The following is a 57,671-nucleotide window of genomic DNA, read 5'->3' as shown; positions in this document are numbered from 1 at the left end:
ACGCGGTGGCGGACGAGGAGGAAGCATGCACGTCCGTGCAGTGACCGAGGCCGGACAGGGATCCGGCACCACACCGTCTCCGCCGATCCCGGACCACGGGCACGCCCCCGGCCCCTGGCGCCTCCTGGCGGATCTGCTGCGTCCCCGGCGGCGTCCGCTCGCGCTGGCCATGACGTGGTCCCTCGTCGAGGCGGCGCCGGCACTGCTGTCGGGCCTGCTCGTCGCCGCGGCGGTCGATCAGGGTTTCCTGGCCGGCCGGCCGGGCGCCGGGATGGCCTGGCTGGGCCTCATGGGCGCCACGATGTTCGTCAAAGCCGTCGCGACCCGGCTGATGTTCCCCCATCTCGCCGCGGTGGTCGAGCCCGTGCGCGACGACCTGGTCCGCGCCGTGGTGAAGGCGACCGTGGTCCGCGCCGCCGACGGCGGCGAGACACCGGACGCCGCCGCGGTCAACCGGCTCACCAGGCAGATCGAGACGCTCCGCAGTCTGCTGTCCGCGATGCTGCGCAACAGCCGTGAACTCGGGATCTCGGTGATCGCCGCGCTGGTGGGACTCCTGGTTCTGTCGCCGGTGGCCGCCGCCCTCGTCGCGGGGCCTCTCGTCGCGGCGCTGGCCGTCTTCGCCAGGCTGCTGCGGGTGCTCGTAGCCCGCCAGCGTGAGCTCGTCCTCTCGGAGGAGACGCTGACGGCGCAGACCGCGCACATCGTGGCGGGACTACGTGACATCGCCGCCTGCGGGGCACAGGGCCCGGCGAAAGCCGCACTGCGGACCCTCGTCGACGCCCAGGCGAGAGCGAGCCGCGCGCTCGCGTGGGCGGGCACGAGCAGGCGGCTGGTCGTCATGCTCGGGGCCCACGTCCCGCTGATCGGTCTGCTCCTCGCCGCCCCGCTCCTCATCCGGCACGGTCACCTGACCGCCGGCGAGGTGGTGGGAGCGGCGACGTACCTGTTCACCGGCCTCGAACCGGCCCTGCGCGCGATTCTCGACAGCGTCGGATCCTGGGGAGTCACCCTCACGGTCACCGCGCGGAGGATCGCCGGGACCATCACACTCCCCGCCCTGCCCGCTCCATCGCAGGACTCGGCGCGCGACGGCGTTCCTACCAGCCACGAACTGCGGGCGGAGCACCTGACCTTTTCCTACTCGCCGCAGGCGACCCCCGTCGTACGGGATCTGGACCTGACGATCGGCGAAGGTGAGCATCTCGCGGTGGTCGGTCCCAGCGGCGTCGGCAAGTCCACGCTGGCCATGCTGATGACCGGGTTGCGGCGGCCCACCGGCGGCCGGATGCGGCTCGGCGGAGCGCCGCTCGTCTCGGTCCCGGAAGCGCGGCTGCGGAGCTCTGTCGCGCTGGTGCCGCAGGAGGCGTACGTCTTCGCCGGGACGGTGCGCGAGAACCTGGCGTACCTGTGCCCGGAGCCGACCGGCGACGAGTGGTTGCGCACGGCCGTGGATGCCGTCGGCGCCGGAGCGCTCGTCGAACGGCTGGGCGGGATCGACGGGACGATCGAGGAGCCGTCGGCGCTCTCCGCGGGAGAGCGGCAGCTCATCGCCCTGGCCCGCGTCCACGCCTCCCCCGCCGGCGTCGTGATCCTGGACGAGGCCACGTGCCACCTCGATCCCGCCGCCGAACTGCGTGCGGAGACGGCCCTGGCGGCCCGGCCGGGCACCCTGATCGTGATCGCCCACCGCATCAGCTCGGCCATCAGAGCCCGCCGGGTCCTCCTGATGGACGGAACCGCGGCGCTGACCGGTACCCATGTGGAGCTGATCGACCGGTCGCCCCTGTACGCCGACCTGGTCGGCCACTGGCACAACGACGGGATTCGCGACGGCGAGGCCGCCGGCCGGGGGCTTCCGGCTCGGGAACGGTGAGTCCGGTCTCCGGATCGGCGGCGATGTCAGCGCCGTTTCGAGCCGAGATCGTCGGGAGTGGAGGCGAGCAGGGACAGGAAGTGGTCGACAGGTCCCATGAGGGAGATCCGCCCGGCGTAGGGCAACAGCCTCTCGTGGGTCGCCCGGCAGGCGGGCAGGTCGCCGACGGCTGCCTGGGCCGCGCCCTGCAGACACGTGGTGGTCAGCCACGCCCAGTCCAGCGGCGGGGCCGGCCACCCTTCCGCGGCGAGCCGCAGAGCCTCGTCCAGGCGGCCCTGAGCGCACCGTTCCAGCACCCGGGCGTCGTGGTCCGCGCTGGGGTGGATGCCGCCGACCAGATCGATCAGCGGTCCGGCGTCGGCCATCGTGCCGCGTTGATAACACAGCATGAGACGACCGCTGTTCACGACCGCGCTCACATACCACATGCCGATTCGCTGGGCCTGTCGTTCGGCGTCGTCGTAGAGGGCGTCGGCGTCGTCGAACCGGCCGTCGAGGGCGAGCCGGGCAGCCCGCCACAGGGTGTGCTGGAAACGCGGCCACGGTAACTGCAGATGGTCGAGCAGGACGTCGCAGCGGGCGGCGGCCCGGTCCGCGCCGGCCAGGTCGGCCGTTTCCAGCTTGTAGTGGGTGTCCATCATGTGGGCCAGCAACTCGAACTCCGGAGTCCCGGCTCGCGCCGCGAGGACGTGCATCTCCTCGGCGATCTCACCCACCTCGGACAGGTGCGTCACCTGCGGCAGGGACAGCCAGCGCGCGTTGAGCGCCCGCATGAGCAGGTGCGGATCGCCGATCCGGCGCGCCATGGCGACGGCTTCGGCGGACAGGGACGGGCAGCGGGGGTCGCCGGTCCCGTCGTGCAGTTCCTGGGCCAGGCCGCCCAGCAGCAGCGCCCGCTCCGGCGTGTCGTCTTCGGGCAGCGCGCGCAGCGTGGCTTCGAACTGCTCCACCAGGCGGACCTCCACCGGCTCGTACGGGTTGCGCAGCATCCACACGGCCGGGGCGTCCAGCGCGGTGAGGGCTCGGGCGGCCAGCCCGGGGCCCGCTCCGGCGCGGTCGGCGACGCGTACGGCCTGCACGCGGACCTGACGCGCGCCTATGGCGTCTCCGGCGTCCAGCAGGGCGCGTACCTGGTGCAGCAGGAGCTTCACATGCTCGGCGGGGTCGCCGTCGCAGGCGCCGTGAGCGGTGACGGCCCGGCCCCACCAGGCGGCGGCCTCCTCATAGGCGCGGTACAGACTCGCCTGCTCGGCCGCCGCGCGGGCCCAGCGCACCGTCTCCCGGTGCGCCACCGGACCGGCCTCGACCGCGTGGTGGGCGATGACCGCCACGTCGGTGCCCGGCTTGGTGGACAGGACGGTCATCACCTCCCGGTGGATTAGCGCCTTGCGGAGGGGAGGGGTGTCACTGATCAAGGTCTCCCGGACCAGATCGTGCATGAATGTCATGAACCCGTCGCCACTGACGACAAGCTCGGCCTGGGCGGCCCGGTCCAGCAGGGCATAGGTCTGCGCCTGGCCCAGATCCACCGCCCGGCATACCTGCGTGACCAGACCCGGATCGAAGGTCCTGCCCATGAGCGCGGCTATCTTGAGCACCCTGGTCGCCTCCAGCCCGAGCAGGGCCAGCCGCCGGCGGATCAGGTCCACCACCGCGGAGGGTATGAGATCCAGGCTCTGGCCCTGGGCCAGCAGCCGGGCGTATTCACAGACGAAGAACGGGTTCCCGCCGGTACGTTCGGCCAGCCGCTCGGCCGTGGCATCGTCGACCGTGACGCCCATAGCCGCGACGAGGGCCCTGATCTCTGTGGCGTCGAGGCCGGTCAACCGGACGCGAACCAGATCGTAACGGCCGAGCCGGTGCAACACCTCGCCCAGGCACAGTCTCATGGCGTCGTCCGGGGAGACGGCGCCGACGTGCGCCGAGTCGCGGAACGCGGCGACCAGGATCAGTGAGGAATTCCTCGGCAGGGCCTCCGACAGCACCGCGACATCTCTGAGCAGCTCGAGCGTGGCGGAGTCGGCCCAGTGCAGGTCGTCCAGGACGATCACCAGGGGCCGCAGCCGCGCGGTCTCGACGAGCCAGTGCGCGATGACCTGGTTCCGGCGGCGCAACGCCGGCTCAGGGAGGCCGCTGGGCCACTCGTCGTCCAGCAGCCCGCCCAGCGCCTGGCGCTCCGGTGGTGGCACGGTCTCGGCCAGCGCGCGCAGGACCTGCAGCCACGGCCACAGCGGCGGCACTCCCTCCCCCTCATGGCAGCGGCCCCACAGCACCAGATGGCCGAGATCTTCGCAGCCGTCCCGGAACGCTTGTAACAGCCGGGTCTTGCCGATACCGGGCTCGCCGCTGACCGCGGCGACCACCATGCCGTTCCGGTCCGCCAGGGCGGTGAGCCCCTTCAACTCCGCGAGCTGCTGCTCCCGGCCGATAAGAGGTTCCCGGAACGCGCCCCGGGAAGGGACGGCCTCCGCCTGCCGGGCCTCTCCGCCACGGGCCCCTTCGCGTACGGCATCGGTCGTCGCTCCGCCGCCAGGCGGCGCCGGCGTCTCCCCGTGGCGCCGGTCCCGGCCGTGCACCGGAGGGACCTCGGAGGGGGCGGAGGGCAGAGGACGGTGCAGCACGGAGACGGGCTCGGGCGGTGGCGCGAGCGACTGAGCCTGCTGGAGGATGTCCCTCTCCAGCGCCTGCAGCTCCGGACCGGGATCGAGGCCGAGCTGATCGGCGACGAGCTTCCGCGCCCTGCGCAGCGCGGCCAGCGCGTCGGCCTGCCGCCCGGCCCGGTAGAGAGCCAGGGCCAGGAACCACCACAGGCGCTCTCGCAGGGGGTGTTCCTCTGTCTCGGACTCCAGCTCGTGGATCGCCGCCTGGGGACGGCCGAGATCCAGCAGCGCCTGGGCGCGGCGCTCGATCGCGGTCAGGCGCAGCTCGCGCAGGCGGGTCGACTCGGGGATCGCCCACAGCTCGCCGGCGAACTCCCCGTACGGAGAGCCGCGCCAGAGTCTCAGCGCCTCCTCCAGGCGGGGCAGAGCCTCCGCGGGCGGACGTTGTTCCGTGTCCTTCACCAGATCGCTGAACCGCAGCGCGTCGACGTCCGTCGCGGTGAGCAGGTAGCCGGGCCGCCGTGCGATCAAGAGCTGCGGGGGAGTGCGAGGCGCGCGTTTCGGCTCGATCGCCCGGCGCAGGTTCGACACGTAGACGTGGATCGAGCCCAGCGCGGTCACCGGCGGCCTGCCGTGGTACAGATCCTCGATCAGCGTATCCGTGGACACGACCGTGCCCGCCGCGGCCACCAGCCGGGCGAGCAGAGCCCGCTGCCGCGGACCCCCGATGCCGATGATTCCCTCTGCGCCGTGCACCTCGAACGACCCCAGAACCCGGAATTCGACGTTGCTCACGTGACCGATCGCTCCTTGGGTGCCTCCTCGGCGTTCCTTACCGAGCCTCCTGCACCGCTCCACACCGGCTGCCTCCTCCGAAGAGAGGGTCACGAGATCGCTCCATCTTGACCCGCGCTTCGCGCCGGCTCGTCCCTCGCAAGAGTGATCCCCTATCCGCCGGAAGCGGGACGCCCTGCCGCCGGGCGGGCTCTCTCGTGAGAGAACGCGCACGACGGGGGAGACGGCGGCCTGCCCATTCGCCGGTAATGCCATGCTCCGAACACGCCGCTCTTAAATCTCTCTTGTCCGCCCCTTACGCCCGGTGCCCGGCCGCGGGCGGGGGACATTTAAGCCCGCGATAAGCCGCTGCAGGGATTCTGCTGCCGAATCGCTCGGTTCGTGACGCGAGCAGAACCGTTCGTACGAGGAGATCTCGGGGGGCACGTGAACGAGCGACGGCACTACTCACAGGAATCTCGCGAGCTGTAACGGGATGCCGCCGGGGACGGCCTCTCATGGGGGACGGTTCAGGACCGCGGCGCAGAACACCGGCGAAAGGTGCGCGCAGGAACGAGCGCGCGCACGGCAAACACGAGGAGGCTCTCGTTGAGCGCGAAGATGGACGAGTACGAAGCAGAGCTGAAGGACAGCCGTCAGCGATTCATGGATGATCCGGCCATTTCCCCGCTGTTCTCCCCCGAGTGCGAGGACCGGCTCTTCGCCCGGTGGATGCTGCGGTACAACGCGCACGGCATCCACATGACCCACGACGTCGAACGCTGGATCTCGAGCGCGGGCGAACGGTGTGGCGAGCTGGGGATGGACCAACTCGAAAAGGCCCTCAAGGCGCATTCCCGGGCGGAGGCGGGCCACGACCGGATGATGGTCGACGACACGTACGCCATCGCGAACTGGTGGCTTGAGCGCTACGGAGAGCCTGTCGACGCCGACGGCCTCCTCGCCCGGCCGCCGCTGGCGACCGCCGCCTTCTACGCCAAGTTCCACGAGCAGGTCATCGCCGGTCCCACGCCGTTCGCCCAGCTCGCCATCGAATACGAGATCGAACGACTCTCGGTCACCATCGGCCCCGTCCTGATGGCCACCTGCGAGCGCGTCTTCCACCCGGATGCCTCGTGCTACACCTTCCTGGCGGAACACGTCGAACTCGACGCCGGCCACACCGCCTTCAACCAGCGGCAGCTCGGCGGCGTTCTCGCCGCTTCTCCCGGCGCGCTGAGCACGATGATCGAAACGGGTAAGGCGGCGCTGGCGTCCTACGCCGCTTTCATGGCCGAATGCCTTGACCTGGCCAGGGGTGATCTGGAAAGCGAGCGGGTAAGCCCGTGAACTCGCCTCGGCATCCCGGCACCGAGCTGCGTTATCCGATTCCCAACGATCGCGGTCCCGGGACGGCGGACGAGCAGATCGAGGCTCGCGGCTTCGAGGTGTGGATTCGCAGGCACCCGGCCGGGGGCCGCCCCGCCGAATGGCTCCAGAACATCCGCCGGTTCCGCGCCGAGGTCTTCTACGACCAGGGCCGCCGGCCGGGCTTCCGCGCCGCACAGGGCGAGTACGCGGATCCGCAGGACCTCGACCTGGGCGCCTTCCATCTCACCGCGCATCTGGACACCACTGACGAGATCGTCGCCTGTGTCCGCCTGGCACCACCCGGCCTGGCCGCCGGATTCCAGGCGCGACGCCATCTCGGCGGACAGGCGTACGCGGAGTTGCTCGCCGAGCTGGGCGCCGCGAACGCGCCGGTCTTCGAGGCCGGCCGGCTCGTCGTCGCCTCCGGGATGCAGGGCCGGGGACTGGGGGGACGGATGGTCGCCGCCATGGTGGCCACCGCCCGCGCCCTCGGCGCCTCGCTCGTCGTCTGCACCTCCGGCACCGGTCATCGGCAGGATGTGCTGTTCGGCCGCCTGGGCTTCCACCCCTGCCCGGGCACCGACAGATACTCCACGCATTACCAGGACACCGTGCGTGTGCTCGCGCATCGCGTATCCGAGGGGGCGTACGAATTCGAAGCCGTCACGTCGAAGCTGCGGCGAGGTCTCGACGACCTGCCACGCGCCGAGGTGGCCAGAATTCCGCTGTGAGGTCAGTGGACGCCATAAGTCGCACACGCACGAGAAGTCACAAGATGACCGCGATACCCGTCTTCACTTCCGAATTCTTCCAGGACCCCTATCCGACCTACCGGTTTCTGCGGGAGAACCATCCCGTGTGCCGGACGACCATTCCCTTCACCGACGTCGACGTGTGGCTGGTGAGCCGATACGACGACGTCAAGGAGGGGCTGGCGGACGCGCGGCTCAGCAGTGACTACGCGAACGCGTCGTCTGCTTTCCACGCGGCCTCGCTGGCTTTCGGATCGGGCACGGTCGGCTCACGCACCATGCTCAATCTGGATCCGCCCGACCACACGAGATTACGCAGGCTGGCCGCCTCGACCTTCACCGATCGGCGGATCGCCCAATGGCAGACGGCGATGCGGGCGGCGGCGGAAACCCTCCTCGGCTCCCTGCCCCGGAAGGAGCCGGTGGACGTCTTGGAAAGGATCGCCGCGCCGCTCTCAGTGGAGGTGATCTGCACCGTCCTGGGCGCTCCACCCGGTGACAGCGCGCAGTTACGGGAATGGGGGGACCTGATATTCACCGCCGACCCGAACCTGCGTCACCTGGCGTTCGAAGCGGTGGAGTCGTTGGTCGCGTACACGAGCGATCTCATCGCCGAGAAGAAGAGGCATCTGGGCACGGACCTGATGTCGGACCTGATACGGGCGAGCCGCACTCCCGGCATGCTCAGCGAAGACGAGCTTCTCGCCACGATGGTCGGACTCATCGTGGCGGGGTACGAGTCGACCATCGCTCTGGTCGGAGACCTCTTCCTGGCTCTGCTCGACCACCCGGAACAGCATGCACTGCTTCGCAAGGACATATCGCTCGCCGGCGCGGCGATCGAAGAGGTGCTTCGCTATGACGGCCCTCAGGCGTCGTCCTTCTGGCGCTTCCCCACCGCGGACATGGAGATGGCGGGAGTCCGGATCGCGGCGCACGAGACGGTCCTGCTTCTCGTCGGATCCGCACATCGTGATCCCGCCCGCTATCCCGACCCCGACGACTTCGACATCCTCCGGAAAGACAAGCGCCATCTGGCCTTCGGGCATGGGATCCATCGCTGCCTGGGCGCACAGCTGGCCCGCCGGAACGCCAGGACGCTCCTCACGATGACGCTGGAACGATTCCCTCACATGTCACTGGCCGTACCTCGTGCCGACATCGTGTACAAACCAAACCTGATCGTGCGTGGTCCGGCGTTCCTTCCGCTGACTTTCGATCAGTGACCGGGCCGTACCGCCCGTTCCCCTCCATCCGGGCGGCGGCGGAGACGGCATGCCGAGGGAGAACCGGACCGACACAGGAGAGCGCGTCATGCCGAAACTGCGGCCTGCCGGATTTCGCAACCCCTACCCCGCTTACAGCCTCCATCTGCCCGAGGGGCTTGCCGGCGTCACCATGCGGCAAGTCGCCGTTCAGCATCGCGACGACGACGAGGCGGCCGGCGTGCTGGCGGGCGTCGTCGGAAGTCTTCACGGAGCCCACGCGCCCGTGACGTACGAGCATGCCGCCCACGTCGACCGGCTCGGCTACACCAACGACGTCATCCTGGCGTACTGGCTGGACGGCGATGCCGAGAAGTCCTGGTCCGAAGAGCATCCGCTCGGTTCGTGGGCCGCGCCGGAACTGACCGCGAAGGGTGGGCCGATCGGCCTGTGGACGGAGGTCCTTCGGGCACCTGCCGACCACTTCGAGACGTCGTACTCGTACGATTCCCCGACGTGGGGCCTGGCGTCGCGGTTTCCCACGGTGCTGAACGGATGCCATTCCTACCCGGGCTCCATGCGCGACCGCATCCCGGCCGCCGAAGACGCGGGACTCGCCGGCGAGGTGGACTCCGTCGTGCAGGCGGCGCCCGCGGACTCGGCCGGTCGTCACCTGGTCGTTACCACCCCGGGCAATCTCTGTTTCATCCGGAGTCCGCAGGGCTGGAAACACTGCCCGGACGACGAACGCGCCTGGTTCGAGGAGCGGGTTCTGCCCGTCTACCAGGACGGTGTCGGATATCTGGCCGCCAACCCGCAGGAGACCGGGTGCCTGTCCGCCCGGCTCGCCGACCTGATCGTCTCCAACGACGACCGGGTGCAGACGGCCACGCTCGCATGGTTCCTGAGCCTGTCGCACCTTGAGCGCTGGGCACACAGCCATGCCACGCACCTCGCGATCTTCAAGAGCGCCGGCGAACTGATCGCCCGCTTCGCCCCCGACATCCACGTGACGCTCGGCCACGAGGTCTACGTGGCGCCGGAGGGCGGCCGCATGGAGTACCTCAACTGCCACGATCGGACCGGCTTCCTGCCCTACTTCCCCGCGCAATACCGATAGGCCGCCGCAAGTCCCCGCCAAGGGTTGCGGCAACCGTCACGGCATCACCTTAAGGAGAGGACAGAGGTGAACTATGACGTCTGCATGCGGAAATGAGGTTCCCGTCAAAGGATGGACGCCTCAGAAGATCATGTGCACGGCGGTCTCGCTCGTTCTCGCAGCGGGCCTGGCCGCCACACCCGCCTCCGCCCAGGCGGCCGCGCCGGCCCTGGGAAATTTCGACTTCAACGGTGACGGCTACAGCGACGTCGTCGTCGCCCAACCGGCCAACGGCAGCACCGGGGCGGTGACCGTCCTGTACGGCGGGCCCGGCGGGCTGAAGGGGCAGGTGCTCCTCCGTCCCCCTGGGGACTGCTCGACCTCGGCCTACTCCTGCAACTCGTTCGGTGCCCAGCTGTCGGCCGCCGACGTCGACAACGACGGCAGGACCGACCTCATCGCCGGCGGCCGGTTCTACACGATCGTCAGTTCGTGGACGTCCACGGGGATCGCCCAGAGCAAGCACTATCTCGGTTACACGCCGTACAACGGCTGGGACGCGGTCCAGGTGATGCGGGCCGGGGAGTTCGACGACCGGCCCGGAGCCGACATCGTCAAGCCGATGCGCACGTACTACTTCTCCAGCGACGTGCTGGCCGGGTGGTACAACGGGGCCGATCAGGGCACCTACCAGTATCTTCCTCGCGCCCAGGACGGGACCGCCACGGCTGTCTCCTCGACCGCCTCCGGCGACGTCAACGGCGACGGGAAGACGGAACTGGCGTACGTCAGCAGCGAAAACGTGGTCGAACTGAGCATCATGTACCCCCCTCACACCTCTCCGCCGCAACGCGTCCTCCTGGGCTCGTCGGCGACGTGCGGAGTCGTCTGCCCCAAGTACGACTCCCTGGTCCACATGGGCGACGTCAACGGCGACGGCCACGACGACCTGGTCATGGTCACCGCCAGCCGCAACTCACTGCAGGTCTGGTACGGCTCGTCCTCGGGCCTGTCCGCCACCCCGGGCTTCTCCACCGACCAGCTGACCTGGCTGGCGAACCAGGCGGCGAGCACCAGTCTGGCCGTCGGCGACGTCAACGGCGACGGCTCCGCGGAGATCGCCGTCGGTGCCGCGAACACCACCGTCTCCGGCAAGGCGGGTGCCGGCATGGTGGTGGTGATACCCGGTTCCACCGGCGGCCCCGTACCGGCCCGCGCGCAGTTCGTCACCCAGGACAGCCTCGGCTCCGTCCCGAATCCGGCCTCCCCGGTCACCGATCCGATCAGTGAGCGGTCTCAGCCCAAGGACAACTTCGGCGACGCTGTCTCGATCACGGACGTCACCGGCGACGGCATGGGTGAGGTCGTCGTCGGCGCCCCCGGCAAGAACACCAACACCGGCATGCTGGCCGTCCTGCGCGGCTCGCCTACCGGCATCTCCGCCACCAATGCCCAGGTCGTCCACCCCGGCACGGTCGGCGTCGGCAATCCCTCCTACTTCGGCGCCCTCCTCCTGCACTGACGATCGGCCGAAGCGGGACTTTCTACCTGGAGGTGCCGGCCGAGGTCGGCCGGTTCCTCCTTGAACGGAGGTATATGTGAAGCGCGCTGTCGTCATCGCGTTCACCTTCCTGGTAACGGCGTCGTCGGCGGCCGCCGCGAAGGCCGGGCAGCCGGTCGCGGAAGCCGGCCGGGAAACCGAATACGTGGTCCTCTACAAGGAGGGGGTGAACGCCGCCGACGCCAGGGGTGCCATCCAGGCCGCGGGCGGCAGGATCCTGAAGGAGAACGGCACCGTCGGGCTGGCCACCGTCAGCACGACCGACCCCGGCTTCACGAGCCTGTTGGGGGGCAGTGCCCTGATCGAGGGTGTCGCCCGCAACCGGTCCGTCGGCGGCGTGCCCGAAAACGCGCCCATGAGCGACGCGGCGGTGCCCAAGGCCCTCGGGGCCGAGGCGTTCGAGGGGCCGGGGACGGCGGAGCGCGGCGCGCCCTCCGCCGCCAAGCGGCGCAAGCCGGCTCCTCAAGCCGAGCCGCTGTCGGAACTGCAGTGGGACATGAAGCAGATCGGTGCCACCATCGACGGCTCGTACAAGTACGAGCAGGGAGACCCCGAGGTGCTGGTCGCCATCCTCGACACCGGCGTGGACGGCTCCCATCCCGACATCGCGCCGAACTTCAACCGGGAGCTGAGCCGTAATTTCACCGTGGACATCCCGGTCGACGCCGACGGCGAGGAGGTCGACGGCCCCTGTGAGGAGGAGCCGGACCGTTCGTGCGAGGACCCGGCGGACGTGGACGAGGACGGCCACGGGACGCACGTGGCGTCCGCGCTGGCCGCACCGATCAACGGGCTCGGCATCGCGGGCGTGGCGCCCAAGGTCTCGATCGTGAACCTGAGGGTCGGCTCGGACGCCGGCTACTTCTTCCTCCAGCCGAGCGTCGACGCGCTGACCTATGCGGCTGACATCGGGGTCGATGTCGCCAACATGAGCTTCTACACCGACCCCTGGCTGTCCAACTGCACCGGCAACCCGTCCGACTCCCCGGAGGAGCGTCTGGAGCAGACCACGATCCGCAGTGCCATGCAGCGGGCGCTCGACTACGCCCACGCCAGGGGCGTGACTCTGATCACGGCCATCGGCAACCAGGCCGTCGACCTCACCAAGGACTACGTCGACAGTTCGAGCCCCAACTTCGTCAGAGTGCCGGGCGAGAAGCCTCACTCACGTACGATCACGCCGGACTGCGACATCATGCCGGTCGAGGGCAACCACGTGATCAGGGTGTCCGCGACCGGCGTCAGCGAGCGCAAGTCGTTCGGCTCCAACTACGGCGACGGCTCCACCGACCTGGCCGCCCCCGGCGGGGACACCTACGACACGCCGGACAACACGCGTGACACGACGCGGGCGACGCTGGCGGCCTACCCGAAGGCGCTCGCGGTGGCACGCGGCGAGCTGAACCCGGACGGCACACCCAACGTCGCCCGCGTCGTCCGTGACTGCGACGGCGCCGTCTGCGCCTACTACCAGTACGACCAGGGCACCTCGATGGCGTCGCCGCGCGCGGCCGGCGTGGCGGCGCTGATCGTCAGCGAGTACGGTCACCAGGACCGGAAGCACGGCGGCAAGACGCTCAACCCCGACGTCGTGGAGGCGATGCTGAAGACGACCGCCACCAGGAAGGGCTGCCCCACCCCCGCCGCCTACACCTACACGCGGCACCTGCCCAACGGCACCACCGTCACCGACACACACCTCTGTGAGGGGGGCCGATCCCGCAACGGCTTCTACGGCTACGGCATCGTGAACGCCCTGCGGGCCGTCCGCTGACCCGGCCGGGCGCCTGCCGTTCGCCGGCGTCGCCCGCGAGGCCGGTGTCAGGTGAGATGGTGGAGCAGGGTGCGGGCAAGGGACTCGACGTCGCCCCCCGGGTCCGGGTGCACGTTTCCCTCCAGCAGGAGGTTGGCGAGACCGTGTGCCAGCGCCCAGGCGGCGAGCGCGGCCGTGCGGTCAGCCGGCCGGAGCAGTTGCTCCCCGGCCCGTTCCCGGGCCACGAGGAGCTCGGGGTCCCGATCGATGCACAGTTCGGGCGCCCGCATCACCGCGAAGTGCGCGGGGTGCGTGGTCGCGAACCTCAGGTAGGCGACGGCCCGCTCGGTCAGGTCGTCGCCTCGCACACGCTCAAGCTGGTCGGCCAGCAGGTTGTAGCCCTCGGCGGCGATCGCGGTCAGCAGCCCGGCCCGGCTCCGGAAGTGGTGGGAGGGAGCGGCGTGGGAGACGTTCGCCCGTCGAGCCAGCTCGCGGAGACTGAGCTCGCCCAGCCCGTCCTCGGCGATCGCCTCGAGGGTGACGTCCATCAGCACACGACGCAGGTCGCCGTGATGATATGGCTGCTTGCCGGCCGGGGCACTCACCCCCCATATGCTACGGATATCGTCGCCACCCGATGTCGTCTCCCCGGCCCGCGTGAGCGACAGGCGGCTGGTCCCGGCGTACGCGGGAGAGTTCCCGGACGAGGCCCCGGCCGGGCGGCGCCGGTGCCGTACGCCCGTGCCCGGATCGGGTTTCCTCAAGGGCCGGGGCAGGGGCGGCTGAGCGTCTCACCAGAGTCCCGGGCGACCGTGGGTCCGCGCGTTGGCGGGGTTTCCGCAGCTGCGCGGCACCGACGTGGAGCGCTGGATCCCGCCCTCATTGGAGATCGGATGGATGCTCAGGTGTCACCGTTCACAGGCGTCTTCACCGTGGAACACGAGGCCCTTGTCGCCGAGGTCCGCGACGAGTGGGCGGAAAGCGCCCTTTCCACGCGACCGGCCGACCGGAGCGCGGCGGAGCGGGCCGTGCGGGAGGCGTACACCGCCATGCGGCTGGAGCCGCCGCGCAGCGTCGTGTGGGCCGACTCTCCGGCCGGGTGCCTGCGCGCCTGCGTCGGGGACGGTCCCGACCGGCCGGGGCCGACGGACGCGTTCTCGCCCGAGCTCGCGCTCAGACTCCGCCGTGAACTGCGGCGCCGGTACGAGAGCAACCCGTGGAGAGAGCTGGAGGACCGGCTGGTGAGCCGGCTTCACGACGCGCTCGGACCCGAGCTGTGGGACGAGCTCAGGTCGCAGATCGGCTCCCGGATCAGGGAACGCCTGTGGAACCGGTTCGGGGTGCGGCTGCGCGGTCATGTCCTGAGCCGGCTCAGTGATCAGCTTCCGTCCCTGCTGGGCGGTCATCTGGGCGGGGTGCAGGACGTCTGGCGGGACGCGTACCGGATGGCGCTCTACACCTGTGCCTTCCGGATCGCGCAGGGGCGACCGGACGAAGGCCTCGAGGCGCTCTCCGACGTCACCCGCCGCGTCGGCTGGTGGATCCCGTCGAGGGACGGCGTCATCCTGTCCGACCGGCCCGAGGTCCTTCTCAGGGACGAGCTGGAGCGGCTTCACTCCGCGACCGGTCCCGCCCTGTCCTGGCCGGACGGGTACGCGCTCCACGCGTGGCACGGCACCCCGGTGCCCGAGTGGGTCATCACGGATCCGACGCCGGAGGCGATCAGGGCGGAGGACGACCCGGAGACACGCCGATGCGCGATCGAGTCCTTTGGCTGGGAGCGCTACATCGCGGAGGTGGGGATGCCCCTCGTCGCCGAGATCGAGGACCCGCGCGACCCCGGCTCGAAACTGGCCCTGTACGACCTTCCGGAAGACATCTTCGACGAACCGCTCCGGGTCCTGGTGACCACCGATGCGCAAGCGCGGAGGGTGTATCTGGTGCTGTGAACGGCTCGTGCGTCCGCGTCGCGAAGGCGCGTGTCGAGAAGGCGCGCGGCACCCTGCGAAGGCCGCCCAGATCCGGCGGGTGGTCGATCCCCCCGGCTCAGGCCGGCAGCAGGACGCGAATCGCCACGGCGGCACCGCAGAGGAGGGCGTACAGGCCGATCTCGAGAGTCTCGGTCCAGGGTTGGATCCTGCGCACCGCACCGTCCACATGGATGAGCGTCTGGAGAGCGCAGGCGACCGCGATGAGGTCGAACACGATCAGGTGGTGCTCGGGGTCGGGCGCCGCGGCGAGCGCGACCCACGTGACGGCCACCGCGACGGCTCCCAGACAGCGCCCGAAGTACACGGTGAGGTCCGTGGGGGTCGAGGCGGACTCCCATCGGAACCAGCGCGCCCAGCGCAGCGGGACCAGCAGGAGCGGAAGAGCGTAGACGGCGAGAAAGCCGGTTCCGGCGACGATCAGGAACCAGCTGGCGAGGGGGAACCGCGGATCGATCACAAGAACTCCTAAAGGCGGACGTCGTCGACGCGGCTCTCACATGGAGCTCCGGCACGTCTGGAGATTGCGGAGGCAGGCCAGCCTGACCGGCTGGTCCCGGTCGACCTCGGTGTTCAGCAAGACGATCGCACGCTCGAACACCGGTACGGCGGCCTCTGGCCGACCGCGTTTCCAGAGGGTCATCGCGAGATTGTTGAGCGCGACCGCGAGCTCCGGATGGGCCGGGCCCAGGCACCCTTCCTTGATCGCGAGGACCTTGCGAAAGCCTGCCTCGGCCGCCTCGAACCCGCCTCGCGAATAGTGGATCGAGGCGAGGTTGTTCAGGCAGGAGGCCACTTCGTAGTCGTCCTGGCCCAGCCGCGTCTCGAACACGGCGAGTGCCTCCACCAGCAGGCGCTCGGCCTCGTCGAGGTCGCCGAGCGCGTGGACGATCGCCGCCAGCGCGGCCTTGTCGGCGGCCAGTTCCGGGTCCGCGGGACCGTGGGTGCGCCGCCGGATCTCCACGGAGCGGCGGGCGAACGGCTCCCCCTGAGCGTGGGTCCCGCGGGCATGGTTCAGCCCGCCGAGATTGTGGTAGAGGGTGGCCGTGAACGGGTGCTCATCGCCAAGGTCTGCTTCGAGTATCGCGAGAGCCCGTGAATAGAAGGACTCGGACTCCTCGAACCGTCCCGTGTACTTGTGGAGCACGCCCAGGCTGTTGCAGATCCGCGCGACCGCGAGGGAGCCCGCTCCCGGCGTCTCCTCGGCGAGGCTGAGCGCGCTCCGCAGGATCTCGTCCGATCGCCGGTACCTTCCCCGAAAGCGGAGCAGTTCGGCGAGGGCGTCGAGTGCGCGCAGATGGGCGTCCTGGGACGGTTCGCTGTCTCGGGTGATCTCAACGGCCCGTTCCAGGGCGCGTTCGGCTTCGTCCAGCCGTCCGAGCCGGCGGTACCGCCCGGCCGTCGACAGCAGGGCCTCCGGCGCGGTGTCGCCGCCGGTGTCGTACGGCTCGGCATCCGGGGCGGTGCCGATGACGTTCGCCGCGGGGGCGAGGAGGCGGTCGAGCCTGGTCGCCTGCAGGGCCACGAGGCCGAGCGCCAGGGCCAGGACCAGGAAGAGCAGGGATCCGCGCCCGGAGCCGACCATCCCGCCGGCCACCGCCGGCCCGACGATGTAGCCCAGCGTCTGCGCGAAGCTGTAGGCCCCGTTGTACCTGCCACGGTTGTGGTCGGACGCCAGGTCGTTCACGATCGCAGGGACGCTCGGGGCCATGAGCGTCTCACCGGCGGCGAACAGGACCATCGCGGCCATGAACACCGCGACGGCGGCCGGGCCGCCGCCGAGATGCGCGGCGCCCACCACGGTGAGCCAGGCGAGGGCCATGAGCGCGGCCGACAGGGCGAACGCGCGGGTGCGGCGACGGCCGGTCACGAGGCGCAGGACGAACAGCTGGGTGAGAACGACCGTGCAGGTGTTGGCCAGGAAGGTGAGCTGCAGCGCGGCGGCGTCGAGGCCACCGCTTCGGATCGCGAAGACCGGATAGGCGCTGTAGTACTGGCCGTAGCCGCAGACGAAGACCACGGCGACCAGCACGCAGATCCGCAGCAGCAGCCGGTCGGCGAGTATCGCCCGGTATCCGCCGCCGGCGCCGCCCGTCGGGGAATCGCGCGCGCGGACGCTCCGGTCCTGGCGAGCGCCGGGTCCGGGAGCGGCGCGACCACGGCCCGGTGTTCCGGCGATCAGCACGGCGAACGTGAGGAAGGTGCCCGCGTCGACCACGTATATCGTGACGAAGGTCTGCGCGGAGGAGAGGTCCACCAGGAAGGCGGCGAGCAGGCTGCCGGCGCTGAGCCCGACGTTCAGCAGGGCATGCCGCACCGCGAACACCTGCGAGCGGCGGCCCGGGCGAACCGAGGTGCTCAGCAGCGACTGGAAACACGGCTCGGCCAGCGCGACACCGAACCCGTAGAGCGCGGCCCACAGGGCGCCCTCCCATGCGCTCCGTACGCCGATCATCCCGGCGGTTCCGGCCGCGGCGAGGACGAGGCCCGCCGCGGCGGGCCGCCGCGGACCGAGAAGATCCGCGAGCAGCCCGCCTACAGGGGTTCCGACCAGTCCGGCGATCGCGATCGCCGAGAGGACGAGCCCGGCCGAGCCGAGCTCGATGCCCCGCACGTCATGCAGGTAGACGAGGAGGAAGGGGAGGGTGAGGCCGGCTCCGATCGCGGACACGGCGTCGCCGCAGAGGATGAGCCATACATGACCGGGCAGACGTGGAAGCAATCCCTGGGACGGCGTCCGCTCCACCATTCATCCTTCCGCTGTCACGAGTGCCCTGGCGGAGGCTCGACGGGCAGGCCCGCTCCCGCTCCCGGCTACTCGCCGGAGCCGGTCGGGCGTTGTCAGGCCAGCACCGTCTCGTTGTGGTTGGTGGACAGGCCGGGTTCGAGGACGGTCTCGTTGTGGTTGGTGGACAGGCCGGGTTCGAGGACGGTCTCGTCGTGGTGGAGAGACATCGTGACTCCTTGGTGGGGTCGGAGGGCCCGCCCCGACGGGGGTCGCTCGGGGCGATCAATCTTGACGATGGCAAGACTGTCTTGTGGCTCCCTTAAGGCGCGGCGAAGCCACGGCGCCCGGCCCGATGGATCCCGCAAGAGTCCACAACCGGTTCTTTAGACCTCATCGCTAGACAGGGCCGCGGAACATCACCTGTAAGTCCTGGGGGTCCCCGTGGTACGGCGGCGATTGGTCGGCATCCTGTGTGCGTTGGGAGTGCTGGCGGGCTTGGTCACAGCCGTGCCGCAGGCCGCCACCGCGGCCGCGCAGCCCGACGCGGAGACCTCGGCCCTGCTGTCGGTCGTCGAGCGCTTCGCCGTTCTCGGCAGGGGCCTGGGCGCGGTAGGCCCGATGAACGAGCAGTTGCCCCTCGTCGGGCTCGTCCCCGGCGCGGAGGACGGACTCGGCCTGGGCGACCTGTTCGACGTGGCGGTGTACGACCAGCTCAGGGGGCTCACGAGCCTGGAGGATCTGGAGGACGAGTACCCGCTGTCCGGCCCGCGCGCCGGGCGGCTGCTGGCCAAGGCGAGCACCCAGGGCGGGGTCAGGCGCCTCGACCTGACCCTGGAGGTGACCAGGACGGTCGCCGACCGGCCGATCTCCGTCAGCAGCGCCCAGCCCAAGGTCTCGCTGACGACCTCCGGGGGAGTGGACGTCACCCTGAAGCTGGTGGCGAAGCTGCCCTTCGCCTATGATCCCGCCACCAAGGCCGCCTGGCTCGGCAGGGACGTCGCGGTGACGGTGCAGGCCGACGGGCGGCTCACGGCCGGGGCCACGCCCTCGGCCGCATTCGGCATCCTCGGCGTCGACCTGTCCACCGCCTCCTCGCTCTCCTTCACCTCGGCGTTCGCCTCCTCCGTCGCGGACCCCGACGGCGACGGCAGGCTGAGCCAGGACGAGCTGGGAGCGGACGGAGCGGCGTCCGGGCTTTTCGCCTTCACCAGGAAGGGCTCGGCGACCGCCGCGCTGCACGTCACCGCGAAGCCGTTCGCCGGCGCCCAGGTCGAGGGCGCGACCGCGACCGTCGGCGTGAGCTGGCCCGACCTCGCGACGGGCGGGCCGCAGGTGAGCGTGAGCCGGCCCGACCTGGACCGGCTGGGCCGCTTCCAGGCACTCACGCCGAAGGACCTGCTCGACGGGCTGACGCACCTGTCCGGCGCGATCACCGCCGTGCAGCGGGCCCGCTGGGGCGACCAGGGCGATGTGGACCTGCCGTTCATGCGCGGCTCCCTGGCCGACGCGGTGCGCGTCTCCGAGGCCATCGACGCGTTCGTCACCGGCAACGTCGACCGGAACACCGGCCAGCCCACCTTCACCTCGATCCAGGACATGTTCGCCGCGCTCGGCAGGGCGCGGAACCTGCCCGGCGGCGCGATCATCAAGGTCGCCGACGCGGGCTACGACGACGCCGGCAAGAAGATCGCGTTCACGCTCGTCGTCGACCGCCCGGTCAACCCCACCCCCGAGACGCTCAACCCGGCCGGACAGGCCACCACCGGCTCGGGCGCCGGCGTCGCCTACACCGCGAAGACGCTCAAGCACACCGGCCAGAAGTGGACGCCCGGTGAGCTCGCCGGCCGTACGGTCACCGCGGGCACGGCGAGCGGCATGGTGGCGGACAACACCGCCGACACGGTCACCCTCGCCGGGGACGGGTGGCGCGGCGGGGTGCCTGCGGCCGGGACCGCCTACCGGATCGCCGCCGCCGACCCCATGATCGGCCAGGTCACCCTCGGCGACACCTTCAAGGCCCGCGCGGGCCTCGCCCAGGCCAACGCGGACGTCGCCGTCGCCGGCGTCATGCGCGGTTACCACGCCGCCGCCACGGTCGTGCTCGACCTGAGCGACCCGGTCACCGGTCAGGCGTGCGCCTCCCGGCCGGACGGGCAGCGGAAGGCCTGCCCCTACCGGCACGTCAACCCGGACGGCAGCTCCACCGTGGTGACCGAGCTTCCCCGGTCCGCCGACCGCGTCATGCTGCGTACCGGCCGCGACCTGTTCGGCGCGCAGGTGTCGGTCAGGAGCGCCGTCAACGTCAACGCCGTCGTCGGCTACCTGGCCGTGCAGGTCACCGGAGACCTCACGATGACGGGCGCGAGCGGCGGCGACGTGGTGAAGGTCGCGCTCAAGGACATCGGCGACGTGCCGCTGACACGGCTGTTCGAGCGGCTGGCGGGCAACCCCGGCGAGGTCCTGACCTCTCAGGTGGACGCCGCCGCCCGGGCCAGGCTGACCCTGGGCGTCCCCGGCATGGCGGACTTCTTCGGCGGCAGGGTGACCGGCGACGTGGAGATGCCGGACGTCCGCAAGCCGGACACGCTGAACTTCCGCGGCTTCGACCAGATAGGCAAGGTCAAGGGCTTCGCCTTCGACCCCGACAACCCCCAGGCGCTGTTCGGCACGCTGATCAAGTCGCTGGGCGCGCTGGCCGGCTACCTCGACCACGTCCAGGGCGACGGCCCGGTCGGCAAGGCGATGACGACCAGGGTGCCGCTCCTCGGCCGGTCGATTTCCGACCTGGTCGCCGCCGAGGAGATGGGCTCGGGTCCCGGCGTCGGGTACGGCGACGGCGCCTGCGGCACCGAGCACGGCTTCGTGACCGATCCCTCGCGTACGTTCACCCAGGCGCACATCGGGCGCGGCGTGGTCATCGGCACCCGCGTGATGACCGTCGAGGCGGTGTGCGCCGAGCACACCCTGGCCTTCACCGCGAAGTTCGGCGAGGCCGCTCCCGCGCCGGGGAGCGCGTACGCGCTGCGCTCTCCGCTCAGGGACGCGATCGACCGGCTGACCGCGGCCCCGCCGGACACCGTGCAGGCGCTGGTGGCCGAGCTGAACAGGGCACTCGGCGGCCAGGTCCGCGTCTCCTACGACGACGGCGCGCTGCGGCTGTCGCTGGCATACGACAAGAAGGCGGCGATGAACGAGGCGCTGCGCTTCTCCTTCGGGGAGCGTAGCCTGGTCGCGGCCTCCGGTTCCGGCACGCTCGACGCCTCCGTCACCGGGCAGGTGCGGCTGGGCCTGCGTGTCGCGCTCAAGCGCGACTTCGACCTCGCCCAGGACCTGCTCGTCGACACCGACTCCGGCCTCGACCTGGAGGCGAGCGCGCGGCTGGACGGCACGGTCAAGGCGGACATCGGCCCGCTGCCCGTCTCCGTCGGCAAGGCCGGCGACGACCCGCTGCAGGCCAGGCTCGCGTACGGCGTGAGCCTCCGGTACGACGGCGACCCGCAGGAGGCGGTGCCGCCGGCCGACTTCTTCGCCGGGCTCGGCCTGTCGCTCAACGAGACGACCGAGCCGGTCACCTGCGACCGCGACCCCCGGCGCGACGAGACAGACCTGGCGCTGTGCGCGGTGCTGCCCGCCTACCTCAACGGCAGCCCGATCACCGCGGACGGCAGGCACGCGTTCATCCTGCGGCTGCCCAGGGTCGCCCCGCTGGCCGAGATGTTCGACCTCACCGCGAAGCTGCCTGGCGACATCGACCGGCTGGAGATCCCCAGCTTCGACTTCTCCGCGCTGCCCGCCGGGCTGGAACTGGACTGGACCAATCTGGGCGACGGCCTCGACCGGTACCTCACCGCGCTGGAGTCCGGCATGCGCACGGCCTCCTACGGCGGCAGGCTGCCCCTGGTCGGCGCAGACCTGCAGCAGGGCGCGGACTTCGTCGGCGCCAAGCGCGAGGAGATAAAGGCGGCGATCGCCAAGCTGCCGAACGGCGGCCGGGTGCCGACCGGCAAGGACCTGCGGGAGTGGTACAACGCCGAGCTGGCCCCCAAGGTCGGTCCCGGCGTGCAGCCGCTGATCACTTGTGTGCAGGCGCCGGAGCCGGCGGAGCCCACGGCGTGCGACGCGGCGAAGGGCACCGAGCTGACCGGGGTCAAATTCACGGTCGACATCGCCAAGGGCACCGTGGACCCCCAGCAGGGCTGTGTCGAGGGCTGCGCGAGCCTGGAACGGCGGCTGAACATCGGCATCCCCGGTCTCGCGCTGCGCCAGGGCCCGGGCAAGGGCGTGCGGGCCAGGCTCGGCTGGCACGTGAAGGCCACGATCGGGCTGGACCGGGCCAACGGCTTCTACATCGACGCCGGCCAGGACGACCGGCCGCAGGCGGGCATCGGCGTGAACATCGCGCTGCCCGAGGAGATCAACGCCAAGCTGGCCATCCTCGACGTCACCCTGAAGAACCGCACGCCGCGGTCTCCGGACCTGTTCACCGGCACCTTCACCGTCGGGCTCAAGCCGGTCGGCAAGATCGGCCTCGGGCAGCTGGCCGACGCCGGGGACCTGGTCGAGACCTCGCTGAAGGCCAAGACCGCCGTCGACTGGCGCTTCACCGTGACGCCCGGTTCGCCGATGCTCCCCGGGCTGTTCGGCGACTTCACCCTCGACTGGGACCTCACCAAGGCCGGCGGCCCCGACCCTGCCGACCTGCACATCGCCTTCACGAACGTGAACCTGGAGGCCGGCGACTTCTTCCGCAGCGTCCTCGGCCCGGTGGTGACCCAGGTGAAGCGGGTCACCGACCCGGTCAGGCCGGTGATCGACCAGCTGTACGCGCCCATCCCGGTGCTGTCGGACCTGAGCCGGGCGGCGGGCGGCGGCGACGTGAACCTGATGACGATCGCCAAGAAGTTCAACACCCTGGGCGGGAACAGCTCGACGCAGTTCGTCGAGCGCATGGTCGAGATCACCAAGCTGGTCACCTCATTGCCCGACTGCCGGGGCGAGCTGCACATCCCCCTGGGCGGTTTCACGGTGGCCGGCGACAGGGCGCTTGTCACGCAGAACTCGCCGGACGTGGCGGACTCGCTGATCGGGGACACGACCCCCGAGACGCAGGACCTCCTGGCGGCACTCGACCAGGGCGCACGAACCTGTGACAAGGCCACGGCCACGGCCGACGCCGAGCAGGGGCCGATGGGGCAGTCCTCGAAGGCCGGCTTCTCCTTCCCGGTCCTGAACAACGCGGGCCGGTCGATCTTCAGTCTGATCATGGGCAGGGACGTCGAACTGGTCGAGTACGACTCCGGGCCGCTGCGTCTGGGCTTCACCTACAGCCAGTCCTTCGGCCCGGTCTACGCGCCGCCGCCCGTCATGGTCGTCATCTCCGGCACCGCCGGGGTGGAGGCGCGGATCAGGGCGGGCTTCGACACCTACGGCATCCGTAAGGCGATCGAGCAGGGCAAGGCCGACCTCCAGGTCCTCGACAGCCTGTACCTGAGGACCGCCGACGAGCGGGGCCGCCCCCTGCCGGCGATCACCCTGTCCGGCCGCCTCGAGGCCGGGGCGGCGGTCGACGTGCTGCTCGTCAAGGCCGGAGTGAGCGGAGGGATCTCCCTCGGCATCTCGATGAACTGGGCCGACCCGACCAACGACGGCAAGTTCAGGTTCTACGAGTTCTCCGGGATCCTGCTGCGCAACCCGCTCTGCCTGTTCACCATGGACGGCAAGCTGAAGGTGTACCTGAAGGCGTGGGTGGAGATCGGCATCTCGATCTTCAAAAAGCGCTTCGACTGGACGATCGTCGAGGCCACGCTGCTCGACTTCTCGGCGAAGCCGAAATGCGACGAGGCCCCGCCCAAGCTCGCCACCGTCAGCGGCGAAGCGCTGGTGCTGCACATCGGCCCGATGCGCGGCGCCAGGGGAGGCAGCACCGCCAAGCCGGGCGACGACGCCGAGCAGTGGACCGTCGGCCAGCTCCCCGGCGACGAGGGCTTCGTGGTGAGCGCGCTCGGCGTCCGCGAGGAGCACCACACGGCGGGCCTCGACCGGGTGCTGGCCGACGGCCGCGGCGCCACGGGCGACCTCAAACTGGTCTTCCAGGGGTACGCCGACGCGTCCGGCGCGCCGTACCCGTTCGACCGGAAGATCGTCGCCTTCGGCGGCGACGGCGACGACATGATCCTCGCCGGGTCCGGCAGCACCGTGGCGGACGGCGGCAAGGGCGACGACCAGATCACCAGCGGCGACCGGTACGACGAGCAGGGCAAGACGGTGGTCGTCGTCGCCGGAGGTCCCGGCGACGACTACCTGACGGTGGGCGGCGCGGGCGGCTGGGTGGCCGGTGACGGGCGCCTGACCCCCGCCGTCCGGAAGGTCGGGAACGCGGAGGTCGCCGACTGGGACGCCGACGGCCCGCCCGGTGCGCCGGCCGACGCCCCGGGCGACGGCGACGACCGGATCGCCGCCGGACTCGGTGAGAACCGGCTGTACGGCAACGGAGGAGACGACACCGTCGGGGTCGCCTCCGACAGCCCGCTGGCCGCCTCCGACCCGTCGCCGCGCTTCCGCGCCCAGCCGAGCCTGCTGGTCGGAGGGCCCGGCGGCGACACCCTCACCGGTGGTTCCGCCGCCGACGAGATCTACACCGGACCGCGGGAGGAGTTCGGGCCCGACGCGCCGGGACCCGCGGACTCGGGGCCGAACTACGTCGACACCGGCGCGGGCGCCGACAGGGTGTACGGCGGCGGGGCCGTCGACCTGGTCGCCGGGCGTTCCCGTCCCGGCGAGACCGTACGGATCCTGGGCGGCGGCGGCGAGGACGTCCTCGCGGGCGGTCACGGCAAGGACGAGATCTTCGGCGGCCCCGGCGACGACTGGGTGATCGCCGAGCCCTCCGACGTAAGCGAGGCGCAGGGCCGCGACGAGTACGGCCCCGCCCGGCAGGTACGGCACCTGCCGCTGCCCGCGGGCGTGGAGCCCTCGGTCAAGCTGCTGTCCGGCGGCGACGGCGACGACCACATCGTGGGCGGCGACGGCGGCGCCACGATCTTCGGCGACAGGGTGCGTGACGAGCCCTGCACCGACGCCGAGGCGGACGGCGACGGCCGCGACCTCGTCCTCGGCGGCGCCGGCACGGAGACCGTCTCGGCCGGCGGGGGAGCCGACCGGGTCGAGGCCGGTGGCGGCCAGGACCGCGTGTGCGGTGAGAAGGGCGACGACACCCTGTACGGCGGAGCGGGCGACGACGACGTCGGCGGCGGCCCGGGCGACGACATCGCCTACGGCGACGACGGAGCCGACGAGGTGACCGGCGGCGCCGGCGGCGACACCCTGTACGGCGGAGCGCAGGACGACGTGGTCGCGGGCGAGGCCGGCGAGGACACCGCGTTCGGCGGCCTCGGCGACGACCTGGTCGTCGGCGGCAGCCGCACGGCCGGCCGGGCCGACGCGGGCGACACGCTCTACGGCGACGCCGGAGCCGACCGACTGGTCGGCGACAACGGCGACGCCACCGGCCCGTCCGACCTGGACGGCACACCGGAGGAGGCCGGCGGGCCCGACGTGATCCACGGTGGCGCCGACGCCGACACCGCCTTCGGCGGGATCGGGGCCGATGAGGTGCACGGCGACGCCGGCGACGACCACCTGGAGGGCGGCAACGGGGCCGACCAGGTGCTCGGCGAAGCCGGTGAGGACGAGCTCGTCGGCGGCGGCTCCGGGCCGCACCCCGACGCGGGCGACACCCTGCTCGGCGGCGACGGACCGGACGTGATCGCCGGTGACAACGCCGTCCTGAGCACGTCCGGCGCGGCCACCTCCGTCGCCGTACGGCCCGGCCAGTTGCGCACTCACCGGGTGGAGCCGCTGGCGGGCGGCTCCGGCGCGGACGTCGCCGACGGCGGCGCGGGCAACGACGCGATCTTCGGCCAGGGCGGCCCCGACCGGCTGCGCGGCCAGGAGGGCGACGACTACGCGGAGGGCGGCGCCGGCGTCGACTGGGCCGAGGGCGACCAGGGCGACGACGACATCGTGGGCGGCTCGCACGCGGCGGCGGACGACGCCGCCGACGCGCTGTTCGGCGGCCCCGGCGACGACGTGGTCACGGGCGACAACGCGGTGGTGACACTGGCGGGCACTCCCACACGGGCGACGGTCCGCCTCGGCTCGGCCGGCGCGCCGATGACCCCACGGGCGGTGAAGCTCCTGGACGAGGGCTCGGGGGACGACCGCGTCTCCGGCGGTTCGGGCGTGGACGTGCTGTGGGGGCAGGACGGCGACGACCAGATCTCCGGCGGCGGCCAGGGCGACTACGCCGAGGGCGGCGGCGGCGCCGACCGGATCCGCGGCGATCTCCCGCTGTCGGCGGAGTCGACCCGGACAGCCGGCGAGCCACTCGCCGACCCCGGCTGGAAGGGGGTCGCGAGCGGGACCGCCGAACTGGAGGGCGAGGACGCCGCTCCCGGCCAGGACGACCTCATCGGCGGCTCGGCCAAGCCGGGCGCCCCCGACAAGGCCGACGCGATCGAGGGCGGCGGCGGCGCCGACGTCCTGCTCGGCGACAACGGCTCCCTCGTCCGCACCCTGACCGGGAACGCCGAGCGCGTCTACACCGAGCGCTACGCGGCGGGCCAGGCGCCCGCCGACGCCACCCGCAGCCGCACCCACGACCCCGCGCTGCCCGGCGACTCCACCCGGTTCTGCACCCAGGCCCAGGCCACCTGCGAGCCGGAAGGCTCCTACGGCGCCGACCACCTGTACGGCGACGCGGGCGACGACGGACTGTGGGGCCAGGACGGCGACGACCGGCTGTCCGGCGGCGCGGGCGACGACGACCTGTTCGGCGAGCTCGGCGACGACGAGATGGACGGTGGCGAGGGCGAGGACGCCATGCTCGGCGACCGCGGCGGCGTGGTCGACGAGCGCATCGACGCCGGGGACGCGCAACGTCTCGGCTTCACGGTCAGCCTCAACGCGCCGCCGAAGGAGACCTACCACGGCTTCCCGGCCGGCTCCTACGACCGCCGTACCGACCTGCTGCACGACGCGGACGGCGACGCCTGGGTGAGCGCGGCCATGCCGTACGACGGATTCGCCAAGGGCGGCGACGACCGCATGCGCGGCGGGCCGGGCCGTGACAGCATGCACGGCGGCGCGGGCGACGACCTGATCAACGGCGACAGCGGCGGCGACGAGGTCTTCGGCGACGACGGTGCGGACGTCGTCTGGGGCGGCAAGGGCTGCGACCCCGTCCTGGACGCGGCGACCGCCGACTGCCTCGGCGGCGGCGCCTTCGACCCGGCCGCCCGGGGCACCGGCGACCGCTTCGTCGACCACGTGTTCGGCGGCGCGGGGGCCGACCTGCTCGACTACAACCCGCGCGGCTCCTATCCGGACGAGTGCGCCCCCGGCCGCATGCCCGACGGCGAACTGACCACCGTCGTCGACCCGTGCCTGTGGTTCCGGATGACCGGCAAGGACAACGCCTCGGCGGCCGACGACCAGCACCACCAGGGCGTCGACTGGCAGTACGGCGGCGCGGACCGGGACGTGCTGCAGGGCGACCGGACCGCGAACGGGCCCAACCCGGGCGACAAGATGATCGACTGGAACGGCTCGTTCAACCTCTACACCCACTGCGGACCGGCCAACGGCGGGCACAACATCGTCCGCCAGCACTCGCCCGCGATGCGCGACTTCCTGGCCAAGGTGGCCTGGGGCGCGGGCGCGGGCCGGAGCGCGGGCGACGCGTCCGGCGCGCGGGAGCTGGCGATCCCCGCCAACGACAACGGCTCCCCCTATCCCACCTCACCGGGGCACTTCGACTCGCCCGTCGCCTGCGCGAGCTGATCAGGAGATTTGGATGTTACGCCGACTGACGGCGGCCGCCCTGGCCGCCACCGCCCTGGCCGCGGCGGGACTCGTCGCGGCCCCGGCCCACGCGGCCCCCGCGAGGACACCCTCGTGTGATCCCGGGGACTGCTTCACGGTCAGCGTCAGGCTGGAGCGCGCCCCTGCCGTGGGACAGACCGCGACGCTCACGGTGGAGGTCACCGCGAAGGAGGACCTGCCGGACGCCACGACGACCATCGAGTTGCCCGAGACGCTGCGCTGGGTGCGCCCGCCCGCCGGGCTCGACCGCAGGGCGGCGACGATCGGCCGCAGCCGGGTGGACCGCGCGAGCCGTACGGAACGGGCCCGGAAGGGTGCGCGGGTGCGGTACGAGGGGGTGGTCACGGCGGTCGCGCCCGGCCCCGCCTCGATCCGCGTGCAGGCCCGGGACGGACGGCCCGGTCCGGGCAGCGAAGGACTCGTCTACCTCACCGTCGGCGCCGAGTCCTCGATATTCGGGATGCCCCCGGGCTCGGCCAAGCCGCACACGCGGACGCAACCCTTGGTGCAGACGGCGTCCCTGGCCGGCGACACCTGCGTGCACGGGCAGGTCACGCACGTCACCTTGGACGGTGTTGTCCGGGGGACACCCTCGACGCTCGTGGAGGCGTGGGATGTCGACGCCGGCGGCGCCGAATACGACAAACTCGGGGCGACCCTGACCGACGACGCCGGTAACTACAGGATCTGCTTCACCGGTACCGAAGAGAACGGGAGTGGGCAGGACGTCGACGTCCAAGTGCTCACGGAGGGGCGCTACTGGCGGATCGTGGATCCGACGGACAACGACAACGTCTATTGGGCCAATGGTTCGGTACACAAGGACATTCCCCCGGGCGATGACAGGACCGTCGACGTCACGGCCCCGCCCGGAACTCCCGTGGAGGACCTGCTTCGGATCATGGCGGCCGCCCACGACACGTGGGACTTCTACATCAGGCAACTCCAGCAGCCGGGTAACGACTGCTGGAGACCCGGCGAGGCGGTCTGCCGGACGGTGACCTTCAGATGGGCGCCTACCAGGGTCGTCACGTCGAGCTACTGCTCTTTCGACCCCTGCCGTTTCCAGATCGATCTGGACGCGTCGGTCGGCCTGGAGAAGATGACGGTCGCCCATGAGCTGGGTCATTTCATCATGGACTACACCTACGGTCACCTGCCACCGAGAGATCCTGCCTGCTACGTGCACTACGTGACCAGCCGGTCGACCGAGTCCTGCGCGTGGGTCGAGGGATGGGCCCACTGGGTCTCCGTCCAGACCTACGGAGGCACGCAAATACGGTGGAAGCCCACCGACGGCACGGTCGACGTCGAGAGCCCGACGTGGTTCAGCGCGGGCTGGGACGACGGACCCGATGTCGAGGGCCGGGTGACCGCCGCTCTCCTCGACCTGGCCGACAATCATGAGGAGATCTGGGACACCGGGAGTATAGGAACTCACGGGGTCGTGGCGGCCTTCAGGAAGGCGCCCGCGGACACCTTCGCCCAGTTCCTCACCGGGCTTGAGCCGGAGGACCAGGCCCTCGCGGAGTCCGTGGCGTTCCGGAACACGATCCGCGGCAGCCGGACGGAAGACCTCGACGACCGCACGACGGTGCGCCGACCCGCCAACGTCCCGCTGCAGTCGCTCTTCTCCTCCATCACGGGCAGATGGTCGGTGGTGGCCGCGGCCACCTCCGGGGCGGGCAGCGGGGACGTCGCCCTTGAGGTGGACCCCTTCGAAGGGGGTTCGACGGTCAGGAGTTCGCAGGGGATCGGCCCGGATCCGGATTTTGTCGCCGTGCAGCCCACCCTCGTCGACCAGATCTTCGCGAGCCGGGTGAGCTCCGGCGTCGATCTCCGTGAGTACGTGCTGCAAAGTGCCGCGGCGCCTCCGGGCGACCTGGAGAATGGAACCCCCCAGACGTTCACGATGCCCGCCGACCAGTTGGTGGAGATCCGTACGACTCCGATCGATCTGGGCGCGTTCGTGACGTTCACCGTCACGCCCCAGAACGGGCAGGACATCGACCTCTATGTGATGGCTCCGAACTCCACGGCGTGGGGACTCGCGCGCTCCGCAGCCCGCCGCTCCTCGACCGGCGGGCCGGGGAAGGCCGAACGGATCACCATCGCGGACCCGAAGGTGCCCGGCGTCTACGCGGTCATCGTGGTCAAGAAGAGCGGTGACGGAGACCTCACCCTGGCCCGCACCTGATCCCCAACCGCACCGGGGATCAAGAACATGTCGACTCGCCCGTGGCCTGTCCGGGCTGAGAAGGGAACTCGTCGATGACACGTCGTCTGCCGGCGGTGCTACTGCTGGTCACCGGCCTTTCCATCGGAGCGGTGGCGGCCCGGGCGGAGACCGGGCCCGGAGGCGCCGCGGCGGAGCGGTGCGTGCCCGGCACCTGCTTCGCCGTCACCGCGGCCCTCGACCGGGCCCCCGCCGTGGGGGAGACCGCCACGCTGACCGTCACGGTCTCATCCAGGGAGAAGGCGGCGGACGTGCGGGTCGTGACGGACCTGCCCGGGAACCTGCGCTGGGTGCGCCCGCCCGACGGAACGAGCCGTGGCCCCGCGACGATCGGGCGCAGCAGGCTGGACCGCGCGAGCCGTACCGGCCCGATGCGGAGGAACGAGCGGGTGACGTACGTCGGCACGGTGACGGCCACCGAGCCCGGCCCGGCCGCGGTCAACGTCCACGTCTCCGACGGGCGGCCAGGGCCGGGCAACGAAGCGCTGGCCTACGTCACCGTCGGCGAGGAGAGGTCCTTCTTCGGCATGGCGCGGCCCGCGACCGCCACCCCTCCGCCCACGACAGAGGACGCGGCGGTGGACGCGGCGGTGGACGCGGCGGTGGACGCGGCGGTGGACGCGGCGGTGGACGCGGCGGAGGCCGACACCTGTGTGCAGGGCAGGGTCAGCCACGTGACGGCGGAGGGCCCCTTCCAGGGCGTGCCCCGGCTCAGGCTGCAGGCGTTCGACCGGGACGCCGAGGGCGGCGACGACCTGCTCGCCAGAGGCGAGACCGACGACCAGGGCGACTACGAGCTGTGCTTCGACGGGAGCGACGGCGACGAGAGCGGTGGTCAGGACGTCTACGTGAAGGGGCTGTCCTTCAGCGACTACTGGTCGGTCGAGGATCCGAGGACCAGGGGCCTGTACACGTTCCAGACGCCGGTCGTCGCGGATGTCGAGCAGGGCGGAAGAGAAATCGTCAACTACCTCTCCCCGCCCGGCAGCACGGACGAGGGCGCGTTCCGGATCTTCACGGCCGCGCACGCCACCTGGAAGGCATACACGGGCTGGGCCGGGAACCCCGGCGGCTGCTGGGTCGCCGGCGCGGCACCCTGCCGCCAGGCGGTGATTCTGTGGGCCCCCGACGTCACGATCGCGGACGCTCACTACACACTCCCGGACGACACCATCCACCTGAGCGCGACCGAGCAGCTCGAAAAGATGACGGTGTCCCATGAACTCGGCCACTTCATCATGGATTACGTCTACTCGGATGCGTATCCGCCGACTCCCTCGTGCAACTCGCACTTCATCCTGAGCGCGAGTTCAGAGGGGTGCGCCTGGACGGAAGGGTGGGCCGACTGGCTGGCGGCCCAGACCTACGGGGACACCCGCTACTGCTGGGGACCGCTGGACCCGCCGGTCGAGCTGGAGAGCCCCACGTGGGGCAGCCCCGGCTGGGAGGGGTCGATCGGGCCCGACATCGAGGGCCGGGTGGCCGGCGCGTTGATGGACCTCGCCGACGGCGACCCGAGGAACGAGATCTACTGGGACCTGTCCTCCGAGGGACCGGAGAAGATCGTCTCGGTTGTCCGGGCGAGCAAGCCGAACACCGTGGGCGAGTTCAAGAACGCACTGCTGCCCGCGGTGCCGACGGCGGGAGGGAAGTCCAACGTGCTGGCCGCCCTCTTCCAGAACACTGTAGACGACGTGTTCTACGAACCCCTGCTGGACAGGGTCGAGCTCAACCGTCCGAGTTTCTGGGGCGGCGACTTCTCCTTCACCACAACACGGCCCACTTGGTCTGTGGTGGCCGCGCTCCACGTGGGCGACCCGGCCAACGACACCAGCCTTTCCCTGTACAAGGCCGCCGGGGCGACCGGCGGGGACGTGGTCTCGAGCTGGATGCCCCGCAGCGATCAGCCGGACTTCATCGCGGTCGACGCCACGTCCGGTCCGAGGACCCACCTGCCCCGCGTGTCGACGCTCTCCGCCGGGGATTCCTACCTCGTCGAGTTCGCCGAGTCGGAGGGGTCGCTCGCGCCGGGAAGTTCCACCGAGCTGTCCATGGAGTCGGCCGACGTCGTCGAGATCCGCACGGCGGACCTCACGGCCGGCGTCCCGGTGACGTTCACCGTCACCCCGCTGGACGGTCAGGACCTTGACGTCTTCGTGATGGCGCCCAGTGCCACCAGGTGGGCGAGGCCGAGAGCCGACGCGAAAGGCGCCTACACCAAGGGACCGAGCGCGGCCGAACGCCTCACCGTCACGCCGGGCGTGACCGGCGCCCATGCCGTGATCGTGATACAGAAGAGCGGGAGCGGGCGCTTCAGCCTGGCCCGTTCCTGACGAGGCCCGGCCGCCGGAGACCGCCGGGAACACGGGGTCTCCGGCGGCGACCCGTGGGGTCAGAGGGTCGTGAACACCACGGCGACGTTGTGACCGCCGAACCCGAAGGAGTGGTTGAGCCCGGCGATCTGCCCGCCGGGCAGGGGGCGCGGCCGCCCGCGGACGACGTCCACCTCCACACCGTCGTCCGGTTCGTCCAGGTTGATGGTCGCGGGGACGACGCGTTCGTGCAGCGCCAGCACCGTGAAGATGGACTCGACGGCGCCCGCGCCGCCCAGCAGATGACCGGTCATCGACTTGGTCGCGGTCACCAGTGGATGCGTCCCGATCGTCTCCTTGATCGCGACCGTCTCGACGACGTCGCCGGCCGGAGTCGAGGTGGCGTGGGCGTTGATGTGCCGCACGTCGGCGCCGGTCAGGCCGGCGCCCTCCAGCGCGCGCCGCAGGGCGAGCCGGACACCCGCACCGGTGGGCTCGGGCTGCGCGATGTGGTGGGCGTCGGCGGAGTAGCCCGCTCCGGCGGCCACGGCGTAGGTCCTCGCGCCGCGTGCCCGCGCGTGCTTCTCCGACTCCAGCACCACGATGCCCGCGCCCTCGCCGAGGACGAACCCGTCACGGCCCTTGTCGAACGGCCGGGACGCCCGCTGCGGTTCGTGATTGCGGGTCGACACGGCCCGCATGGCGGCGAACGCGCTCAAGCTCATCGGATGGATGGCCGCCTCGGTGCCGCCCGCGACGACCACGTCGGCGCGGCCCTCCCTGATCATCGCGATCGCGTAGCCCACGGACTCCGCGCCGGAGGAACAGGCGCTGACCGTGGCGTGCACGCCGGCCTGGGCGCCGAGTTCGATCCCGATCCACCCGGCCGCGCCGTTCGGCATGAGCATGGGCACCGTGAAGGGCGACAACGTCCGCCATCCCCTCTCCCTGACCGTCTCGTACGCCGACAGGATCGTGGTGATGCCGCCGACGCCGCTGCCGACGACGACGCCGAGCCGCGCCGGGTCGACCTCCGGGGCGCCCGCGTCCCGCCAGGCCTCGCGGGCGGCGACCAGGGCGAGCTGCTCGCCGCGGTCCAGTCTCCTGGCCTCGGACGCGGAGAGCAGCCCGGCGGGATCGACGGCCGCCACACCGGCGATCCTCACCGGGGCGGAGCCGGCCCAGTCCTCGGTGAGCGCACGGATGCCCGACCGCCCCTCAAGGAGTGCCGACCAGGTCGACGCCACATCCGCGCCGAGCGGCGTCACCGCGCCGAGCCCGGTGACGACGACACGTGGCCGCTCCTCGCTCAACTCGCCGCCTTCTTCCCATTCGATCCGAGGAGGTGCATGTCAGCCTCGCTTCTCCGGAATCCAGCCGGGCGGGCCGAAGAGGTGCCCGAGACGGTCGCGCCAGTGGTCCGCCGTACGGACGTCCCGCCACAGACGGGCGAACTCGCCGAAGGCCACCCGTATGGGGTTGTGACTCTCGACGTCCTCCGTGAGCCCGTAGACGACTCGCCGGCCCTCGGACCTGAAGGTGCCGAAGAGGCGGTCCCACACGATGAGGATCCCGCCGTAGTTACGGTCCAGATAGACGTCGTTCGAGCCGTGGTGCACGCGGTGGTGGGAGGGCGTGTTGAAGACCGCTTCGACGGGCGCCCACAGCCTGTCCACCCGCTCGGTGTGCAGGAAGAACTGGTAGAGCAGGCTCACCGACTTCTGCAGGAAGATCATCCAGGGCGGGACGCCCAGCAGCGCCAGGGGGAGCCAGAAAGGCAGGGAGGTCATCGGGGTCGTCCAGCTCTGCCGCAGCGCGGTCGACAGGTTGAAGTACCGGCTGGAGTGGTGGACCACGTGGCTGGCCCACAGGAGGCGGATCCGGTGGTGCGACCGGTGGAACCAGTAGTAGGTCAGGTCCTCGGCGAAGAACAGCAGCACCCACGTCCACCCCGAAGCGGCGGAGAGGTGCCGGGGCGCCACCTCGTACAGGCCCGCGTAGGCGAGGACGGCCAGGATGTGCCAGGGAAAGTCGATCAGCTGGTTGACCAGTCCCATGAACATGCTCGTCGCCGTGTCGCGGATGTCGTAGCCGCGCTCGTCGTCGCCGGGCAGGAACCGGTACGACACCGCCTCGGCCACTACGAGCAGGAGGAAGGCCGGAATCGCGTACATGACCGTGGTGACCACTCATACCTACCGGTGCGATGAGAACGCCGACGTGGAGGCGGCCGCGCGCTACCAGCGCACGAGGACGAGTTCGGACGAGAAGCCGGGACCCAGCGCGATGAGCAACCCCGGCGTGCCCGGCTCCGGGGGCCGCAGGGCCAGAGTGTCTCTCAGGACGTGGAGCACGGATGAGGACGAGAGGTTTCCCGCCTCCGCCAGGGACCGCCAGGTGAGGTCGAGGGCGCCGTCGGGAAGGCCGAGAGTCTCCGCGACCGCCTGGAGGATCTTCGGGCCGCCCGCGTGGCACACCCAGGCGGTCACGTCCCGCGCCGACAGGCCGTGGTCGCTCAGGAAGCGGTGCACGTCCTCCCTGAGGTGGGCGCGCACGATGCCGGGAATGCCGGGGTCGAGCACGATGCGGAAGCCGCTGTCGGAGACGTTCCAGGCCATCACCTGCTCGGAGTCCGGGTAGAGGCGGCTGCGGCTGGCGACGACGGTCGGACCGGGGGCGCGCCGCGCGTGTGTGTCCGTTCTGCCGGGCCCGCAGGCCACGACCGCGGCGGCGCCGTCCCCGAAGAGGCCGCTGGCGACGAGGTTGGCCGGGGAGGGGTCCTCCCGCTGCACGGTGAGGGAGCACAGTTCCACTGAGAGGAGCACGGCGACGTGGTCCGGCCATCCGCGCAGGTAGTCGTGCAGGCGTGCGATACCCGAAACGCCGCCGAGGCAGGCGAGGCCGAACATCGGCATCCGCTTGGCGTCGGGACGCATCCCGAGCCGGTTCGCCACCCTCGCTTCGACCGAGGGCAGGGCGATCCCGGTCGCCGTCGTGAACATGATCATGTCGACGTCGCCCGGTGTCAGCCCGGCGGCGTCGAGCGCATCGCTCAGCACTTCGGCCCCGAGGTCGACGGCCGCCTCGATGAACCTGTCGTTGGCCGCCCCGAAGCCGTCGAGCTTGACATACCGCTCCAGCGGCAGCGCGAGGCTGCGGTGCTCGACCCGGGCGGAGGCGTGCAGCCGGTCGAGCAGCCGGCGGCTGCCTCCCCGCGGAAGGCACACCTGCGCGAACGCGTCGGTGATCTCCGACTGCGGGTAACGGTGTGGGGGAAGAGCACCGCGGACAGCGGCGATTCGGGTCATGTGAGCTTCCCGGTTGACTGGCGACGGTGTGTCACGAATGAGAGGCCGACATCGGAAATCACCGCGCATTCGGAGACGGGCGTTGTTCGCCGCGACCGTCCGAATGAGGCTCAGACCGGCAAGGGGTGGCCGGGCCCTTCCTTCTCACCTCGATGAACTGAACTTGTCACTGACAAGATGCGCCCGCGCGGGATCGATTGTCAATGGGGAACGTCGGGACCGTGTTCAGGCGCGCTCACGTTCGGCTCGCCGCCGGACCAGCTCCTCGATCGCGCTCGGGAGGGTCGTCTCGAAGTCGATCAGCTTCGCCCACGTCGGGGTCACCACGATCCGGACCATGCCGTCGTAGAGCGAGCGGACCTCGGCCTCCCACTCGACGCGCTGCTCGGGCGTCATCTCGTACGAGCCGTTCATCTGGAGGTACTCGTCCGGGATGCCGTCGACGACGTCCGGCTCGGCCCGGCCGCGGATCAGCAGGATCCTGGGCGGATGCACCTCGGGGTCGATCGCGTGACCCGCGGCAACCAGAACCGGTGACTTCAGCCACGGTAGACCTGTTTATCGGGCATCTCTGCCACCAGCCCACGCGCGAGATCGTCATCGACGGCTGGAGTATCAGGCGGCGCGGGTGTGAGTGGGACCTTCCTATTTCTCGTGCTGCCGGCGTACGAGTTCGGTGATCCAGATCGGCGCGTACGGAGAGGTGCAGCCCGGGGGAGTCGGGTAGTCCTTGAGCACCTCCAGGCGCTCGCCGATGTCGATCGCCCGGGCACGATGCTCGGCGTGCTCGATCCCGATCTGCGCCAGACAGTGGTTCATCGCCCACTGCAGGCGATCCGGGGCGTTCTTCATCTCCGCTTCGATGACGTCGAGCAGCCCTGCGAGGTCGAGGCCCTCGGGCTTCTTCGTCACGCGTTCGGTGGTCAGCGCCCAGCCGGCACTCGCGACCACGGGATCCGGATCGGCGGACCAGGCCAGGCGCAGCTCTTCGGCGTGCGGGTTCTTCTTCACCACGTAGTTCACGAGCCAGTCGTGCACCTTGGGGGCACGTGCCTCGCGCAGCATGCCATCCAGCTGGTCACGCTCGAACGCCTTCGGGCGGCAGATCAGGATCGCCAGCAGCCGCGCCGCGGTGTCATCCGTCTCCCAGAGCCGGCACGCGAGTTCCTGCTGCGTCTTCAGCCGCTTCGCGAGCGCGCGCAGCCTGCCGAGGTTCACACCGTGATCGTCGCCGTGTCTCTCGTTCACCTGGCGCGCCCTCGGGTCCTCGAGCTCGGCCAGCTCGGTCATCACCTCGGGCAGCGTCGTCTCGGTCGGGGTCGTTCCGGCCACCTCAGCCTCCTGTCCGTCATGTGCGAGAGCAGCCTACGAGCACTCGCACGTTCGGCTCAGTCCTCTCGAAACAGGCCACCACCGCTGACGGCGTCCGTGGCGTCGTCGAAACCGTGTTCAGGCGCGCTCACGTTCGGCCCGCCGCCGGACCAGCTCCTCGATCGCGCTCGGGAGGGTCGTCTCGAAGTCGATCAGCTTGGCCCAGGTCGGGGTCACCACGATCCGGACCATGCCGTCGTAGAGCGAGCGGACCTCGGCCTCCCACTCGACGCGCTGCTCGGGCGTCATCTCGTACGAGCCGTTCATCTGGAGGTACTCGTCCGGGATGCCGTCGACGACGTCCAGCTCGGCCCGGCCGCGGATCAGCAGGATCCTGGGCGGATGCACCTCGGTGTCGATCGTCAGGGCGACCATCGGGTTCTCGCGCAGGGCCGGGAGCTTCGGGGCGTTCTTCGTGGTGCACATGACGATCTCCGACCCGTTCCAGGTGAACGCGATCGGGACGTTCCGGGGCGTGCCGTCCTTGGCCACGTACGCCAGCCGGGTCACGTCGCGTGCCAGCAGCTCTCGGCTGATCGGCCGGTCCAGAATCTCGGCGATCTCGTTCGCTCGCATGGTGGTCCCTCCAGGGTCGTCGTCGTGATCCGAGCCGGGGACGGAGCCGCCGGAGCGTTCTCGACATCCGCCGGCCTCCGAGTTCCCGAATTCTTCCGGCTGCAGCTCGGTCGAGGCGGGTACGGCGGTGGACCCAGCGGGAACGTGCCTGGTGGCGGCGTTACTAGCTAGGATTTCGGTCTGCGGCAACGCGACTGAGCACGGGCGGAGGCCGGATGCAGGGCGAACGCCTGAACGACGGCCTGTCCGTGGCCGCTACCGGGAACGGCGCACCCCTGGTCTTCCTGGCCGGCCTCGGTCCGGGTGCCGACCTGTCCCAAGGGGTCCCGCGAACCATGGCCCGGTCGGCCCGCGCCGTCGCGCTCGGATCTGGCCGCACGGTCCACCTGATCAACCGTCCCGTCGACATGCCTTCCGGCACGACCATTGCCCGATTGGCCGGATGGCACGCCATCGCACTGCGGGAGCGGTTCGGCGAACCGGTCGACGTCATGGGTACCTCCGGTGGAGGCGTCACCGCGCTCCAACTCGCGATGGACCACCCCGAAGTCGTACACCGCCTGGTCATCTCCGTCGCCGCGAGCCGCGTCAGCGACCGCGGACGACATGACCTGATACGGAGCGTCGAGATGGAACGCCGGGGGAAATCCGCCGCCTGGATCAGCAGCGGCCTGGTCGCACACGGACTCCTGCGCGTGGTCGTCGCGGCCATGTACGCGCTCGGCGCCGACCAACAGCGAGCCCCCGGTGAGGTCGCCCTCATCGAAGCCATTCAAGAGTGGGATGTGACGGCACGGCTGGGCGAGATCACCGCACCCACGCTCGTCGTGGGTGGCACCCGGGATCCCCTCGTCCCACCCGCGCTCGTCGAAGCGACCGCACGCGGCATCCCGAACGCTCGGCTCCTCCTGCTCCGTGGCCGAGGCCACATGACAACGCTCTTGGACCCGCGCGCCACGCGGGCGACCACCGCCTTTCTCGACGGTGGGTGATCGTGCTGTTGACTGCTCCAACCACGCGAGCATCGCGTAAGCAACGCGGACGGTCTCCTCTGCGGCGATGAGGTGTACGGCGGCTGCACTGGCTTGCGCAGGTTGATCCCGCTGACCGTCCCGGAGATCAGGCGCCTGCTCACCGCTGTCCTGCAACCCGTACATCCGCCCGGTCATGCCACACGCCGGCTGTATTGGCGACGCCGCCACCAGGCACGTTCTCGCTGGTGCCATCGCCGTACCCGCCTCGACCGAGCAAATGTCCTGGTCGGCTAGGAATTGGCGACTGCCGTAGTAAGACGCCGGGTGATATTCCGCGCCAGGGCGAAAAATACCGTGTGGCCATTCGTCACACGGTTGCCGGAAATTCGCATCCGGCCAATTTTGTCGGAAAGTTTCGAATACTATTCGATAGTTTCTGTTCAGGAGTGTAGACAGGTTACAGATATGTGTCAAGCATCATGAGTGCCGTGGTCAGCGTGGCACCACCCTGAGGCGTACCCCCGCGGCACCGCAACCAGGCCGTTGAGCAGGTGCGTTGAACCAGAAGGCCGGTTTCCCCGACGCGTGCGTCCCGCCCGTCCTGGGTCGGCGGGGAGGCTCGGACTGCGAGCCGAACCCCCGCACCGTCCCTGCCGTCCCCCTGTCAGCAATGGTCGGCGCTCCTCTCCGTGACGAATTACGCCGAAATTTTCGGGAATCCGGCCTGGCATATTGAGTCACACGTTTCGGCGTGCTATTTCTGTGAGTGTTCCGGGACTGTCCGGCCATAGAGGAGTTCGTCCCGCACACGTCGGCAGGCGCGGAAACCCCCTCGACACCGGAGTAGCCATGCGTAAACACGTCCTCGCGGCCGCACTGCTCGCCGTTCCGCTGATCGGGCAGGCGCAGCCGGCGGCCGCGTCGCCGGTCACCATCGACATCGACGACAGCGTGAAGTACCAGAAGATCGACGGGTTCGGGGTCTCCACCGCGTTCCGGCGCAACGAGCTGATCAAGGCCCTGCCGGAGGACAAGCAGCAGGAGATCCTCGATCTGTGGTTCAGCCGCCAGAAGGGGGCCGGGCTCAGCATTCTCCGGCTCGGCATCGGAGCGCGGCCGGCGGGCAGCCCGTACGACCAGATGGTCTCGATCCAGCCGGAGGACCCGGGCGGCCCGACGGCGCCGCCCAGGTACGTCTGGGACGGCGACGACAACAGCCAGGTCTGGATGGCCAAGGCCGCCCAGAGGTACGGGGTGCGGCGCTTCTTCGCCGACGCCTGGAGCGCGCCCGGCTACATGAAGGACAACGGCGACGCGAGGAACGGCGGCAAGCTGCTGCCGGAGTGGCAGCAGGCCTACGCGAACTACCTCGTTCAGTACACGAAGTTCTACGCGCGGGAAGGCGTCAGGATCACCGACCTGGGCTTCACGAACGAGCCCGACTGGACGGCCGGCTACGAATCCATGCGCTTCACGCCCGAGGAGGCCGCCCGGTTCGTCAAGGTGCTCGGCCCGGTGGCCGGGGCCGCGGGCGTGAAGGTGGCGTGCTGCGACTCCTTCGGCTGGGACCAGGCCAAGGCGTACACGGAGGCGATCGAGGCCGACCCCGAGGCCGCCCGCTGGGTGCGGGTGCACACCGGCCACTCCTACGCCAGTCCCCCGACCTCCCCGCTGCCGACGGACCGCCACACGTGGATGTCGGAGTGGGGTCCCGGCGGCAGCACGTGGGACGAGCAGTGGGACGACGGCAGCGGCCAGGACGGCATGACGGTCGCGCAGGCCGTCAACGACGCGCTCACGCTCGGCGGCGCCTCCGCCTACGTGTACTGGCTGGGCGCTTCGAGCGGTGCCACCAGGGCGTTCATCCGCATCGACACCACGACGCAGACCTACCAGGTGTCCCGGCGGCTGTGGGCGATGGCCGCCTACAGCAGGTTCATCAGGCCCGGCGCGGTGCGGCTCGGCGCGACGGCCTCCGACCCCGGCCTGAAGGTCTCCGCGTTCCGCAACGCCGACGGTTCCCGCGTCGTCGAGATCCTCAACACGGGTACGGACCCCGTCACCTGGGACAAGATCAAGGGCCACGGCCGGGCCAGGGCCTACCTGACCGACCAGGACAACGCGGTGGCCCCCATCCCCCTGCGGGGCAAGGGCGTGACGATCGCGCCGCGCGCCCTGACGACGATCGTCCTGGGCTGAGCCGTCCCGCCCCGGCGCGCGAAGATCATGGAGTCTGATCGGCGGCGCGGGACCGCTGGTTCCGCTGTGTCCGCCTGGACGGCGGTGCCGCACTAAGATCGCGTCCCGTGCTTCCGGACAGTCTCTGGCGGATCATCAGGATCGGATCGGCGGGCCTGGTCCTCGCGGCGGCGGCCGCGGGCCTGGTGCTGGGCGACGCCTGGCTCTGGGTGGCCGTCGAATGGTCGCCGCCGGCCTACGCGGGGTTCTACGCGCGCGGCGGGTTCGGCACCGCGACGGTCGTGGCGCTGGTCGTGGCCGCCCTGGTGAAGGCCGCGCTGCTGTGGCTGATCCTGCGTGCCCCCGCGCCGGGACTCCTGGACCGCCGGGCGAGGGCGCTGCGCCTGCTGCTGTACCTGGCGGTGGCGTACGCCCTCGTGCTGTGGTTTCCGATCGCGCTGCTCCCCGACGCGGTCGACGCGGCATTCCAGCTCGCGCTGTGGGCCGCGATCGACGTCCTCTACCTGCTCGTCATCCGCTGGCGGTCCCGCGTGCTGCGCGCGGCGGCCGGAGCGATCTTCGCGGTCGAGCTGGCCGGGATGGCCGACGACCTGCTCGACGAACTCGACCTCCCGGAGCTCGGCTCGGGCGGCGTCGTCGAACTGGGCCTGATGCTGGGCGGAGTGGCGGCGACCGTCGTCACGCTCGTCGGGCAGCGGCGCGACGGCCGGTGGAGCCGCGGCACGCAGGCCGCCGGGTGGGTGTCGGTGGGCGTCTGCGTGCTGGTGATCCCGCTCAACGTCCGCTTCGCGATGATTCCCAGCGGCGGGGATCTGGCGATACCGGTCATGATGGACGCGCTGGGGCTCGTCAGCACCGTGTGGATCGCGGCGACCGCCCGTGAACTGCCCACCGAGGGCCGCCCGGCGGACCTGCCGCCCGCGCGGCGGCGCGTGATCCGCGTCGCGGCGGCGGTCGTGGCCCTGCTGCCGGTCATCGCGATGATCCACCCGGAGCAGACCCCGCACTTCGCCTACACCGGCTGGTCGGCGAACTGCTATGACCGGCCCGGCTTCGGGGACCTGAGGCCCGCGGAACGCGACGCCGCGTTCCTGTGCCGGGCGCGGAGCACGGACGGCGGAGTCCCGCCCATGTTCCCGGACAGCCTGTCCGACCAGCAGGTCCTCGCGTACGGGCGGGCGCTGTGCCGCGCGAAGGACCGCGAGGAACAGGAGGCGATCCTGACCCGGGCCGGGAGCGCGCGGCCCGCCTGGGGCGCTGACCCGTGGGACCTCGTCTACGTCTGCCCGGAGATCGTCGGCGCGACCCATCCCGACCTGCTGCGGTCGACCGCCGAGACGAAGGCGGCGAACGACGCCTATGTCGCCGAGCGGAACGCCGAGTGCCGCGACTCGTGGCCCCGGACGAAGGGCGTCGTCCAGGCCACCGCCAACTACTTCCTGTTCGCCGACGGCGATCCCGGCTACCTGGTCTACGACCCCGAGGACGAAGCGGCCGGCGAGTCGGCGGAGCGGGCGACCGACAGGTCCTTCGACGACAGCGCCCTCATCGGGGTGGCCGGCAGCGCGGTGCTCGTCGGGCATGTCGAGGACGTCGCCGATCTGTGCCTCACGGTGAAGGCGTTCCGCACCCCGCCGCCACGGCGGACGGCCGGGTGGGATCAGGTCGACGAGGTGCCGGTCGTCAGCCGCAGCGGCCGGCTCACCGTGCCGGAGATGGGCGAGGGCGGAGAGGTGGGCGCGGGCGCCCCGATGCCGAACCTGGCGATCGCGGGGAAGGGCCGCTACCGGGTCCGTGTCCACGTGCGGGTCGGCGAGCTGGGAGAGGAGCACCTGGTCGTCGTGTTCCCGGGCGCGTCGAGGAAGAGGCTCAAGCTGAGGCCGTGAGCGGTGCGGGGCGCACGCAGGCCCGTCCGGTGTGCGCCCGCACGCGCGCGGTCAGCGCTTCTTCAGCAGAAGCTCGGTGTTGCGGTCGCCGGGCAGGCCCGCCAGCCCGCTCCGGATGCCGGGGGAGTTGAACGAGAGCTCCCGGTAGAGCGCGGCGAGGCCGCTCTGGGACAGGTCGGTGAAGTCGGTGCGGTGTGGCGCGGCCGACTCCACCAGCGTGGTGAACAGCGACAGCGTCCCGTCGTGGTTGTCGGCCAGTTCGACGACCCTCGCCAGTTGGGGGTAGTCGACGTGGGAGGCGGTGGAGATCTCCCAGAGGCCGCCATGCGGAACGATCTTGTTGAGGTGGGAGTGGCCGTTGATCCAGGCGGCCACGTTGCCGTGCTTCCTCAGCACCGCCAGCAGCTCCTGCCCGCTGTGGCGCTTCTCGCCGGGCCTGGCCGGGTTGGGGGTGAGGTTCGTCATGGCCCAGCTCGGGTGATGACTGAAGATCAGCGCGATGTCGTCGGCGTGGGTCTTCAGGGTCCGCTCCAGCCAGGCGAGCTGCCGGGTGCCGACCGATCCGCGGTAGTCGCCGCCGCGGTCGGTGGTGTCCAGGCTGATGCCGACGACCCCGTCGGCGATCCGGAAGGAGTAGTCCAGCCGGCCGCTGTCGAGGTTGTCGCGGGTGTAGCCGTGGCCGGCGGGTCCCGAGCCGGTGTACGCCGGGTCGAGGTGGGCGGCGATGTAGGCGTGCGGGCTCAGCGGGGCGCGGCGCTCGTCGGCGGTGACCGTGCGGGTCCTGCCCCGGTAGCGCTTCCACGCGGCGCGGAAGCGGGCCCCCGTGGGGTCGCCCCGGCGCAGCGCCTGGTAGACGGCGCCGGCCTCGGAGGCGGGCAGGGAGAACAGCTTGCGCGAGCCGGTGGCCAGGTCGGCGAAGAAACCGCCGGCCGAGGAATAGGCGCCGCCGAAGAGCTGGTCGTGGTTGCCGATGGTGGAGTACCACGGTACGGCCAGGCCCGGGCTGCTCACCTCGCGGATGGCCGCCTTCAGGAAGCCGTCCAGATGAGGGAACCCCACCCGCTTGTCGACGTCGCGCAGGCCCGAGTCGGGGTGCCAGTAGAGGCCCAGGCCGGAGTTCTGCACGCCCTCGTACGCGCCGGGGTCGCCGGTGTTGGGAGTGAAGCGGCCGCCGGTCATGGCGGTGAGGAACCACTCCATCTCGATCCGGGAGTTGTTGTCGGTGTTGTCACCGGTGGTCATGACGAAACCGATCGGCGCCCGGGTGGCCGGGCCGTGCCCCAGGGCGTTGATCTGCTCGATCAGTGAGACGGCGCCGACGGCGGTCAGCGCCTCCTGCGGGCGCCAGGAGCCCAGGTCTCCGGCGCGCAGGAACTCGTAGCGCTGCGGGTTCTGCGCGTCGGTGATGTGCAGGTCGGTGAACTGGACGAAGCAGGCCAGCACCGTACGGCGTTCGGCTCTGTCCTTCTTGGCGTCGGCCAGTTCGGTGCGGGTCACCCGCCGCCAGCCCGGGCCGTCGGACAGCCTGCGGTAACCGCTGGTGCCGTGTGGTCTGGCGACGGTGCGGACCGTCGTCATGGAGGTCGTGGCCGAGGGCGTCACGGCCGAGGCGGCGGCGGGGCCGGCGGGAAGTGCGATCTCCAGCGCGAGGCCCGAGGCGGTCGCTCCGGAGGCGAGGAGGAAAGCGCGGCGGCTGAGGGCGGGATCCATGATGTTCCCCAGTGGTGGCGTCGAGGCGAACGTCCACTGGGGATGTTTGACAGTCGGAATGACTCCCGGCCTAACGCGGCTGAAACGCCGTCCAGCCATATAACGCCTAGATATGGCCGTATGTGATACGGACATCTGGCGGCAGCAGGCCGGAGGTCTGCCGCTCTCCCGCCGTTCAGAAGGGCGCTGTCCCGGCCTGCCGCCCGCCTCAGGCGGAGGCGGCCTCCCAGACGAACCCGTCCGGGTCGGTGAAGGGCCCGGCGTCGCCGCCGATCACGATCCGGTGTGATCCCGTGCCCTCCTGGGAGACGCCGGTGTCCTTGGCGAGGGCGCGGCGCGGGTAGAGCGCCAGCGTGACCGCCGACGCCGGGGTGTCGAACTCGACGTACCTGCCGCCGAAGCTCTTGGCCACGGCCAGGCCGCGGTCGGCGTAGAAGCGCCTGCTGGCCTTGACGTCAGCCACTCCCAGCAGGAGCGCGACCTGGTCGACGTGCCGGCCGGCGGGGCGGGTGTCCTTCTTGTTCGAGGTCGCGATCTTGCAGATCGTCCCGTCCGGGGCGCGTACGACGCCGCCGTAGCCCCAGAATCCCTTCGCGGCGGGCTTCAGCGTCGTGGCGCCGGCGTCGAGGGCGGCGCCGACGAGGGCGTCGACGTCGCCCGGCTGGGACGCCACGAGCGACAGCGCGAACCCGCGGAAGCCGTCCGCCGGCGCGTCCGAGGCGCGTACGTTCACGTACGGGCCCAGACCGAGGGCGTCGTAGAAGGCGTTGGCGGCCGTGGGGTCGGGAACTTCGAGGGTGACGGACGTGAAAGAGGTCATGACGGGTCCTTCGGGCGAGGTGGGTTCGGCGTCGTGGCGGCGTCGTGGCGGCGTGTGGCGGCGGCCGGGCCGCGGATGGGACAGGGGAAGGCCGGTGCTCACCGGTCCTGCAGGAGCCCGAGGACGTTGCCGTCGGGGTCGGAGACGGTGGCCACCAGGCGGCCGCCCCCCACGTCGTGCGCGGCCTCCTTCACGGTGGCCCCCGCGGCGGCCACCTCGGCCAGCTTCGCCTCGATGTCCGGGACGTGCCAGTAGGCCACCGGCGAGGTCATGCCCTGCGGTCCGCCGTCCGGCACCAGTCCGATGTGCTGGCCCTCCACGTCGAAGCCGACGTAGTAGGGCGAATCGGTCTGCGGCGGGATGCCGAGCAGGGCCGCGTACACCGCCTTGGCCTTGGCCAGGTCGGACACGGGGTGCAGCACGGTCCTGATCACGTTGGGGGAGGCGTCGGTCATGGTCACTCCTTCGGTGGTGGGTCGTATCGACCCGCTGGGTGCGTGGTCACAGCCTTCCTCCCGGCCCGGTGGGCCCACATCCGTGGTGACCACGGAACCGGCCACGGATCAAGAGCACGGATCGAGAGCACGGATCGGCGGCACGGATCGCGGACGGTGCGGATGGGGACGCGGCGCGGATACGCCAAAATGAGGCCAATGGGTACAGAAGCGGAAATCTCGCCTCGGGAAGCCGAGGTGCTGGAGCTGGTCGGCGCCCATCTCAGCAACGCCGAGATCGCGGCACGGCTGTGTCTCTCGGTGCGGACCGTGGAGAGCCACGTCTCCTCGCTGCTCCGCAAGCTGCGGGTGCCGGATCGGCGTGCGCTCGCCCGGCGTGCGCCCGAGGCGGCCGGCGCCGCTCCCTCGCATCCGGCGCCGGTCCTGCCGGCCCCGCTTACCTCGTTCGTCGGCCGGGCGAGCGAGCGGGCCGAGCTGACCGAGATGATCAGGGCGCACCGGCAGGTGACCGCCGTCGGCCCTGGGGGAGTGGGCAAGACCCGGCTCGCGCTGGCGGTGGCCGGGGAGGCCGTCGGCGAGTACTCCGACGGGGCGTGGTTCGTCGACCTCGTCCCGGTCACCGATCCGGGCATGATCGCGACCGCGGTCGCCGGGGCGGCCGGTCTCGGTGAGCAGCCCGGCCGCGACATGACCGAGTCCGTGGTCGCCGCGCTGGCCGACCGGCACGCGCTGCTGGTGCTGGACAACTGCGAGCACGTGGCGGACGGGGCTGCGCTGTTTCTGGAGCGGCTGCTGGCGACGTGCCCTCGGGTGACGGTGCTGGCGACCAGCCGGGCCCGGCTGATGGTGCCGTTCGAGCGGGTGTATCCGGTTCCGCCGCTGTCACTGGCCGTCGACGGCGAGTCGGACGCGGTCGCGTTGTTCATGGAGCGGGCGGCGGCGGTCGGCTGGCCGCTGGATCCTCCGCTGCGCGAGCAGATCGCCGCGATCTGCGCGCGGCTGGACGGAATGGCGCTGGCGATCGAGCTGGCCGCCGCCCGGTATCCCACGCTCGGGCTCGACGGCATCACCGCGGCCCTGTCCCACCCGCTGCGGATGCTCACCGGCGGCTCCCGCGCCGATGAGCGGCACCGCTCGGTGCGGGCGGCGCTGGACTGGAGCCACGCCCTGCTGGAGCCGGCCGACCGGGCGCTGCTCCGGCAGGTGTCGGTGTTCACGGCGCCGTTCACCGCCGTGGCGGCCGCGGAGGTGGTCAGGTTCGGGCCAGGCCCGGTCGGCACGGGCCCGGTCGGCACGGGCACGGTCGGCACGGGCACGGTCGACGAGGGAATCGTCGCCGACGGCCTGGCCCGGCTCGCCGAGCAGAGCCTGCTGGTGGTGACCGCGTCCCCGGCCGGGACCGGATACCGGGCGTTGGAGACCATCCGCCAGTACGGGACGGAGCGGCTCGCCGAGGCCGGTGAGCTGGTCGACGCCCGGTCCCGGCACCTGCGCTGGTGCCTGGCCCAGGCCGCCGGCCTGACGGTCGTACGGGCGGACTGGCGGGCCCGGTTCGACCTGGTGGCCGACGACCTCCGCGCGGCCCTGGCGTGGGCGGCCGACCGGCCGGAGCGGCGCGCGGACGCGTACGAGCTCGCCCGGCATCTGGCGGAGCTGACCTTCACCCGGCACCTGACCGGCGAGTCCCAGCGGCGCTACGAGCAGGCGGCCGAACTCGCGGGCGACCCAGCCGACAGGGCGTCGATGCTCCGGCAGGCCGCGGCCGTGGCCGGCTGCCGGACGATCGGTGATGACATGTACCGCCTGCGCCGCGCGGCCGCGGACGCCGCCCGCGATTCGGGCGACGGCGCCGGCGCCGCCGCCGACCTGGCGACCGCCGCCACCGTCGCGTTCCGGTTCTCGACCACGTTCGTGCGGCTCCCGCCCCGGGAGGAGGCGCTCGCGCTGGTCCGTGAGGCGCGGGAGCGCGCCGGCGACGATCCGGCCGCGCGGGCCGCGGTGGCGCTGGCCGAGGCGGGGGTGCTCACCGACGCGTTCGGCGCCGCCCAGGGACCGTCGGAGAACGAGGTGCCGGAGACGATCGCGCGCGCCGAGCACGCGGTCGACCTCGCCCGCCGGACCGGCGACCCGCTCGCCGAGTCGGCCGCGCTCGACGCGCTCATCGGCGCGCAGAGCTGGGCCGGGGACACGTTCGCCGCCGCCGGCACGGCCCGGCGCCGGGTCGCGCTCCTGTCGTCCGTGCCGATCTCGCCGGCCGGCACGCACGAGCTGGTCGACGCGCTCGCCATGGTCACCGAGGCGGGACTCGGCGCGGGGGACGTGCCGGGCGCCCGCCGATGGGCACGCCGGCTGGCCGGCCATCCATCGCTGGCGGAGGTCGGTCACCGTGCCACCTGCCGGCTGCTGATGGTCGACGCGCTGGCGGGCGACGTCGCCGAGGTGCTCACCGGCAGCGTCCGGTTCCTCGACGCGTGGCGGCGGGCAGGCAGCCCCGCCCTGTCGATCCTCCGCCCGGCGGCGGCCGGTGTGGCGATGATCCACGGCCTGCGCGACGACCGGAGGGCCCGGCGCGAGTGGCAGGAGGTCCTGGAGCGGCTCGGCACCCCGCCGGAGGGCACCTACGGCTACGGGGCCGTCTTCGACGCGTTGCTCCTGCTGCACCGGGGGCGGGCGCCGGAGGCGCTGGAACGGATGGCGCCCGAGGCCGGGCAGGTGTGGAAGTGGGTCACCTGGATCTGGCACCACTGGTACGTCGCGCTCCGCACCGAGGCCGCCGTGCTCGCCGGGAGTCCCGGCGCCCGCGACCGTCTGGCCGAGGCCCGCACCGTCGTGGCCGGCAACCCGGTCGCCGGCGCCATCGTGGAGCGGGCCGGAGCCCTGCTCGACGGCGACCGGGAGGCGCTGCTGGCCACGGCGGACGCGTTCGGCGCCGCCGGCTGCCGCTACCAGTCCGCACGGACCATGGTGCTCGCCGGCGGCCCCCATGCCGAGCGCGGCGAGGCCGTGCTCGCCGGCCTCGGCTTCGCCCCGATGACCCCTGCCCGGAGCCGATGACGACCTCGCGGCCGCGCCCGGCGGGCGTGGCGCCGGAGAGCCCGGCTCGGCGCGCCGCACGCCGGCGATTCCCGATCCCCTTGACGCCCGTCATCTAATCCGGGCGTGCCGCCCCGGTCTCCGCGTGCGGCGCGGGCTCGGCCGGCATCGGCTGCTCGGGCGGCCGTGGTGCCGTACGGCGCCGGGTGAGCAGGAGCGCGAGCGATCCGGCGACCAGTCCCCAGAAGGCCGATCCGATGCCCGCGAAGGAGGTCGCCGAGGCGGTGACGACGAAGGTGACCGCGGCCGCCTCCCGCCGCTCCGTCCCGGTGAAGGCGGTGGCGAGAGAGGAGGCGAGGGCCGGGAGGAGCGCGAGCCCGGCCACGGCGGTGACCAGGACCGGCGGTGAGGCCACGACGAGCGCGGTGGCGAAGGAGGCGCCCAGCCCGAGGGTGAGCTGCCCGGCCCCGAGGGCCAGGGTGGCGGTCCAGCGGCGGGCCGGGTCGGGGTGGGCGTCGGGTCCGGCGGTCAGGGCGGCGGTGATGGCGGCGAGGTTGACGGCGTGCCCGCCGAACGGCGCGGCGGCCGTGCTGACGAGTCCCGTCGTCACCAGTGCGCCGCGCAGCGGCACCGAGTATCCGTAGGTCGACAGAACGGCCGCCCCGGGCACGTTCTGTCCCGCCATCGTCACCAGGAACAGCGGCAGTGCGATGCCGACGATGGCCGGCAGGGTCACGGCGGGCATCGTGAACACCGGTTCGGGGCGCAGGGACGCGGCGGGGAACGCGGCGCCGCCGATCGCGAGGCCGGCCACGGCCGCGACCAGCGCCCCGGCGACCGCCCACCGCCGGGCGTACCGCATGAGCACCGCCCAGGTCAGGGTGACCGGTCCCGCCAGCAGCGGGACGTCCACCATCGCGCGGAGCGGGGCGGTGCACAGCGGGAGCAGGACGCCGGCGAGCATGGCCGCCGCCATGGGGCCCGGGATCGCGGCGACGCCGCGGGCCAGCCACGGGACCAGCCCGGCGAGCACCGTCAGGACACCGCACACGGCGAAGGCCCCGATCGCCGCCGGGTAGCCGCCGGAGACCTGCCCGGTCGCGACGAGCAGCGCGGCGCCCGGAGTGGACCACGCGATCGCGATGGGCATCCGGTACCGGACGGAGAGGACCGCGGCGGCGACGGCGATGCCCGCGCACAGCGCGAGCAGGCCGGAGGCCGCCTGCCGCGGGTCGGCCCCGACGGCCTGGAGGCCGGCGAGGACGACGGAGAACGAGCTGGCGTAACCGACGACGGCGCTGACCAGTCCGGCGAGCACCGGCTGCAGGATCCGCACCGTTCCTCCCTGGAATCCGGCCACAACCACGAGCGTTCCGTTTACGGAACGATTTCAGGTGTCACCATAGCCAGGTGGGTGCAGACGGGACAAGCCGGTTCGACCCGGCCATCGGGCGGCGGCTGCGCGGGCTGCGGGAGGCACGCGGGCTGTCGCTGTCGGAGCTCGCCCGCCGGGCAGGCGTCGGCAAGGCCACCGTGTCCGGGCTCGAGCACGGGACCCGCAACCCCACGCTGGAGACGATGTACGCGATCGCGGGCGCGTTGTCGGTCCCGATGAGCGCGCTGACGCTGGACCCCGGCGCTCCGGCCGGCGCGGCCTCGCCGGTGCGGGGCGCGGCCGTCGTCTCCACCCTGCTGGAGGTGTTCCGGGAGCCGGGCGCGACCTACGAGATGCTCCGGCTGCGGATACTCGCCGGGGTGGAGCAGACCTCGCCCGCGCACCCGCCCGGCGTCACCGAGCACCTCTCGGTCATCCAGGGGACGATCAGGACGGGCCCCGCCGCCGCGCCGCTGACCGCCGCCGCGGGGGAGCACGTCTCGTGGGCCGCGGACGTCCCCCATGTCTACGCGGCCCTCGGCGGCGAGGAGGCGTACGCGATCCTCCTCATCCGCACCCCCCACGACCCGCCGGCGCTCAGCGGGTGAGCAGTCGGCGCAGGCGTGAGGCCGGCTGCGCGGGCGGGGGAGGCGGGGGCTCGATCAGGCCCAGCGCCTCCAGCCTGCGCTTCTTGAAGTAGCGTGCCGGGCCGTGGTCGCGCACGTAGGCCGCCGCGGCCTCGCGCAGTCCGGGGTGCGCCGCGCTCTGCATGCAGTAGCCGACCGCCCCGACCAGGGCGGGCAGGTCGTGGGCGGGCGGCTCGGCGATCGTGCCGTCGGCCTCCAGCCGGGGCAGCGTCGCGTCCACGATCGTCGCCGGGATCCGGTTGCTGTTCTCGTACGGCGTGAGCCGTTCGAGCACGAGGCCGGTTCCGGCGGCCGCGACCGGCAGTCCGAACAGCCTCCGCGCGGTCACCAGCGCGGTGGAGAAGCACCCGGCGACCAGGTCGGGGCGGTGCGCGGCGAAGCACGCCTCGGCGGGCGTCGTCTCCGGCGCCACCAGGAGCTCGACGCCCAGCTCCGCGGCGACCGGCCGCAGCTCGCGGGCGTGCCGCCGCCCGGCCGCGGGGTGCGGCTTGAACAGCACGGTGCGGTGGCCGCGCGCCGCCAGGCCGCGCAGCATCCGCTCGTGCAGCCCGGCCTCCTCGGCGGCGGTGAGCAGGCCCAGCGAGGACAGGTACTGCCCGAGGATCATCGCCTCGGCGCGGGGGGCCGCCTCCGCCGCCTCCGCGACCCGGCCCGTCACCCGCGTGAACGACGCGTCCGCCAGCGCCTCGGCCGGCACGCCGTGCTCGGCCAGCAGCAGGGGGGCCAGGCCCAGGACGAGATCGAGGTGGAGCAGCCGGCCGATCCGGCCGGCGATCTCCTGCGGCAGCGGGTCGCGGGTGGGTCCGTAGCTCATCAGCCCGTCGGAGTAGACGGTGATCGGGCAGTCCTTCACCAGGCCCGCGAGCGTCCGCGCCGGCGGCACCGCGATCGACTCCAGGACCAGCTCGCCGGGTTCCCCCAGCAGGTCGCGCAGCAGGCGGCCGAGCATGGGCGTCTCGATCGAGCGGGGCTTCCAGTCGGACGGGTGCAGCGGCGCGATGATCTCGTTCCAGGACAGCACGCGGTCGAACGCCCCGCGCAGCGCGGCGAACCCCGGCGCCTCGTCCGGCGCCGGGGTCACCTCCGGGATCGCCGCGTTGTTCGACACCAGCAGGACCCTGGGCCCGCCGCCGAACCGTCCCTCCTCGATCGCCGCGGCGAGCGTCATCGCGCCGAACAGCGTGGAGGCGTAGAACAGCGTCGGGTCAGGCACTCGGGCCTCCGGGAAGGTAGGGGCCGAGCAGGGCGGCCCGCTCGGGCTCCAGGCCGCCGAGCGCCTCGGTCAGCGTCTCGCGCGGCAGCCGGGCGAGCGCCGCCCGCGCCCGCTCGTCGAACCGGGCCCGTACGGCCGGGGTGAACCGCTCGGCCAGCTCGGCGTGGTGGGCGAGCAGCGCGCACAGGTTGCGGGCCGCCTTGGGCAGGTAGCGCGGCTCGGCCTCGTCCAGCACGATGTCGTAGGCGTCGAAGAAGTGCAGCTGCCGCTCGTCGCCGATCTGGGTGAGCGAGGCCGGGAGCCCCCGCCGGTAGAACAGCCCGGCGAGGGACACCACGGCGTACGACCTGGCCAGCCGGTGCAGCCGCCAGATCCACGGGCGGTCCTCGGCGGTGTGCAGGCCCGAGGGGAACGCCAGCAGGTCGCCCAGCTCGCGCCGGTAGATCCCGGCCCAGGCGTAGGGGTAGTCGACCATGGTCTTGAGCCCGGCCGGCAGGATGCTCTCGCGCGGGTCGAGCACCACCCCGCGGCGCGGCTGCGGCGCCCGGTGCGTCTCCCGTTTGCGGCCCTCGGCCTGCACGTGATCCACCCGGACGAAGTCGCAGCCCAGCCCCTCGATCGCCGCGACCAGCCGGGGCAGGTAGCCCGGCGCGAGCCAGTCGTCGGCGTCGAGGAAGGTGACGTACCGGCCGGAGGCCAGCTTCAGCCCGGCGTTGCGGGCGTCGGCGAGCCCCAGCGGCGCCGCGTTGCGGACGAGCGAGAGCCCCGGCAGGTCGCGCCGGAAGTCCTCGGCGACGTCCGCCGTCGCGTCGGCCGAGCCGTCGTCGACGACGACGACCTCGGTCTCGAACTCGCGCGTCCGGTTGCGCGCCAGGGACGCCAAGGCGTCACTGAGGTACGCCTCGCCGTCCCTGACGGGCACGATCACGGAAAGGGTGATCACGCCGTGACCCGGCGCAGGCGGGCCCGCGGGGCCTCCTCACCGGGGTAGACCCGCTTGACGCCGTCCCCGAGGGACTCCTCGATGATCCGGATGTCGCGGACGAGGTGCTCCAGGCCGCTCGGCTCCAGCGAGGCGGCGTGGTCGGAGCCCCACATCGTGCGGTCGAGCGTGATGTGCCGCTCGACGGTGACCGCGCCCAGCGTCACGGCCGCCAGCGAGATCTGCAGCCCGCGTTCGTGCCCCGAGTAGCCGACCGGCACGCCGTACCGCTGCCGCAGCGTGGTGATCATACGGAGGTTGGCCTCCTCCGGAGGCAGCGGGTAGGTGGAGGTGGCGTGCATCATGACCAGGCGCTCGGTGCCGAGGATCTCCACCGCGGCGTCGATCTCCTCGATCGTCGACATGCCGGTCGACAGGATGACCGGCTTGCGGGTGGCCGCCAGCGCCCGGAGCAGTTCGTGGTCGGTCACCGAGGCCGAGGCCACCTTGTGCGCGACGACGTCCATGTTCTCCAGGAACTCCACCGACGGCACGTCCCAGGGCGAGGCGAACCAGTCGACGCCGCGCTCCTCGCAGTACTTGGCGATGTGGGCGTACTCGTCGGCGCCGAACTCGGTGCGGAGCTTGTACTCCATGTAGGTCATCTCGCCCCACGGCGTCTGCCGGATCTGGTCGCGCTGCTCCAGCGGCACGCAGATCTCCGGCGTGCGCTTCTGGAACTTGACCGCCTGGCAGCCGGCGTCGGCGGCCACGTCGATCAGCCTGCGCGCGATCTCCACGTCGCCGTTGTGGTTGATGCCGATCTCGCCGATCACGTAGACCGGCTGCCCGGGCCCGACCAGCGACCTGCCGATCCGCACCGGCCGGGGCTCCGCGAGCGGGGCCGCGCCGTACGCCGGGAGAGCGGGGGCGGGGACCGTCTCGGGGGCGGGTTCGGGGGCGGCGGCCGGGCGGGCGGCGAGCACCCGGTCGGACAGTTCGCGCACCGCTCCCGCGCCGCCGGGGGCCGACAGCACGACGCGGGCGGCGGCGCGCACCCGGGGGTGGGCGTCGGGCACCGCGACCGGCCAGCCGACCATCGCCATACAGGACAGGTCGTTGACGTCGTTGCCGACGTAGGCGACCCGCTCGGGGTCCAGCCCCTCGGCGGCGAGCCACGCGCGCAGCGCGGCGTCCTTGGCGCCGAGGCCCTGCACCACCGGCACGCCGAGCTTGGCGGCGCGGGCGGCGACGACCGGGTTGCGCTCGGTGGACAGCACGAGCGTCTTCACCCCGGCGCGGCGCAGCAGCGCGATCCCCATGCCGTCGGAGCGGCTGACGGCGACCATCTCCCGGCCCTCGGAGTCGACGAACGCGCGGTCGTCGGTGTGCACGCCGTCGAAGTCGGTGACTACCGCGTCCACGTCGATGGGCAGCGGCTCGTCCACGAACGGGGCGAGGGCCCGGGCGATCTCCAGATCCTCCGGGACGTCGATCTCGACCGCGTGCCGGCTGGGCACCGGCTGGACCGCGACGGTGCCGAAGAACCGGTGGCCGCGCTCGCGCAGGCCCGCCGTACGCATGACGTAGAACGCGCCGGTCTCCCGGAAGTGGGGCTCGCGGTCCTGGCGGCGCGGGCGCACGGCCGGGTCGTGGTTCACGCCGTGCCCGGCGCCGGTCCAGACGAACTCGTAGGTCTCGACACCGGAGAAGACCGAGTCGGCCTCGCCGCCGAGCACCCTGCCCACGGCCGCGTCGAGGTCGCGGGGGTCGATGAACGCGCTGGTGCACTGGACGAGGACGACGATCTCCGGGTCCTCGCCCGGCGTCTCGGACAGGGCGTGCAGCACGGCCGACTCGCTGGAGGCGGTCGGGCCGCTGAGGTCGGCGGGGCGGCGCACCACGCGGGCCCCGGCGTCCTCGGCCGCCCGGGCGATCAGGTCGTGGTCGGTGCTGACGACCACCTCGTCCACGAGCTCGGCGCGCAGGCAGGCGTCGACCGCGCGGGCCACGAGCGGAATGCCGCCCACCTTCTCCAGGTTCTTCAGCGGGACGCCCACCGAACCACCTCTGGCGGGGACGACTGCCAGCACTCGCACGAGTGACTCCTTCACCTGCGACATCGGGAACCCCCGGGGGTCCTGGGGGGCGGGGTGTCGAGAAAACTAGCCAGCAGGTTGTCCCGTTGGGGGTTGCCCGGCTGAACGCGCAGGGGCGCCGGTCTTAACTTTGGGTGTCCTCGCCTCCGGGCCGCCGGTCCCGGCCGTCCGGCCGCGCGTCCTGGCCGTCCGGCTACGCGTCCTGGCCGTCCGGCCGCGCGTCCTGGCCGCCGGGTTCCGGCGGTCCGTCCGGCTGGTCGGGCGCCAGCGGCAGCCGCAGCACGAACCGCACGCCGTCCTCGACGTTCTCCACCCGGATCGACCCTCCGTGGGCCTCCACGACCTCGCGGGCGATGGCCAGGCCGAGGCCGGTGCCGCCCCGGCTGCGGCTGCGCGCCGCGTCGGTCCGGTAGAACCGCTCGAAGATCCGTTCCTGGTCCGCCTCCGGGATGCACCCGCCGTCGTTGCGCACGCACAGGACCGCCTCGTCACCCGCCCGCTCGACGCACACGGACACCCCGGTCAGCGCGTGCCGCTCGGCGTTGTCGAGCAGGTTGGCCACCACCCGGGCGAGGTGCCGGCGCATGCCCCAGATGACCACCCCCGGCGTCTCGTGCAGCTGGGTCGGCAACCGGCCCGGCCGCCGGTCGACCTCGGCGACGACCAGATGCGACAGGTCGACCTCCTCCCTCGCGGTCTCGGGGACCGTGGGGATGCGGGCGAGCAGGAGCAGGTCGGAGACGATCGCCTCCAGGCGCTCGGTGTCGCGCAGCGCCGCGAGGACGGCCTCGGGGGTGTCCTCGGGATGCAGCCGCGCGCTCTCCAGCTGGGCGCGGATCCCGCAGATGGGGGTGAGCAGTTCGTGCGAGGCGTCGGCGGCGAACTGCCGCTGCCGCTGGATCGAGGTGTCGAGCCGGGCCAGCGCGTCGTTGGCGGTCCTGGCGAGGCGGGCGATCTCGTCGTCGCCGGGCGGCTCGGGCACCCGCGAGCCGGGGTTCTTCCCGCTGATCCCCGCGAGCTCCGACCGGATGGCCTCGACCGGGCGCAGCACGCGGCCGGCCGTCTTCCAGGCGGCCCATCCCGAGAGCGCGGCGAGCATCAGGGCCAGCAGGAGCAGCGACGGCAGGCCCAGGGGGCTGGTGAGGACCGCCGGGGCGGCGCGGCCCGCGTAGACGAAGTCGGAGCCGGGGCCGGGGAAGACGCGAACCACCGTCACGTACAGGCAGTCGCGGCCGTGGGGGGCGCAGGAGGTCGTCTGGGTCACGTCGCCGTCGGCGGCGGGGTGTAACGGGCTCAGCCGGTGGACGCCGTCGGCTCCCGCGCTGCTGGCGATCACCCGGCCGTCGGAGCTGACCACCTCCACCAGGTCGATGCCGTTGCCGCCGGTCGCCACCGGATCGGTCAGGCTGCCGTCGCGGACCGAGGCCGCGACGCGGCTCGCGGTGTCCAGGCTCTCGTTCCAGATCCCTTCGGCGACCGCGTGCCGCACGAGCACGTTGAGCACGACCGCGATCGGGATCAGCAGGCACGCCGCGAGCCCGGCCGCGATCAGCGTCAGCCGGGCTCGGAGTGACCGGGGGTGCTTGGGAACGAGCATCACCCGAGGCTATCCATGGTCATTACGCGAAAAACTCGCAAGAGCGGCAATAGAACACCAAACTTATCCAAAGACGGATTTATGGTGCATTACCGGACGCCTCGGTGAAGACCGCGACCGTGCGGGCGGGCACGCGCAGGACGCCGCTCGCCGGGTCGGCCGCCGCCTGGCGCACCACCGGGTCGGCCGACGCCGCCTGCACCGGGTGCAGCGCGACCTGGGCGCCCCTGACGCCGGGCACGGCCGGAGCGGCGGCCTGCCCGGTGGCGTTGAACACCACGTAGAGCGCCTTGACCGCGGGGTCGGCGCCGGCGGCGTCGATCCGCATGACGATCACTCCGGGCGTCCCCGAGGGCGGGAACGTCACCCGCCGGGCGATCTCCGCCGCCGACCCCAGCGAGAACGCGGGGGAGGAGTACCTGATCCGCAGCAGCTCGCCGAACCCGGCCCGGGCCGCTCCGATCGCCGCGCAGTCCGGCCGCAGCGCGGGGTCGGCCAGCAGCGGCCGCGCGTACGGCCAGCGCGCCTCGTTGTCCTTCGCGGGCGGCAGGCCGGCCCCGAAGCCGTTGCCCCGCTCGCAGTCCCACAGCAGCCGGTTGAACCAGTCGCCCGAGTCGTAGGAGTTGCGGTCGAGCGACTTGGACCGCAGCCGTTCGCTGCCGGCGTGGACGAACGCCGTGCCCTGGCCGAGCAGGGCCGTCGCCAGCGACAGCGTCTGCATCCTGACCCGGTCGGCCATCGGGGTGTCCCGCGGCAGCTTGTACGCCAGAGCGTCGAACAGCGTCTCGTTGTCGTGCGCGTCCACGTACGTCACCGCGTCGCCCGGCGTGGCGGCGTATCCCGCGGGGCCGCCGTTGTAGTCGATCTGCGAGCCCTTCACCGGCGTGCCCGACGACCCGGTGAACGTGAAGTCGCGGAGGTTGCCCGCGAGCCCGAGCCTGATCAGGTCCTCGTAGTGCGCGAGCCGGTCGCCGGGCCGGTCCGCGAGGCCGGAGCCGAAGCCCTGGACGCCCGGGTCGGCGTCGAACGGCGAACCGCCGCGCACCGCGTCGCGCAGCCGGTCGTTGAAGGTGCCGATCCCGGTCCCGGCCATGGCGGCCTGCGTGGCCTGCTCGAACCGGGCGCCACCCGCGACCTCGCCGAAGTCCCAGCCCTCGCCGTACAGGATGATCGACCTGCCGTCCACGCCGTCCCTGTCCGGCGTCAGCGCGTCGAGCGCCTTGCGCACGGCGAGGATGTTCGCCTTGGGGTGATGACCCATCAGGTCGAACCGGAACCCGTCGACCTTGTACTGCCGCGCCCAGGTGACGATCGAGTCGACCACGAGGCGGCCCATCATCGCGTGCTCC

37 protein-coding genes (2 of these 37 cut by a window edge) are annotated in these 57,671 nt (G+C 71.8%); 18 read left to right on the top strand and 19 right to left on the bottom strand.

The window, feature by feature from the left end:
- Together HHX33_RS15785 and HHX33_RS15780 are read left to right on the top strand one after the other, a co-directional pair.
- On the top strand, positions 1-44 hold the 3' end of the coding sequence (locus HHX33_RS15785; RefSeq protein WP_182875262.1) for an ABC transporter ATP-binding protein. The gene continues 1,771 nt to the left of window position 1, outside the view; only the last 44 of its 1,815 coding nucleotides appear in the window; its start codon lies beyond the left edge, outside the window; it ends in the stop codon at positions 42-44.
- On the top strand, positions 26-1,876 hold the full coding sequence (locus HHX33_RS15780; RefSeq protein ID WP_182875261.1) for an ABC transporter ATP-binding protein: 1,851 nt from the start codon (positions 26-28) through the stop codon (positions 1,874-1,876). Before HHX33_RS15785 ends, HHX33_RS15780 begins: the two co-directional genes overlap by 19 nt.
- Before the next feature lie 26 nt (positions 1,877-1,902).
- On the opposite strand, the gene HHX33_RS15775 is transcribed toward HHX33_RS15780, so the two are convergent.
- Positions 1,903-5,271 (bottom strand): AfsR/SARP family transcriptional regulator, encoded by a 3,369-nt coding sequence (locus HHX33_RS15775; RefSeq protein WP_182875260.1) that lies wholly within the window; start codon positions 5,269-5,271, stop codon positions 1,903-1,905.
- 540 nt (positions 5,272-5,811) lie between these two features.
- On the opposite strand from HHX33_RS15775, the gene HHX33_RS15770 reads away from it, so the two are divergent.
- The 6 genes from HHX33_RS15770 to HHX33_RS15745 all read left to right on the top strand — a co-directional run bounded on the left by HHX33_RS15770 (position 5,812) and on the right by HHX33_RS15745 (position 13,012).
- Complete coding sequence (locus HHX33_RS15770) at positions 5,812-6,600, top strand: iron-containing redox enzyme family protein (protein ID WP_182875259.1); 789 nt, start codon at positions 5,812-5,814, stop codon at positions 6,598-6,600.
- Positions 6,597-7,352, top strand: coding sequence for a GNAT family N-acetyltransferase (locus tag HHX33_RS15765; RefSeq protein ID WP_182875258.1), 756 nt, complete (start codon positions 6,597-6,599; stop codon positions 7,350-7,352). The genes HHX33_RS15770 and HHX33_RS15765 overlap by 4 nt, the downstream gene beginning before the upstream one ends.
- A gap of 44 nt (positions 7,353-7,396) precedes the next feature.
- A complete protein-coding gene (locus tag HHX33_RS15760) occupies positions 7,397-8,599 on the top strand; it encodes a cytochrome P450 family protein (protein ID WP_182875257.1) in 1,203 nt (400 codons plus the stop codon).
- Between the two features lie 88 nt (positions 8,600-8,687).
- Positions 8,688-9,698, top strand: a complete 1,011-nt coding sequence (locus HHX33_RS15755) for a phenylacetaldoxime dehydratase family protein (RefSeq protein WP_182875256.1) — start codon at positions 8,688-8,690, stop codon at positions 9,696-9,698.
- A gap of 130 nt (positions 9,699-9,828) precedes the next feature.
- Positions 9,829-11,199, top strand: a complete 1,371-nt coding sequence (locus tag HHX33_RS15750) for an FG-GAP and VCBS repeat-containing protein (RefSeq protein WP_182875255.1) — start codon at positions 9,829-9,831, stop codon at positions 11,197-11,199.
- A 76-nt stretch (positions 11,200-11,275) separates the two neighbouring features.
- The gene (locus HHX33_RS15745) at positions 11,276-13,012 is read left to right on the top strand and encodes a S8 family serine peptidase (protein WP_182875254.1); all 1,737 of its coding nucleotides are present in this window, start codon (positions 11,276-11,278) and stop codon (positions 13,010-13,012) included.
- A gap of 47 nt (positions 13,013-13,059) precedes the next feature.
- On the opposite strand, the gene HHX33_RS15740 is transcribed toward HHX33_RS15745, so the two are convergent.
- Positions 13,060-13,596 (bottom strand): helix-turn-helix domain-containing protein, encoded by a 537-nt coding sequence (locus HHX33_RS15740; protein WP_310740412.1) that lies wholly within the window; start codon positions 13,594-13,596, stop codon positions 13,060-13,062.
- Positions 13,597-13,648: 52 nt separating this feature from the next.
- Here HHX33_RS15740 and HHX33_RS36080 point away from each other — a divergent pair, with 52 nt between their 5' ends.
- Both HHX33_RS36080 and HHX33_RS15735 read left to right on the top strand, forming a co-directional pair.
- Entirely contained in the window at positions 13,649-13,777 is a 129-nt protein-coding gene (locus HHX33_RS36080) for a hypothetical protein (RefSeq protein ID WP_259402509.1), read from the top strand.
- A 119-nt stretch (positions 13,778-13,896) separates the two neighbouring features.
- Positions 13,897-14,940: a DUF6745 domain-containing protein gene (locus tag HHX33_RS15735; protein ID WP_182875253.1), complete on the top strand. Its 1,044-nt coding sequence runs from the start codon at positions 13,897-13,899 to the stop codon at positions 14,938-14,940.
- Positions 14,941-15,037: 97 nt separating this feature from the next.
- On the opposite strand, the gene HHX33_RS15730 is transcribed toward HHX33_RS15735, so the two are convergent.
- A complete protein-coding gene (locus HHX33_RS15730; RefSeq protein ID WP_182875252.1) occupies positions 15,038-15,439 on the bottom strand; it encodes a hypothetical protein in 402 nt (133 codons plus the stop codon).
- 36 nt (positions 15,440-15,475) lie between these two features.
- On the bottom strand, positions 15,476-17,650 hold the full coding sequence (locus HHX33_RS15725) for an MFS transporter (protein ID WP_182875251.1): 2,175 nt from the start codon (positions 17,648-17,650) through the stop codon (positions 15,476-15,478).
- 540 nt (positions 17,651-18,190) lie between these two features.
- Between HHX33_RS15725 and HHX33_RS15720 the strand changes: the two genes are divergently transcribed.
- The 3 genes from HHX33_RS15720 to HHX33_RS15710 all read left to right on the top strand — a co-directional run bounded on the left by HHX33_RS15720 (position 18,191) and on the right by HHX33_RS15710 (position 32,158).
- Entirely contained in the window at positions 18,191-27,547 is a 9,357-nt protein-coding gene (locus HHX33_RS15720) for a calcium-binding protein (RefSeq protein WP_310741400.1), read from the top strand.
- Between the two features lie 13 nt (positions 27,548-27,560).
- A complete protein-coding gene (locus HHX33_RS15715) occupies positions 27,561-29,786 on the top strand; it encodes a hypothetical protein (RefSeq protein ID WP_182875249.1) in 2,226 nt (741 codons plus the stop codon).
- 74 nt (positions 29,787-29,860) lie between these two features.
- A complete protein-coding gene (locus tag HHX33_RS15710) occupies positions 29,861-32,158 on the top strand; it encodes a hypothetical protein (RefSeq protein ID WP_182875248.1) in 2,298 nt (765 codons plus the stop codon).
- A 59-nt stretch (positions 32,159-32,217) separates the two neighbouring features.
- On the opposite strand, the gene HHX33_RS15705 is transcribed toward HHX33_RS15710, so the two are convergent.
- From HHX33_RS15705 to HHX33_RS15680, 6 genes are all read right to left on the bottom strand, one after another.
- The gene (locus HHX33_RS15705; protein WP_182875247.1) at positions 32,218-33,450 is read right to left on the bottom strand and encodes a beta-ketoacyl-[acyl-carrier-protein] synthase family protein; all 1,233 of its coding nucleotides are present in this window, start codon (positions 33,448-33,450) and stop codon (positions 32,218-32,220) included.
- Positions 33,451-33,489: 39 nt separating this feature from the next.
- Positions 33,490-34,326 (bottom strand): sterol desaturase family protein, encoded by an 837-nt coding sequence (locus HHX33_RS15700; RefSeq protein ID WP_111700982.1) that lies wholly within the window; start codon positions 34,324-34,326, stop codon positions 33,490-33,492.
- A 48-nt stretch (positions 34,327-34,374) separates the two neighbouring features.
- On the bottom strand, positions 34,375-35,445 hold the full coding sequence (locus HHX33_RS15695) for a type III polyketide synthase (RefSeq protein WP_182875246.1): 1,071 nt from the start codon (positions 35,443-35,445) through the stop codon (positions 34,375-34,377).
- 225 nt (positions 35,446-35,670) lie between these two features.
- A complete protein-coding gene (locus HHX33_RS15690; RefSeq protein ID WP_259402507.1) occupies positions 35,671-35,940 on the bottom strand; it encodes a hypothetical protein in 270 nt (89 codons plus the stop codon).
- 150 nt (positions 35,941-36,090) lie between these two features.
- Complete coding sequence (locus HHX33_RS15685; protein WP_220501858.1) at positions 36,091-36,735, bottom strand: DNA alkylation repair protein; 645 nt, start codon at positions 36,733-36,735, stop codon at positions 36,091-36,093.
- 159 nt (positions 36,736-36,894) lie between these two features.
- Positions 36,895-37,392, bottom strand: a complete 498-nt coding sequence (locus HHX33_RS15680) for a pyridoxamine 5'-phosphate oxidase family protein (protein ID WP_182875244.1) — start codon at positions 37,390-37,392, stop codon at positions 36,895-36,897.
- 215 nt (positions 37,393-37,607) lie between these two features.
- On the opposite strand from HHX33_RS15680, the gene HHX33_RS15675 reads away from it, so the two are divergent.
- From HHX33_RS15675 to HHX33_RS15665, 3 genes are all read left to right on the top strand, one after another.
- Positions 37,608-38,384 (top strand): alpha/beta fold hydrolase, encoded by a 777-nt coding sequence (locus HHX33_RS15675; RefSeq protein ID WP_182875243.1) that lies wholly within the window; start codon positions 37,608-37,610, stop codon positions 38,382-38,384.
- 831 nt (positions 38,385-39,215) lie between these two features.
- Positions 39,216-40,565, top strand: coding sequence for a glycoside hydrolase family 30 protein (locus tag HHX33_RS15670; RefSeq protein WP_182875242.1), 1,350 nt, complete (start codon positions 39,216-39,218; stop codon positions 40,563-40,565).
- 107 nt (positions 40,566-40,672) lie between these two features.
- Positions 40,673-42,451: a hypothetical protein gene (locus tag HHX33_RS15665; protein ID WP_182875241.1), complete on the top strand. Its 1,779-nt coding sequence runs from the start codon at positions 40,673-40,675 to the stop codon at positions 42,449-42,451.
- Between the two features lie 51 nt (positions 42,452-42,502).
- Here HHX33_RS15665 and HHX33_RS15660 read toward each other — a convergent pair whose 3' ends face one another.
- From HHX33_RS15660 to HHX33_RS15650, 3 genes are all read right to left on the bottom strand, one after another.
- A complete protein-coding gene (locus HHX33_RS15660; protein ID WP_182875240.1) occupies positions 42,503-44,161 on the bottom strand; it encodes a TIGR03767 family metallophosphoesterase in 1,659 nt (552 codons plus the stop codon).
- Positions 44,162-44,369: 208 nt separating this feature from the next.
- The gene (locus HHX33_RS15655; RefSeq protein ID WP_182875239.1) at positions 44,370-44,981 is read right to left on the bottom strand and encodes a glyoxalase; all 612 of its coding nucleotides are present in this window, start codon (positions 44,979-44,981) and stop codon (positions 44,370-44,372) included.
- Between the two features lie 98 nt (positions 44,982-45,079).
- A complete protein-coding gene (locus HHX33_RS15650) occupies positions 45,080-45,436 on the bottom strand; it encodes a VOC family protein (protein ID WP_182875238.1) in 357 nt (118 codons plus the stop codon).
- 198 nt (positions 45,437-45,634) lie between these two features.
- Between HHX33_RS15650 and HHX33_RS15645 the strand changes: the two genes are divergently transcribed.
- Positions 45,635-48,490, top strand: a complete 2,856-nt coding sequence (locus tag HHX33_RS15645) for an ATP-binding protein (RefSeq protein WP_182875237.1) — start codon at positions 45,635-45,637, stop codon at positions 48,488-48,490.
- Between the two features lie 94 nt (positions 48,491-48,584).
- On the opposite strand, the gene HHX33_RS15640 is transcribed toward HHX33_RS15645, so the two are convergent.
- Positions 48,585-49,805 (bottom strand): benzoate/H(+) symporter BenE family transporter, encoded by a 1,221-nt coding sequence (locus tag HHX33_RS15640; protein ID WP_310741395.1) that lies wholly within the window; start codon positions 49,803-49,805, stop codon positions 48,585-48,587.
- A 74-nt stretch (positions 49,806-49,879) separates the two neighbouring features.
- Between HHX33_RS15640 and HHX33_RS15635 the strand changes: the two genes are divergently transcribed.
- On the top strand, positions 49,880-50,452 hold the full coding sequence (locus HHX33_RS15635) for a helix-turn-helix transcriptional regulator (RefSeq protein ID WP_310741394.1): 573 nt from the start codon (positions 49,880-49,882) through the stop codon (positions 50,450-50,452).
- Here the strand turns inward: HHX33_RS15635 and HHX33_RS15630 are convergent.
- The 5 genes from HHX33_RS15630 to pulA all read right to left on the bottom strand — a co-directional run.
- A complete protein-coding gene (locus HHX33_RS15630; protein ID WP_310741393.1) occupies positions 50,442-51,704 on the bottom strand; it encodes a polysialyltransferase family glycosyltransferase in 1,263 nt (420 codons plus the stop codon). The two genes, HHX33_RS15635 and HHX33_RS15630, sit on opposite strands and share 11 nt — an antisense overlap.
- Positions 51,697-52,647 (bottom strand): glycosyltransferase family 2 protein, encoded by a 951-nt coding sequence (locus HHX33_RS15625; RefSeq protein ID WP_182875236.1) that lies wholly within the window; start codon positions 52,645-52,647, stop codon positions 51,697-51,699. Before HHX33_RS15625 ends, HHX33_RS15630 begins: the two co-directional genes overlap by 8 nt.
- Positions 52,644-54,725 (bottom strand): N-acetylneuraminate synthase family protein, encoded by a 2,082-nt coding sequence (locus HHX33_RS15620; RefSeq protein WP_310741392.1) that lies wholly within the window; start codon positions 54,723-54,725, stop codon positions 52,644-52,646. The genes HHX33_RS15625 and HHX33_RS15620 overlap by 4 nt, the downstream gene beginning before the upstream one ends.
- A gap of 193 nt (positions 54,726-54,918) precedes the next feature.
- Complete coding sequence (locus HHX33_RS37710) at positions 54,919-55,824, bottom strand: ATP-binding protein (RefSeq protein WP_396784941.1); 906 nt, start codon at positions 55,822-55,824, stop codon at positions 54,919-54,921.
- Positions 55,825-56,401: 577 nt separating this feature from the next.
- Positions 56,402-57,671 carry the end of a pullulanase-type alpha-1,6-glucosidase gene (gene pulA, locus HHX33_RS15610; RefSeq protein WP_259402506.1) on the bottom strand. 4,547 nt of this gene lie beyond the right edge of the window, so 1,270 of the gene's 5,817 nt are visible here — the last part of the coding sequence; the start codon falls outside the window, past its right edge — the gene reads right to left on this strand; it ends in the stop codon at positions 56,402-56,404.

It is taken from the genome of Microbispora sp. H10670, assembly GCF_014161385.1.
In the GTDB taxonomy this organism is placed as follows: domain Bacteria; phylum Actinomycetota; class Actinomycetes; order Streptosporangiales; family Streptosporangiaceae; genus Microbispora; species Microbispora triticiradicis.
The sequence above is the reverse complement of the archived record's forward strand: the minus strand, read 5'-3'. Positions and strand labels throughout refer to the sequence as shown.

Excerpts from the sequence above, each read along its gene's own strand:
- HHX33_RS15755 (WP_182875256.1), top strand. The coding sequence starts at position 8,688 with ATGCCGAAACTGCGGCCTGCCGGATTTCGCAACCCCTACCCCGCTTAC.
- HHX33_RS15655 (WP_182875239.1), bottom strand. The coding sequence starts at position 44,981 with ATGACCTCTTTCACGTCCGTCACCCTCGAAGTTCCCGACCCCACGGCC.
- HHX33_RS15650 (WP_182875238.1), bottom strand. The coding sequence starts at position 45,436 with ATGACCGACGCCTCCCCCAACGTGATCAGGACCGTGCTGCACCCCGTG.
- HHX33_RS15680 (WP_182875244.1), bottom strand. The coding sequence starts at position 37,392 with ATGCGAGCGAACGAGATCGCCGAGATTCTGGACCGGCCGATCAGCCGA.
- HHX33_RS15670 (WP_182875242.1), top strand. The coding sequence starts at position 39,216 with ATGCGTAAACACGTCCTCGCGGCCGCACTGCTCGCCGTTCCGCTGATC.
- HHX33_RS15695 (WP_182875246.1), bottom strand. The coding sequence starts at position 35,445 with ATGACCCGAATCGCCGCTGTCCGCGGTGCTCTTCCCCCACACCGTTAC.
- HHX33_RS15780 (WP_182875261.1), top strand. The coding sequence starts at position 26 with ATGCACGTCCGTGCAGTGACCGAGGCCGGACAGGGATCCGGCACCACA.
- HHX33_RS15660 (WP_182875240.1), bottom strand. The coding sequence starts at position 44,161 with ATGGATCCCGCCCTCAGCCGCCGCGCTTTCCTCCTCGCCTCCGGAGCG.
- HHX33_RS15675 (WP_182875243.1), top strand. The coding sequence starts at position 37,608 with ATGCAGGGCGAACGCCTGAACGACGGCCTGTCCGTGGCCGCTACCGGG.
- HHX33_RS15710 (WP_182875248.1), top strand. The coding sequence starts at position 29,861 with ATGACACGTCGTCTGCCGGCGGTGCTACTGCTGGTCACCGGCCTTTCC.
- HHX33_RS37710 (WP_396784941.1), bottom strand. The coding sequence starts at position 55,824 with ATGCTCGCCGCGCTCTCGGGATGGGCCGCCTGGAAGACGGCCGGCCGC.
- HHX33_RS15715 (WP_182875249.1), top strand. The coding sequence starts at position 27,561 with ATGTTACGCCGACTGACGGCGGCCGCCCTGGCCGCCACCGCCCTGGCC.
- HHX33_RS15685 (WP_220501858.1), bottom strand. The coding sequence starts at position 36,735 with ATGACCGAGCTGGCCGAGCTCGAGGACCCGAGGGCGCGCCAGGTGAAC.
- HHX33_RS15645 (WP_182875237.1), top strand. The coding sequence starts at position 45,635 with ATGGGTACAGAAGCGGAAATCTCGCCTCGGGAAGCCGAGGTGCTGGAG.
- HHX33_RS15760 (WP_182875257.1), top strand. The coding sequence starts at position 7,397 with ATGACCGCGATACCCGTCTTCACTTCCGAATTCTTCCAGGACCCCTAT.
- HHX33_RS15750 (WP_182875255.1), top strand. The coding sequence starts at position 9,829 with ATGTGCACGGCGGTCTCGCTCGTTCTCGCAGCGGGCCTGGCCGCCACA.